The organism is Aeromonas sp. AE23HZ002T15 (assembly GCF_054165525.2).
The window spans coordinates 1,692,501-1,748,685 of the sequence record NZ_CM201342.1; the positions used below are offsets into that span (position 1 = coordinate 1,692,501).

The 56,185-nt window shown below is 62.9% G+C and carries 51 protein-coding genes (2 of these 51 only partly in view); 22 read left to right on the top strand and 29 right to left on the bottom strand.

What is annotated here, in order from left to right; all coding sequences use genetic code 11:
- On the bottom strand, nt 1–242 hold the beginning of the coding sequence (locus ACT5M9_RS07705; protein WP_457983107.1) for a ribonuclease T2 family protein. 400 nt of this gene lie to the left of the window's left edge; only the first 242 of its 642 coding nucleotides appear in the window; the start codon lies at nt 240–242; the stop codon falls past the left edge of the window.
- Nucleotides 243–467: 225 nt separating this feature from the next.
- Here ACT5M9_RS07705 and ACT5M9_RS07710 point away from each other — a divergent pair, with 225 nt between their 5' ends.
- Nucleotides 468–1,028 carry a gamma carbonic anhydrase family protein gene (locus ACT5M9_RS07710; RefSeq protein ID WP_042641619.1) on the top strand — a complete coding sequence of 187 codons (561 nt, stop codon included), beginning with the start codon at nt 468–470 and terminating at the stop codon, nt 1,026–1,028.
- A gap of 75 nt (nt 1,029–1,103) precedes the next feature.
- Here ACT5M9_RS07710 and ACT5M9_RS07715 read toward each other — a convergent pair whose 3' ends face one another.
- Nucleotides 1,104–4,139, bottom strand: coding sequence for a cytochrome c peroxidase (locus ACT5M9_RS07715; protein WP_457983109.1), 3,036 nt, complete (start codon nt 4,137–4,139; stop codon nt 1,104–1,106).
- Between the two features lie 203 nt (nt 4,140–4,342).
- Nucleotides 4,343–5,248 (bottom strand): SAM hydrolase/SAM-dependent halogenase family protein, encoded by a 906-nt coding sequence (locus ACT5M9_RS07720; RefSeq protein ID WP_457983110.1) that lies wholly within the window; start codon nt 5,246–5,248, stop codon nt 4,343–4,345.
- Nucleotides 5,249–5,418: 170 nt separating this feature from the next.
- On the opposite strand from ACT5M9_RS07720, the gene ACT5M9_RS07725 reads away from it, so the two are divergent.
- Both ACT5M9_RS07725 and ACT5M9_RS07730 read left to right on the top strand, forming a co-directional pair.
- Nucleotides 5,419–5,877: a hypothetical protein gene (locus ACT5M9_RS07725; RefSeq protein ID WP_457983112.1), complete on the top strand. Its 459-nt coding sequence runs from the start codon at nt 5,419–5,421 to the stop codon at nt 5,875–5,877.
- Between the two features lie 309 nt (nt 5,878–6,186).
- Nucleotides 6,187–7,671, top strand: coding sequence for a GGDEF domain-containing protein (locus ACT5M9_RS07730; RefSeq protein WP_457983113.1), 1,485 nt, complete (start codon nt 6,187–6,189; stop codon nt 7,669–7,671).
- A 22-nt stretch (nt 7,672–7,693) separates the two neighbouring features.
- On the opposite strand, the gene ACT5M9_RS07735 is transcribed toward ACT5M9_RS07730, so the two are convergent.
- A complete protein-coding gene (locus ACT5M9_RS07735; RefSeq protein ID WP_457983115.1) occupies nt 7,694–9,151 on the bottom strand; it encodes a T6SS phospholipase effector Tle1-like catalytic domain-containing protein in 1,458 nt (485 codons plus the stop codon).
- Nucleotides 9,152–9,398: 247 nt separating this feature from the next.
- Between ACT5M9_RS07735 and ACT5M9_RS07740 the strand changes: the two genes are divergently transcribed.
- Nucleotides 9,399–10,652 carry a DEAD/DEAH box helicase gene (locus ACT5M9_RS07740; RefSeq protein ID WP_457983117.1) on the top strand — a complete coding sequence of 418 codons (1,254 nt, stop codon included), beginning with the start codon at nt 9,399–9,401 and terminating at the stop codon, nt 10,650–10,652.
- 118 nt (nt 10,653–10,770) lie between these two features.
- On the opposite strand, the gene ACT5M9_RS07745 is transcribed toward ACT5M9_RS07740, so the two are convergent.
- Nucleotides 10,771–12,066 (bottom strand): lipopolysaccharide biosynthesis protein, encoded by a 1,296-nt coding sequence (locus tag ACT5M9_RS07745; protein ID WP_457983118.1) that lies wholly within the window; start codon nt 12,064–12,066, stop codon nt 10,771–10,773.
- A gap of 116 nt (nt 12,067–12,182) precedes the next feature.
- Nucleotides 12,183–12,425: a hypothetical protein gene (locus tag ACT5M9_RS07750; protein WP_457983119.1), complete on the bottom strand. Its 243-nt coding sequence runs from the start codon at nt 12,423–12,425 to the stop codon at nt 12,183–12,185.
- A gap of 464 nt (nt 12,426–12,889) precedes the next feature.
- Here ACT5M9_RS07750 and ACT5M9_RS07755 point away from each other — a divergent pair, with 464 nt between their 5' ends.
- Together ACT5M9_RS07755 and ACT5M9_RS07760 are read left to right on the top strand one after the other, a co-directional pair.
- Nucleotides 12,890–13,399, top strand: a complete 510-nt coding sequence (locus ACT5M9_RS07755) for a hypothetical protein (protein ID WP_457983120.1) — start codon at nt 12,890–12,892, stop codon at nt 13,397–13,399.
- Between the two features lie 582 nt (nt 13,400–13,981).
- Complete coding sequence (locus ACT5M9_RS07760; protein WP_457983121.1) at nt 13,982–14,977, top strand: patatin-like phospholipase family protein; 996 nt, start codon at nt 13,982–13,984, stop codon at nt 14,975–14,977.
- Between the two features lie 376 nt (nt 14,978–15,353).
- On the opposite strand, the gene ACT5M9_RS07765 is transcribed toward ACT5M9_RS07760, so the two are convergent.
- Complete coding sequence (locus ACT5M9_RS07765; RefSeq protein ID WP_457983122.1) at nt 15,354–17,057, bottom strand: amidase; 1,704 nt, start codon at nt 17,055–17,057, stop codon at nt 15,354–15,356.
- 280 nt (nt 17,058–17,337) lie between these two features.
- Nucleotides 17,338–18,435, bottom strand: a complete 1,098-nt coding sequence (gene aguA, locus ACT5M9_RS07770) for an agmatine deiminase (protein ID WP_457983124.1) — start codon at nt 18,433–18,435, stop codon at nt 17,338–17,340.
- 247 nt (nt 18,436–18,682) lie between these two features.
- Between aguA and ACT5M9_RS07775 the strand changes: the two genes are divergently transcribed.
- Both ACT5M9_RS07775 and ACT5M9_RS07780 read left to right on the top strand, forming a co-directional pair.
- The gene (locus tag ACT5M9_RS07775; RefSeq protein WP_457983126.1) at nt 18,683–19,600 is read left to right on the top strand and encodes a LysR family transcriptional regulator; all 918 of its coding nucleotides are present in this window, start codon (nt 18,683–18,685) and stop codon (nt 19,598–19,600) included.
- A gap of 380 nt (nt 19,601–19,980) precedes the next feature.
- Nucleotides 19,981–20,316, top strand: coding sequence for an endonuclease domain-containing protein (locus ACT5M9_RS07780; protein ID WP_457983127.1), 336 nt, complete (start codon nt 19,981–19,983; stop codon nt 20,314–20,316).
- A gap of 106 nt (nt 20,317–20,422) precedes the next feature.
- Here the strand turns inward: ACT5M9_RS07780 and ACT5M9_RS07785 are convergent, their stop codons facing one another.
- Nucleotides 20,423–21,835 carry a DUF2252 domain-containing protein gene (locus ACT5M9_RS07785; RefSeq protein WP_457983129.1) on the bottom strand — a complete coding sequence of 471 codons (1,413 nt, stop codon included), beginning with the start codon at nt 21,833–21,835 and terminating at the stop codon, nt 20,423–20,425.
- A 111-nt stretch (nt 21,836–21,946) separates the two neighbouring features.
- Entirely contained in the window at nt 21,947–22,516 is a 570-nt protein-coding gene (locus tag ACT5M9_RS07790; RefSeq protein WP_457983131.1) for a TetR/AcrR family transcriptional regulator, read from the bottom strand.
- 168 nt (nt 22,517–22,684) lie between these two features.
- Between ACT5M9_RS07790 and ACT5M9_RS07795 the strand changes: the two genes are divergently transcribed.
- Both ACT5M9_RS07795 and ACT5M9_RS07800 read left to right on the top strand, forming a co-directional pair.
- Complete coding sequence (locus ACT5M9_RS07795) at nt 22,685–23,722, top strand: alkene reductase (protein WP_457983132.1); 1,038 nt, start codon at nt 22,685–22,687, stop codon at nt 23,720–23,722.
- A gap of 298 nt (nt 23,723–24,020) precedes the next feature.
- Complete coding sequence (locus ACT5M9_RS07800) at nt 24,021–24,932, top strand: bifunctional helix-turn-helix transcriptional regulator/GNAT family N-acetyltransferase (protein ID WP_457983134.1); 912 nt, start codon at nt 24,021–24,023, stop codon at nt 24,930–24,932.
- 108 nt (nt 24,933–25,040) lie between these two features.
- Here the strand turns inward: ACT5M9_RS07800 and ACT5M9_RS07805 are convergent, their stop codons facing one another.
- The 3 genes from ACT5M9_RS07805 to ACT5M9_RS07815 all read right to left on the bottom strand — a co-directional run bounded on the left by ACT5M9_RS07805 (nt 25,041) and on the right by ACT5M9_RS07815 (nt 29,305).
- Nucleotides 25,041–25,379, bottom strand: coding sequence for a nuclear transport factor 2 family protein (locus tag ACT5M9_RS07805; protein ID WP_457983136.1), 339 nt, complete (start codon nt 25,377–25,379; stop codon nt 25,041–25,043).
- A 200-nt stretch (nt 25,380–25,579) separates the two neighbouring features.
- Complete coding sequence (gene prfC / locus ACT5M9_RS07810; protein ID WP_457983182.1) at nt 25,580–27,169, bottom strand: peptide chain release factor 3; 1,590 nt, start codon at nt 27,167–27,169, stop codon at nt 25,580–25,582.
- A 252-nt stretch (nt 27,170–27,421) separates the two neighbouring features.
- Nucleotides 27,422–29,305 (bottom strand): GGDEF domain-containing protein, encoded by a 1,884-nt coding sequence (locus ACT5M9_RS07815; RefSeq protein WP_457983138.1) that lies wholly within the window; start codon nt 29,303–29,305, stop codon nt 27,422–27,424.
- A gap of 197 nt (nt 29,306–29,502) precedes the next feature.
- Here ACT5M9_RS07815 and ACT5M9_RS07820 point away from each other — a divergent pair, with 197 nt between their 5' ends.
- A complete protein-coding gene (locus tag ACT5M9_RS07820; protein WP_457983184.1) occupies nt 29,503–30,510 on the top strand; it encodes a diguanylate cyclase domain-containing protein in 1,008 nt (335 codons plus the stop codon).
- 12 nt (nt 30,511–30,522) lie between these two features.
- On the opposite strand, the gene viaA is transcribed toward ACT5M9_RS07820, so the two are convergent.
- Entirely contained in the window at nt 30,523–31,977 is a 1,455-nt protein-coding gene (gene viaA / locus ACT5M9_RS07825; protein ID WP_457983140.1) for an ATPase RavA stimulator ViaA, read from the bottom strand.
- A 103-nt stretch (nt 31,978–32,080) separates the two neighbouring features.
- Nucleotides 32,081–33,688, bottom strand: coding sequence for an ATPase RavA domain-containing protein (locus ACT5M9_RS07830; protein WP_457983142.1), 1,608 nt, complete (start codon nt 33,686–33,688; stop codon nt 32,081–32,083).
- Between the two features lie 236 nt (nt 33,689–33,924).
- Here ACT5M9_RS07830 and ACT5M9_RS07835 point away from each other — a divergent pair, with 236 nt between their 5' ends.
- Together ACT5M9_RS07835 and rimI are read left to right on the top strand one after the other, a co-directional pair.
- Complete coding sequence (locus ACT5M9_RS07835) at nt 33,925–34,353, top strand: hypothetical protein (protein WP_457983144.1); 429 nt, start codon at nt 33,925–33,927, stop codon at nt 34,351–34,353.
- An 84-nt stretch (nt 34,354–34,437) separates the two neighbouring features.
- A complete protein-coding gene (gene rimI, locus ACT5M9_RS07840) occupies nt 34,438–34,899 on the top strand; it encodes a ribosomal protein S18-alanine N-acetyltransferase (protein WP_457983145.1) in 462 nt (153 codons plus the stop codon).
- A 59-nt stretch (nt 34,900–34,958) separates the two neighbouring features.
- Here rimI and ACT5M9_RS07845 read toward each other — a convergent pair whose 3' ends face one another.
- A complete protein-coding gene (locus ACT5M9_RS07845) occupies nt 34,959–35,501 on the bottom strand; it encodes a hypothetical protein (RefSeq protein ID WP_457983147.1) in 543 nt (180 codons plus the stop codon).
- A 183-nt stretch (nt 35,502–35,684) separates the two neighbouring features.
- On the opposite strand from ACT5M9_RS07845, the gene ACT5M9_RS07850 reads away from it, so the two are divergent.
- A complete protein-coding gene (locus ACT5M9_RS07850; RefSeq protein ID WP_457983149.1) occupies nt 35,685–37,475 on the top strand; it encodes an AMP-dependent synthetase/ligase in 1,791 nt (596 codons plus the stop codon).
- 113 nt (nt 37,476–37,588) lie between these two features.
- On the opposite strand, the gene ACT5M9_RS07855 is transcribed toward ACT5M9_RS07850, so the two are convergent.
- From ACT5M9_RS07855 to ACT5M9_RS07865, 3 genes are all read right to left on the bottom strand, one after another.
- Entirely contained in the window at nt 37,589–38,281 is a 693-nt protein-coding gene (locus tag ACT5M9_RS07855) for an aspartate/glutamate racemase family protein (protein ID WP_457983150.1), read from the bottom strand.
- 92 nt (nt 38,282–38,373) lie between these two features.
- Nucleotides 38,374–38,964, bottom strand: coding sequence for a LysE family translocator (locus ACT5M9_RS07860; RefSeq protein ID WP_438548618.1), 591 nt, complete (start codon nt 38,962–38,964; stop codon nt 38,374–38,376).
- Nucleotides 38,965–39,066: 102 nt separating this feature from the next.
- Entirely contained in the window at nt 39,067–39,663 is a 597-nt protein-coding gene (locus ACT5M9_RS07865; protein ID WP_438548617.1) for a LysE family translocator, read from the bottom strand.
- A gap of 115 nt (nt 39,664–39,778) precedes the next feature.
- Between ACT5M9_RS07865 and ACT5M9_RS07870 the strand changes: the two genes are divergently transcribed.
- Nucleotides 39,779–41,152 (top strand): aminotransferase-like domain-containing protein, encoded by a 1,374-nt coding sequence (locus ACT5M9_RS07870; protein WP_457983151.1) that lies wholly within the window; start codon nt 39,779–39,781, stop codon nt 41,150–41,152.
- A 30-nt stretch (nt 41,153–41,182) separates the two neighbouring features.
- Nucleotides 41,183–41,647, top strand: a complete 465-nt coding sequence (locus ACT5M9_RS07875; protein WP_457983152.1) for a hypothetical protein — start codon at nt 41,183–41,185, stop codon at nt 41,645–41,647.
- A 159-nt stretch (nt 41,648–41,806) separates the two neighbouring features.
- Here ACT5M9_RS07875 and ACT5M9_RS07880 read toward each other — a convergent pair whose 3' ends face one another.
- From ACT5M9_RS07880 to ACT5M9_RS07890, 3 genes are all read right to left on the bottom strand, one after another.
- On the bottom strand, nt 41,807–43,120 hold the full coding sequence (locus tag ACT5M9_RS07880; protein ID WP_457983154.1) for a sodium-dependent transporter: 1,314 nt from the start codon (nt 43,118–43,120) through the stop codon (nt 41,807–41,809).
- A 431-nt stretch (nt 43,121–43,551) separates the two neighbouring features.
- Nucleotides 43,552–44,865: a sodium-dependent transporter gene (locus tag ACT5M9_RS07885; protein WP_457983156.1), complete on the bottom strand. Its 1,314-nt coding sequence runs from the start codon at nt 44,863–44,865 to the stop codon at nt 43,552–43,554.
- Between the two features lie 212 nt (nt 44,866–45,077).
- Nucleotides 45,078–45,917 (bottom strand): isopenicillin N synthase family dioxygenase, encoded by an 840-nt coding sequence (locus ACT5M9_RS07890; RefSeq protein WP_457983157.1) that lies wholly within the window; start codon nt 45,915–45,917, stop codon nt 45,078–45,080.
- A gap of 195 nt (nt 45,918–46,112) precedes the next feature.
- Between ACT5M9_RS07890 and ACT5M9_RS07895 the strand changes: the two genes are divergently transcribed.
- The gene (locus ACT5M9_RS07895) at nt 46,113–46,676 is read left to right on the top strand and encodes a DUF2799 domain-containing protein (protein WP_457983159.1); all 564 of its coding nucleotides are present in this window, start codon (nt 46,113–46,115) and stop codon (nt 46,674–46,676) included.
- A 57-nt stretch (nt 46,677–46,733) separates the two neighbouring features.
- Here ACT5M9_RS07895 and ACT5M9_RS07900 read toward each other — a convergent pair whose 3' ends face one another.
- On the bottom strand, nt 46,734–47,552 hold the full coding sequence (locus ACT5M9_RS07900; RefSeq protein ID WP_457983161.1) for a Cof-type HAD-IIB family hydrolase: 819 nt from the start codon (nt 47,550–47,552) through the stop codon (nt 46,734–46,736).
- A 152-nt stretch (nt 47,553–47,704) separates the two neighbouring features.
- Complete coding sequence (locus ACT5M9_RS07905; protein WP_457983163.1) at nt 47,705–48,943, bottom strand: MFS transporter; 1,239 nt, start codon at nt 48,941–48,943, stop codon at nt 47,705–47,707.
- Nucleotides 48,944–49,106: 163 nt separating this feature from the next.
- Between ACT5M9_RS07905 and ACT5M9_RS07910 the strand changes: the two genes are divergently transcribed.
- The gene (locus ACT5M9_RS07910) at nt 49,107–49,721 is read left to right on the top strand and encodes a helix-turn-helix transcriptional regulator (RefSeq protein WP_457983165.1); all 615 of its coding nucleotides are present in this window, start codon (nt 49,107–49,109) and stop codon (nt 49,719–49,721) included.
- A 307-nt stretch (nt 49,722–50,028) separates the two neighbouring features.
- Nucleotides 50,029–50,505: an Lrp/AsnC family transcriptional regulator gene (locus ACT5M9_RS07915; protein ID WP_349919504.1), complete on the top strand. Its 477-nt coding sequence runs from the start codon at nt 50,029–50,031 to the stop codon at nt 50,503–50,505.
- 84 nt (nt 50,506–50,589) lie between these two features.
- Here ACT5M9_RS07915 and ACT5M9_RS07920 read toward each other — a convergent pair whose 3' ends face one another.
- The 3 genes from ACT5M9_RS07920 to ACT5M9_RS07930 all read right to left on the bottom strand — a co-directional run bounded on the left by ACT5M9_RS07920 (nt 50,590) and on the right by ACT5M9_RS07930 (nt 51,738).
- Complete coding sequence (locus tag ACT5M9_RS07920; protein ID WP_438548607.1) at nt 50,590–50,907, bottom strand: hypothetical protein; 318 nt, start codon at nt 50,905–50,907, stop codon at nt 50,590–50,592.
- A 145-nt stretch (nt 50,908–51,052) separates the two neighbouring features.
- Nucleotides 51,053–51,283, bottom strand: coding sequence for a hypothetical protein (locus ACT5M9_RS07925; protein ID WP_457983167.1), 231 nt, complete (start codon nt 51,281–51,283; stop codon nt 51,053–51,055).
- 29 nt (nt 51,284–51,312) lie between these two features.
- The gene (locus tag ACT5M9_RS07930) at nt 51,313–51,738 is read right to left on the bottom strand and encodes a MarR family winged helix-turn-helix transcriptional regulator (protein WP_438548605.1); all 426 of its coding nucleotides are present in this window, start codon (nt 51,736–51,738) and stop codon (nt 51,313–51,315) included.
- Nucleotides 51,739–51,961: 223 nt separating this feature from the next.
- Here ACT5M9_RS07930 and ACT5M9_RS07935 point away from each other — a divergent pair, with 223 nt between their 5' ends.
- The 3 genes from ACT5M9_RS07935 to chrA all read left to right on the top strand — a co-directional run bounded on the left by ACT5M9_RS07935 (nt 51,962) and on the right by chrA (nt 55,099).
- A complete protein-coding gene (locus ACT5M9_RS07935) occupies nt 51,962–52,966 on the top strand; it encodes an NADP-dependent oxidoreductase (protein WP_457983169.1) in 1,005 nt (334 codons plus the stop codon).
- 286 nt (nt 52,967–53,252) lie between these two features.
- Nucleotides 53,253–53,693 carry a nucleotide triphosphate diphosphatase NUDT15 gene (locus ACT5M9_RS07940; RefSeq protein ID WP_457983171.1) on the top strand — a complete coding sequence of 147 codons (441 nt, stop codon included), beginning with the start codon at nt 53,253–53,255 and terminating at the stop codon, nt 53,691–53,693.
- A 230-nt stretch (nt 53,694–53,923) separates the two neighbouring features.
- Nucleotides 53,924–55,099: a chromate efflux transporter gene (chrA, locus tag ACT5M9_RS07945; protein ID WP_457983173.1), complete on the top strand. Its 1,176-nt coding sequence runs from the start codon at nt 53,924–53,926 to the stop codon at nt 55,097–55,099.
- 66 nt (nt 55,100–55,165) lie between these two features.
- Here the strand turns inward: chrA and msrB are convergent, their stop codons facing one another.
- Both msrB and glgX read right to left on the bottom strand, forming a co-directional pair.
- Nucleotides 55,166–55,552, bottom strand: coding sequence for a peptide-methionine (R)-S-oxide reductase MsrB (gene msrB, locus ACT5M9_RS07950; RefSeq protein ID WP_457983175.1), 387 nt, complete (start codon nt 55,550–55,552; stop codon nt 55,166–55,168).
- Between the two features lie 56 nt (nt 55,553–55,608).
- Nucleotides 55,609–56,185, bottom strand: partial view of a glycogen debranching protein GlgX gene (gene glgX, locus ACT5M9_RS07955; RefSeq protein WP_457983176.1) — the 3' portion only. 1,565 nt of this gene lie beyond the right edge of the window; 577 of the gene's 2,142 nt are visible here — the last part of the coding sequence; the start codon falls outside the window, past its right edge; it ends in the stop codon at nt 55,609–55,611.

Genomic DNA, 56,185 nt, shown 5'->3' on the forward strand with positions numbered 1-56,185 from the left:
GGATCCAGTTGCTCGCGACTGCAATCGCTCGGGTAGCCGCGCTGATACTGGGGCCAGAGGCCGTGCAGCACGAAGCCCAGCGGTCGGCTGCACTGCTCCCGATCCCCAGGTTTGACGGCGCAGTGTTGGGGCGACCAGGAGAGGGCCAGCGCATAGTAGTCAAACTCACCCACTTCCCCCTTGGCCTGCACACCCGGGGCACACAGCAGGGTGGCGGCCAGCAGCGCCATCATTTTCTTCATCTTGTACTCTCTCTTCATGGTGAAAACCCTCGGCAGGGACCCCTCTGCCGAGCCTCATGCTCCCATATCAGGGAGTCAAAGAACAACCATTCAAAATGCCATTACAAAGAGTGGGTCAGACCAGTAAAGGGTTTCCCCTGCCGGATCAGAGGCGTAAGCTGACTCTCCGGCGAGCCACCGCGTCCCGCCACCTTATCCCCGAATTCAGCTGCAACAGGACGTAACATGATCCGCAAGAATCCCTCAGGTCACCTGCCCGTCATCCACGAATCCGCTTATATCGACAAGACCGCCATCATCTGCGGCAAGGTGATCATCAAGGAGAACGTGTTTGTCGGCCCCTACGCCGTGATCCGTGCCGACGAGGTGGACGAGACCGGTGACATGGAGCCCATCGTCATCGGCGCCAACTCCAACATCCAGGATGGCGTGGTGATCCACTCCAAGTCCGGCGCCGCCGTGACCATAGGCGAGTTCAGCTCCATCGCCCACCGCAGCATAGTGCACGGCCCCTGCGAGGTCGGTAACCGGGTCTTCATCGGCTTCAACAGCGTGCTGTTCAACTGCCATATCGGCGAAGGCTGCGTGGTGCGCCACAACTCCGTGGTCGACGGCTGCGATCTGCCCGCCGGCTTCTATGTGCCCTCCACCACCCGCATCAACCAGCAGAGCGATCTGGCCGAGATCCCGCGGGTTACGGTCGATGCCACCGAGTTCTCCGAGGACGTGGCCCACACCAACATCGATCTGGTCAAAGGTTACAAGGCGCTCTCCAACGAGTTCTGAGTTCCTCCTTATATAAGAACGAAAAAACGGGCGCCTGGGCGCCCGTTTTTATCGCGATTAAGAAGTGCTTGCGCGCTAGAGGGCCCGCACGCAGGCGGCGGCATGGGCCTCTGCCGGCAGATCGGTGAGGGGCTCACCGGTCCCCAGATCCAGCAAGGGCACCTCGCCGTCGCCATGACTGGCGTCGCTGCTCCAGAAGCGGCTGTAGAGCGGCCAGCCTTTTTCGGTCAAGAGCTTCATCTCCTCACCGCTCTGGTGATAGGCGGCAAACAGGCTCGCCAGCTCCTGGGCCGTCGGCAGGCGCCAGTCGTCGTGACCACGGGTCACCAACTGCTGGCAATATTCCCGCGCCCGCTCCTGACCCATCGCCACGTAGTTGGCGGTGAAGGGGTTGTAATCCCCGTCTTCGTCATTCGCGACATCGTCATAGGCGATCCCCAGTCGATCCGCCTCGCTCTGGGTGAGCGGGCAGACGAAGGAGAGCCTGCCCGCCGCCAGCTCGGGCTGATGACAACCCTGGCTGAAGTCAGGCTGTGCATCAACAACCTGGACCCGCACCGCCAGGGTGCGACCACCGACGGTAAGCCGCACACTGGCCGGACCCACGGCGAGGCCTGTCACCACCCCTTGCCCATCGACCTTCGCCAGATCGGTCTGCTCGCTGAGCCAGGTCGCTGGCTCACTCAATGCCGTTTGCGTGCCATCGCTCAGGCGCATGGCCGCCTGCAGCGCCAGGGTGCGACCCACCTCCAGATGAGGCAGGGCCGGCGTCACCACCAGATCCACCGGGATGGCGCCGACCGGACGCGCATCATCCACCTCGCTCAGGCCCAGCTCGGCAACGGAGGCCGGGGTGCGTCTGGGCTCGGCCGAGGCACCGCGCAGGAACTCGCCGATGGCGTCCAGCTCGTCGTTGGTCAGGCCCAGGGCGTGGAGATGATCGGACGCCTTGGGGAAGAAGGGATCGTGGATATCCACCCCCGTTGGGAAGCCCACCCCGGTACTCCACTTGGTGACGCCGAAGTTGTACATGGCCACCACCCCCTGCACAGAGCCGCCGAGGCGCTGGGCCAGGATAGGGAAGACGCCGTTGTGCATATAGGGGCCGGTGAAGGCCACGTCCCGCAGGCTCGGGGTCTTGAACAGGCCCATGTCCGCCTGCTGGCGGGTCTGCAGGAAGCGGCCCCTGTCTTCCAGGTTGCGGCCGTAATAGGTGAGCCCCACGCTCTCGAACTGGTGCTGACTCAGCAGGGGACCCGAGTGGCAGTTCATGCAGCGACCATCGGTTCTAAACAGGTGCATGCCCCACAACGCCTTGTCGCTGAGGGCCTGGGCATCTCCCTTGACGAAGCGCTCCAACGGGCTCGGGCTGCTGATGATGGTGCGCTCGAAGGTGGCGATCGCCTTGGCGACCCGATCCAGCGAAATATGATCGTCCCCGAAGGCGGTGGCGAAGGCCTCCCCATAGTCCGGGCTGGCTCGCAGCCGTGCCAGCAGTTCGTCGTGATCCAGCGCCATCTCCACCGGGTTGCTGATGGGATGCAGGGACTGCTCCTCCAGGGAACCGACTCGGCCATCCCAGAACTGGGTGCTGCTGTAGGCGGCATTGAGGATGGTCGGGGCGTTGCGGGTGCCCTTCTGACCGAGGTGACCGACTGAGACGCTCAGACCGTCGCTCCAGCCTTTCTGGGGATCGTGACAGCTGGCGCAGCTGATGTCGTTGGCCTTCGAGAGCCGCTTGTCGAAGAACAGCTGCTGACCCAGCACCACCTTGGCGCGGCTATAAGGGTTGTCGGTCGGGAAAGGCACCGCAGGCATGGCTCCCAGCTCCTGCCACTGCACGCCTTCATCCACATTGGCGGTGGGCCACTGGCTGCTGTCGCCGGCGTATTGCGCCCGCAGCGCCGTCAGATCCGGCATGGCGCCGTCACGCACCACTGAGGGGCGCACCGGGTAAAGGGAGACCGTATACCAGAGCAGGCTGCCCACCCCCTCGTCGCGCCAGCTGTGGGTGAGCGGCTGATAGAGGCGCTCCTTCGCGCCATCCTGCAGCCAGATCCACTCAGGCAGGGCGAGGGCGAAGGTATGAGGGTAACGCCAGCCCTGCTTGTCGGCGGTGAGCAGGCGCTCGAACTCCACCAGGGTCGGCAGGCGCCAGCCGGTTTGGCCACAACTGGTCGGGCGCTGTGACAAGGCGTCTCGAGTCATCGTCGCCGAGCTCATAAAGCCCTCCCCCGGCAGCCAGTATTGGCTGCCCTTGACGCTGGAGACGGTGCGCACATCGTGCAGACACTGCCAGTTGCCCTGGATCAACAACTTGCCCTTCGCATCCAATCTCAACAGCTCGGCGGTCTCGGGCTCGTCCGCGATGACGGGCTTGGCCGGATAAAGGGCACTCTGGGCGGCCTGAATGGCGGTGCCATTGGTGCGGCGATACCAGTTGCGCGCCGCGCTGTCGTCCCGCAGTGCCAGCAGCATCTGCCAGCTGTCGGGGTAGTTGAGCTCGGCCCCCAGTCGCTGGGCCCGCAGCAGGGTGGCGTAGTCCTGAATGGCAGCCTCTTGCTGCAGGCGGATCTCGCCGCCCTGGGCCCATTCACTGGCATCGAGTGCCCCGTCACCGTTGAGATCGCTGAGCAGGAAGAGGGCCGTCTCCTCCTCATCCAGGCGCAGCGTCGGCGCGGCGGCGCGGCGAGCCCGATTGTCACCGGCGGCCAGATCGGCCACCAGGGCACTACTGGCACGCAAGATGTAACCATCCTGCTCACCGCTGAGCTCGAGAGGCGCACTCAACAATAGGCCGGCGGGCAGAGTCAGGGTCGGATTGCCCTGGCTGCTCAGGATCAGGGAAGTGCCTATGCCGGTGGCGCGCTGGCGCAGGGCCAGGGTGGCCCCCGGCGCCAACCGGTCACCCAGAAAGATGGCGAGGGTCAGCTCGGTTCGGGTATGAGTCTGCGGCGGCTCGACGGGAGGCGTGACGATCGGCGGATTGATGACAGGTGGGGTGACAACGGGCGGCTCGACGACAGGAGGCACCGGATTGGTGCCCTCGCTGCTGTTGTCGTTGCAGGCGGTCAGGGCCAGCAGGCTGGCCAGCAGTAATAGGGATCTCATGGGTGGGCCGGAATGTGGTCGGACAAGCCGGCGATTATCCACTCAAATACCAATCATTATCAATTGCGTTCAGCTAATATTCATATTGATAACAACTGCCAGCCTAGGAAGACCCGATCCGGCCCCTCGGGAATCGGCACCTTGCAGGTGCCAACCCCCTTCCCTGCTGGCTTCAGCCAAGGGGTCCCTCAGACAGGCTCCCTTCAGCACTTCTTCAGGCTGATATGCCAGTTCGCACCGGATGCCACCTGATGTTTGGCGGCGAAGCTGTCCATGTTGAGCGCCACCGACACCTGCAACAGGCTGTTGAGGTAGATGAGCGGCTGCCCTTCCGGCACATCGCCGAAGCTGCTGACGTAGGGAGCCTTGCCCTCGAACCTGACCACCTCCCCTTCGCTTATCTTGAGGCAGGCATTGTCCCCCTTGTTGATCCCCGCCTTGGTCAGCAGGGTCTCGTCGATGTTGCTCCAGACGTTGCCGTACTGCACATCCAGGATGGGAATGGTGCCCTTGACGGTGCCGTCGCTCTCGACCAGCGCGGCCTGATAGGGAATGGTTACCACCTCGGCGGGCAACAGGGGCCCCACCTGATCAAAGCTGATGGTGCCGGAGGCGAGACGGGCGCCCGTGTAGGCGTACACGTCGCGACCGTGGAAGGTGTAGGACTTCTCGGAGCCCTTGAGGCGATTGCGCTTCTCGTCGATCTGGCGCACCGCCTCTATGCCGAAGTGCTCGGCCACTAGGGTCAGGGTGCCGTTGTCCGGTGAGACGATGTAGTGACCGCTCCTGGTCTTGAGCACCACTGAGTGGCGCGCCGTGCCCACCCCAGGATCCACCACGCTCACAAACACCGTGCCCTTGGGCCAGTAGTCGAGGGTCTGATAGAGGCGGTAGGAGGCCTCCCAGATGTCGTAGGCCGGGATCTCGTGGGTCAGATCCTGCAGTGGCAGGGTTCTGTCCACCCCGAAGGCGACCCCCTTCATGGCCGACACGGCCCCATCCTTGAGACCAAAATCGGTCTGGAACACCAGCGCCTCGTTGGCGAGGGCGCTGCCAGCCAGCAGCGAGAGGGTGAGCGCGAGCACGCGGGGTGCGGTGCGAATATCCATATCGGGACTCCTTGGCAATAGATGAAAAACAAATAGCAATCTAGACATCCAGAATGCCATTAACTCCGTTCTTTGCAAGTCCCGGGACCCGAATGGGGGAAAGCGCTCGCCTGCGCGCCCGAACGGGTGTATCCATGGGGCTGTGTCGAGCGGTGAAATAAGGAATAGTGATGACAGAGCGACAAGCCCCCAGGCTCTCCCTGATCCTGGGCGAGCAGACCAGCCGATTGGAGATAGTCCAGCAGGACGGGACGAGTGAAACATTCCCGCTGGCCTTTGGCCTCGATGCCATGACGCCGGGCCCGTTTCGCCGGGATCCGCCCAGTGCACTGGAGCTCGAACAGGCCATCATGGTGGTGGAGGATGTGCTGATGCCGCTCGCGGCCAGTATCCCTCCCCACGAGGCGCTCTGGCTGTATGGCCCCTATCCCCTGGCCGACGCCCTCGGTGGGAAGATCCTGAGCCGGGAGAGCATCGAGCAGCTGTTCGGCCAATTCGCCGCCATGGTGGAAGGGGATCCCCTGGCCGCGGCCAACCTGCCCAAGGCTCGCCGCTTCGCCGCCACCCTCCTGATCCTGCGGGAGTGGATGCACCATCTGGATGCCAGGCAGGTCGTGCTGGCATCCTGATGCTCAGGGGCCAGGTTGGAGAGCCCAAATCGTGATGCTACGAGACCCGGCCATGGCCTCTTTCTTTATCTCCCTCCTGCCCATGCCATGGGCATTCAGCTTGCGTCAATGTTGGCCGACCATAATGTGGTATCCAATAAGCCCCCTCTCCCCGGCTGTCGGGAGCCCGTTGGGAATACGTAAATTAGTATCTATCCCCTTGATATTAATGGCTCATTCCCACAACAATTGACGTTCGTCAGATCCTGCTCGTTTATAATTAGCGAAGCCGGATCGGTTGCAACCCTCTATCGCCACTCGGGAAGGTCCATGCCTGCATCGAAATTGCCCCCCCAGTCCCGCACGTGGCGACGCCGGCTCGGCTTCTTCGGCCTGGCCCTGGTGGGGCTGATAGTGGTGTGTTACTACACCTACCTCAACATCCGCCACGACATGCGGCTCATCACCGCCAAGCAGCAGAACGTGTTCGAGGTGTTCTACCAACGGGCGCGCATCCTCTCCCCGGCAGAGCTTGCGCAGTTCATCGATGAGAGTGCCATCAAGACCGCCATCTTTAGCGAGAATCGCGACGCCCTGGCCTATGTCTATGGCTATGACTTCAAGACCCTGGACCCCCTGGCCCAGATCCCCCTGATGCCGTCGATCCGCGAGACCCTGGCCACCTATCAGTACGTACTCTCCTACCCCGAGGTCATCAACCTCTACGCCATCTTCGACGATCACCGCCTGCTCGGCATGATGGCAGACAACCGGGATCTGCCGGCCCGCTTGCAGCCCGCCAACCGGGTGCTGAACAAGATGGATCACTGGTACCACTACTTCGGCTGCGCAGCCTTCGCCATGACTCACGAGCCCTGCAGTAGCGACGAGGCCCAGGTATCCGACATCTACACGGACACCTTCACCGGGCGCCAGACCATCACCATGTATTTCCCCTTCGACTATTACGATCAGGCCAGCCGGGCCTATCGTTATGGCCTGACCGGGATAGACATCGCCGTCGACGCCGCCTTCAAGGATGTGTTGCAACCCTACGAGGGGCTCAACCCGAGCCGTACCGTTATCACCTTCGATGCGGTCGAGCCCTGCCGCCCCCATCACATCTGCCTGAGCACGCCGCTGATGCGCACCAAGGCGGGGGCCGATCTCTACCTGAAGTGGTCCTACACCTACGATGACTTCATGCAGCGGGTGCTGCGCTACAGCCCAGCCTTCAAGCTCTACCTGATCGCCCTGCTGTTGTTCATGCTGACCTGGCGCCGAATCTACGCCCGTCTGCGCGCCTTGGCCCACACGGATCACCTGACCCGGTTGCCACGACGGGACATCCTGGATCAGGCAATGCTGCAGGATCACGACTACCTGATGATCCTGGACATCGACAACTTCAAGTCCATCAACGACACCTATGGCCACGGCGTGGGGGACAGGGCCCTGGTCGCCTTCGCCCGCCACCTGCACGAGCGCATTCGTCGCGGTGACACCGCCATCCGCTGGGGGGGTGAAGAGTTTATCGCCCTCTACAAGGGGCTCGGGAACGAGGCCGAGATGCACCAGTGCGTCGCCCGCCTGCTGGCGCAGCCACTGCAGATTGATGAACTGCCCATGCCCATCACCTTCTCGGCCGGCATCATCCGCATCCGCGACTACCTGACGGTGCCGGACGCCGTCGCCCTGGCGGACGAGCTGCTCTATCACGTCAAACAGCATGGCAAGCACAATATCGCCTACTACCGGGGGTTGGTGATCAGGCTGGTCAGGGAATCTTGCGAGACGCCAACCGACAGGGCCTAGCCCTGCCGGTAATACGGTATTACTACAGCTGTGTCACCGTCAGTGTCACAAACCCCCTGTTGTTATCGTAAAAACCCCAGGCATCGTTCGCAAAACAGTAGAGGTAACCACTTTTTGGCACAGTGAATTCGGTACCTTTGCCGATGATGAAGCTGCTAGCAGGTTCAGGCGTGCCATCCGGTTTCGGATTGCCTCCATTGGCCAGGACACCGATCAGGGCGAACCAGTCCGCATCCTCCAGCCGCTTGGTCATCACGAAGTTGGCCTGAGGATTGCCGCTCACCTGGCCATACCAGGCTTCTACCTTGCCAAGCGCACTGGCCATCACGTGAACGAATGCCTTGTCGTGCACTCCTTCCGGTCCGGCCGGGATGGTGGAGTCCATCCACTCACCTTGTGCCTCAAAGCGATAACTCTGCCCTGCTTCCAGATAGACCCCGGTCCAGAACCAGGGGTGGCGGGCATAGATGTCGAGCGTGATGTGCCCATCGGCAGACCACTTGCGGGCCGGTAGATAAGCCATCTGATCGATGGGGGGCGCCTCACGCCTTTTCTGTACCGAGCCGTGAATGGCTGACGAGCTCAGTACGGGCAGACTGCGCGGTGCCGTCAACAGCAGCTTCATCAGACCTACATGGGATTCATGAAGTTGATCCAATGGGTTGGGATGAATCTGCTTCTGAGCAGATGCCTTGAACTGAAGACCGCACGGCATCGCCTCATCCATCATCCATTTCAGCGTCACATCCGCGAGCCCGCTCTCCTTGTAACCCCCTCCCACATCACTGTGTACCCCGGCAAACCAGAGCTGTAGCAGATCCCTCTCTGGCGCCGCCTCCCAAAGGGTCGGGGTAAAGCTGCCACGCTTCTCGTCAATGGCAATGGCATGACGCGCGGTCTGTACGTGCGTACCGAGTTTCACATCGTGGAAGCGGTAATTGTCGGGGTTGTCGAGCAGATTGAGCAGGGCCTTGTCATCAGGGATGCCAAGCGCTCCCACGGTATCCCAGACGCCGATGAAGCGGATCGCCTTCGACTCGGGATGAAAGCTCAAATCATCGAGTGCCTGACCATGGCGATAGCCCTTGCGGTAGATTCGCTGCACTACGGTACTCATGCTATCCCCTGGTGCAAACCTGACTATGCCAAAGCGTCCGATCATCCCCCCCAGGCTACGGGCGGTGAAGGCCCCCCGACTGAAGCCAAACAGGAAAATCTCATCCCCCTGCTGATAGTTGGTCGCCAACCACTGATAACAATCCCGGATATCCTCGCTCAATCCGAGCCCTATGCTGCCCCCCAAGATCTTGTCCACCAGACCGCCGCTGCCCACGCCCGTCTGGTAGCGGGTGAGCTGGGTTTCATCACAGCAGAGGGCATTGAACAGCCGAAAGACGTTGGTGGGGGCCAGTACCCCCTTATCCTTGTTGTCCTCGCTGTTCCAAGTGCCATCGCAACACACAATCAATCTTCTCGTCATCGCGGACTCCTTGTCGATTCATCATGGAAAACATGACCGAAGGCTATCTACAGCAGCTTCATACTAGTCCAAAGCCTGCATCAGATATCCATGATATTACGGCCAGTACGCTCAGCGGTCCTCCTTCCAGCCTTCTGCCCAACGAGGGGCTTCTGTTACCATGGCGCCATTCTCTTGAGCCCCTTGCGGCCAGGGCCCAGGCACTCATCTGCCGTGGCCTTCGCCCAAGCCCAGTGCTGGACCCGTTATGACCCTTGCCTCCTTTGCCGAACTGGCCCTCTCCTCTCCCTTGCAACAGACCCTGGATGATCTGGGCTATACGACGCCTACCCCCATTCAGGCCGCCGCCATTCCCCTGGTGCTGGCAGGGCGGGATCTGCTGGCGGGGGCCCAGACCGGCACCGGCAAGACGGCCGCCTTCGTGCTGCCCATCTTGCAGCTGTTGATGGCTCAGCAAGCCGAGCCGGCCGCCACTCGCCCCATCCGCGCGCTGGTGCTGGTGCCGACCCGGGAGCTGGCGGTACAGGTGCACGAAAGCGTGCTGCGCTATGGCAAGGAGACGAATCTCACCAGCGCTCTGGTCTACGGCGGGGTCAGCATAGCCGCCCAGGTGGAGGTGCTCAGAAACGGGGTGGATATCCTGATCTCCACCCCGGGCCGGCTGCTCGACCACCTGCGCCAGGGGGCCCTCAGCCTCGCGCAGCTCACCCATCTGGTGTTCGATGAGGCGGACCGTATGCTCGACATGGGCTTTATGGACGAGATCAAGGCGCTGCTCAGACAAATACCCGCCGAGCGCCAGACCCTGCTGTTTTCCGCCACCTGCGACGACAACCTGTTCGCCTTGAGCAAGGTCTTGCTACGCGATCCTGTACTGATTGAAGTCGCCCCGCGCAACACCACGGCGGCCGAGATAGAGCAGCGGGTCTATACGGTGGATGGCGATCGCAAGCAGGCCTTGATCGAACACCTGATCAAGGTGAAGGGCTGGGCGCCGGCCCTGATCTTCAGCCGCACCCGCCAGGGGGCCGACCAGCTGGCCCAGCGGCTCGGCAAGGCGGGCATCAATGCGCTGGCCTTTCACGGGGATCTCTCCCAGAGCGCGCGCGAAAAAGTGCTGCTGGAGTTTCGCGCCGGCACCTTGCAGGCGCTGGTTGCCACCGACGTGGCCGCCCGCGGCCTGGACATTCAGGAACTCAACTACGTGATCAACCTGGAGTTCCCGCATCAGCCGGAGGATTACGTGCACCGCATCGGTCGCACCGGCCGCGCCGGCAACAAGGGGCTCGCCATCACGTTGTTCAGCCAGGACGACGCGCCGCAGCTTGAAAAAGTCGAAGCCGTGCTCGATACCCGATTGCCCCAGCAGTGGTTCCCGGGCTTCGAGCCGGATCTCACCCGCTTCGAGCCAGAACCCCGCCGCAATAGCAGGGCCGCCCAGAAGCAGAAGGCCAGAAAGCAGGCGCTCTCTGGCAACAAGGGCGGCAAAGGCAAGCGCTAGACCCAGAGCCCTCTTGTCATCAACAGGGGGAGCAGAACCGGGAAAGAGCAAAGCCTCTGCATCCATCCCCAATAAAAAAACGCCCGATCGGGCGTTTTTTTATTGCTCTCATCAGTCATCACGAGGGCTGAGGAAGCGGCTCGGGCGGCAGGGATTTGAGGATCCGCCGCTCCGCCAGGGTGGAGAGGATAAACATCGCCAGATAGCCCAGACCCAGCGCCACTATGATGGCCACCACGTTGGCGGTGAACTGAGCCACCAGGTAGTAGGCCGCCACCAGGGCCACTATGCCCACCAGGCGGATGATCAGGCTCTCGGTGAAGTGGCCGTGGGCCTTGATATAGGCAAGCTGATAGCCGTTGAGCATCATAAAGATAAAGAAGATGGAGAAGTGAAACAGCACGGGCACCGCCCCCACATAGTCGGCGGGGAACAGCAGCAACACCAGCGATTTACCCCATAGCAGCATAACGGTGAAGAATATGATGCTAATCACGGCACTAAGACGAAATATCCAGCTACGGATCAGCCGGATCTGGCGGTGATCTCCATTGCGCAGATTGACCGCCAATTCCGGCAGCACGAAACGGTAGATGGGGAAGACAAACAGCAGGGTCATATAGGTGAAGATGGGGCGTACCACCACCTGAAAATCCCCCAGCTCGTCGAGACTGAAGTGGCGTATGGTGAGCAGCACAGTGATGTAGATCATCAGGATGCTGGCCCCCGCCTCGAGCGACGCGGTGAAGCTCTTCTTCACATAGCTGCGCATCTCGGGGCCGAGCGCGACCTTGGCGAGCGGCCGGGTGGCGATGGCCCGGCGCCGATGCAGATACATGTAGCCGGCGATGCCCAGCGAGGAGAAGGTCAGCCCGTAGAACAGCGAGCCAAGCGCATCCAACCCGAGGCCGAAATAGCAGATCCCGAACATCAGGGCGTTGGCGAGCGGCTCCAGCCAGGTGACCCGATTCGAGATCTCGTACATCCGGTACATGGCCACCAGATTGGTGAAGTAGACCTTGAGCCCCAGCCCGAAGATGATCCCCACCAGTTGCAGATACTCGGCCCGGATATGGAGCCCGTGCTTGATATAGGGGATAACGACCCCCCAGGTGAGCAGCACCATGCCGATGAGGAAGTAGCGGAAGATATTGATGATGTCCCTATCGTTCTTGGTCTGGGAGTAGCTCACCACCATGGAGGATCGAAAACCGGTCATCAGGATGAGGGAAAGCGAGATCAAATCCACCACGCTGTTGAACAGCGCCAGATCCCCCTTGGCCACCCACTGCGCCAGCCACACCTTGAAGGCGAAGCCGATGAGGATGCTGGCCAGCGACGCCCACATGCCGGTGACGAAGACCTGCTTGAGGCGAGTGAGGGAGTCGGGTTGTGCGTCTTGCATAACTTCCATGGGTCGAAAGGCCGGGTCGCTGCGGGGCAAGGGAGAAGTCCATCTTATAAAAGGGAGACCCGGATTGAACAGCCTTGATGCACCAGGCTATTAGTCAGGGGCCGGCAGCCGACCCATCACGGCCTCAAGGCGCCACCAGACTCAGGGGCGGAGCCTTGGCTCTCCCACCAGATCCCAAGCGACGAATTGGCGCTCTTACCATTACGCTGATCATCACTCTGGCCATCATAGTGATCCACCCCATGGCTGGAGCTCTGTGGCTGCAGGCACTCATTCCCCGCCGCCCGCACGCTGCCACCCCAGAGGCCCGCCACCAGTACCAGCCCTCCCGCCAACCCCACCTTGATCCAACTCTTCATGTTGTTGCTCCTTCTATCTATCCGGCCCCTGGCCTTTCGCGGCATACCGGGCCCTTTAAGCAGTGAGCAGAAGATACGGGGGATTTATGAGGGAGAAATGAGGCAGTGTGAAGTTTGGGTGAAGTCAGGGGAAATCACTATAAGAACAGTGAGTGAAACCGGCAACTGGTTGGCGACAAGACCTCATGCAGGCTTTCATCACCCAACTCTCCGTAAGGTCCGATATACAAGGCAAGCTCCAAACCATACAGGGGCGATTAACATCCGCATACCGAGCTGCGCCTGATAGCAGAATAAACACCTCAATATCACTACATCTCCGAAACGCTTTATCACTAGTCGCCCCAGAGGCCCTATATCTACACCCTGAGCACCCTTCCGCCTCCGTATAACCACCCCTATCAGATCATCCCCCCTAGGGTTGGCTATCTTGAATAAGGCCTATTTCTGCGAAAGAGCTACTCATGGATCGCTATTACAGACACTTGGCAATCAGCGGACTTATCTCCTTCGGAGGGCTCGTCCTGATACTGCTGCTGCAAACTTCCCCGCGCATTTCCAACATCATGACCGCCATCTTCTTTGCCGGTTCAGTGGGGGCTGTCATCAACAACTATTACCGCCTCGCCAAGCTGCACGACAGCGATGCCATCACAAGGATCAGCCAGCCCCGCGTGATCGTGACACAATTTTATGTCTCCCTGCTGTTTTCCGGCATTCTCGGCTTTATCGCCTACGGGCTCTTTGCCAGCAGCCTGCTGCAGGGCGACCTTTTTCCCAAGTTTCAACACATGGGACACCCCTATGTCTCCTTGGAGGCACTGCTGACTATGGTCTCCCCAGCCACCAATCTGGATGCGGCCAAGGCCATCATCTGGGCCTTTATCGCCGGCTTCTCCGAGCGATTTGTGCCCAATGCCATCGATGCCCTCACCAAGGCTGCGCCCCCCTCCGGGCAAGATGGTAACCAATAAAAAGATACGTCAGTAGAACCCGCAAGGCACACGATAACCCCTAGACAAAAACGCCCGACTGGGAGTTTTTGTCATTCAGTGAGTTGCCATCTCCGCCAGCAGCAGGTGAGTGACCAAGATCAGCAAGGCGTGTTAAAGCCGCACGTTCCTCCGGCAATGGGCAGAGTCCTCGACGAACGAGATGACATATAAACCAGAGCGACAGAGATGGAGAATCAGTGTAAGCCCAATTGTTATCTGCAGTGGCATCCACTAGGTGATCGATATTTTATGACCCTCGTACTGTCACCCCTGAGATTAGCTAGCAGTATCAAACATCTGTACCGATGCCACGTATACTTCGGTTCAAAGCGCAACAAAAAACTCATGGAGATAGAGAAAAACTCTCTATTAGCATAAGTTGATCATGGTCACAAATAGCAATTATCTTGCTAGGTAGAGACCTAGTGAGCCTACCATGAAAGTAACAATGCAGAAGAGACTACATTTCCACCAAGTGGACTGAAACTGAAACTTCCCCTTATTTTTAGCACGTTATTTACAGCATCTAAATGATACATTTTAGGAGAGCATGAAATGGTAATGAGAATACTATCTATTGATGGGGGTGGTATCAGAGGGATACTTCCAGGACAAATATTGGTGTCGCTTGAAAATAAATTAAAAATCAAATCAGGCAACAAGAACGCTAAGATAGGGGATTATTTCGACCTAGTTGCAGGAACAAGTACTGGGGCAATTCTAAGCGCGGCGTATGTTTGTCCTAATAGTGAAGGGAAGCCAAAGTTTTCTGCTCAAGAAGTAGTCAATTTTTATCTTGAAGACGGTGATGAAATATTCGACGTTAAATTCTGGCGTTCTATCGGAACACTCGGAGGTAACAGTGATGAAAAATATTCATCAACAGAGCTTGAGAGAGTATTAAAGGACGCCTTTGGGGACACAAAACTTAGTGAATTATTAAAACCTACTTGTTTTATTTCCTATGATGTAGACAGACGATTACCAACAATTTTTAAACAACATACTGCTTTACAAAAGCAACGGGATTTTTTAGTACGAGATCTCTTACGAGGTAGTACTGCTGCGCCAACTTACTTTGAAGCAGCACGAATTTATTCTATGCCACCGTTAAAGCAAAAATTTGTTTTGGTTGATGGTGGTGTAGTAGCAAATGACCCGGCTCTATGTGCTTATTCAGAAGCCATAAAATTTGACGGTATCAATGGCATTAAAGACATGATCATTGTGTCTCTTGGTACAGGTAAAAAATTAAAAGGCTACACATATTCAGATGTGAAAGATTGGGGACCACTTGGATGGGCAAAACCAGCTATTGACATTGCCCTTGAGGGTGGGCCGCAAATGACAGAGTACTATTTGCAGCAAATCGCATCAACAGTGAAAAACTCAAAGTATTATAGAATTCAATCAGAATTATATGGCGCTGATCCGGCGTTAGATAATGCAACTCGAGAGAACCTTGAAAATTTAAGGGATGCTGGTATAAGAAATGCTGTCGCGTTTGATGACAAACTGGAGGAAATCGCTTCACTTTTAGTGAAGACAGAAAAATAACACCAGAATACAGAAAATATATCTTTAACTACTGGAATGACCAAGTTTAAGCACGTTTCGAGCTTTATGTTTCTCTATGGTCATCCCATAGTTCAGTGTAAACCGTCATCCTTCATTACCATAAAAATGCATTCAGTTTCTATCTCGCTCACATATACTATCACTTACCCAGCTTGACCATGGTTTTTTGCAATCCAACTTTCTCCATCATAAACATACAGAATATAAACCACACTGTTTCTACCAATGAATGATAGTGGTATTGTTTTTATTTAGCAATTAACTCCAACACAGGAAATAAAAACCCACCTGCATAGTCGGTGGGTTTTTTTCATTATCTCCGGACGAACCCGAGATATTTAACTCATAACAGCAATCAAACCAGCGGCGGCGTGCGCGGCGGCACCCTGCGCTTGCTGCCGGTAGACTCGAAGGCCGAGGCAAAGCGCAGCAGCTTGTTGTCGTCATAGGCGCGGCCGGCGAAGGTCAGGCCCACCGGCATACCGATATCGGCCATGATGCCCATGGGGACGGTGACGGTCGGCACGCCGAGGTGGCGAATGGCGAGGTTGCCGTTGGCGACCCAGATGCCATTGCTCCAGGCGATATCGGCGGAGGCCGGGTTCACATCCGCATCAGCCGGGGCGACGTCGGCAACGGTGGGGAACAGCACGGCGTCGAGCTTGAGCCCGTCCATCCAGTCCTCCAAGTCCAGCTTGCGGGTCTTCTCCAGGCCGCGCAGGCCGTCCGGCACCGAAGCAATCTCGTCAAAGCGCTTGATGCCGCGCTTGGCCATATTGACGTACTCGTCCATGCCCGCCGCCAGATCGCCCTCGCGGTTCGGCAAGGTGCCCGGATCGTGGGGGAAGATCTTCGGCCCATCGACATCGGCAAGCTTGTTGAGCTTGGGATCGCCGTTGGCGCGCAGGAAGTCGTCGAACGCCCAGCCGGAGAGCTCCCACAGCTCGTCGTTGAGAAACTCCGGGCTCACGATGCCGCGATTGAACACGGTCGGCGCGCCGGGTCGGTCCCCTTCGCAGTTGGAGACCAGCGGGAAGTCCACTTCGATGACTTCGGCGCCCGCGGCTTCCAGCGCCTGACGGGCCTGCTCCCACAGTGTAATCACGGCCTCGCGGGTATGGATGCGCTGACCGGTCGGGCCGCCGATACCGGGGTTTTCGCTGGTGCCGGCCAGTTCATCCTTGTTGATAAACATGCGCGGCACGCCGAGGCGCTTGCCCTTGAGGGCGGAGGCACCGGCGGCGAGATCGAGATAGGAAGCCGGACGCACCTCGGACGCCTTGGGGATCTTGACCCAGGGCTGCATACGCCACAGATCGCCACGGGTATCGGCATCGTCGGCGACGACCACATCCAGCACTTCCAGCAGATCGGCCATGGTACGGGCGTAGGGCACCACCACGTCCATGGTCGGGGTCAGCGGCCAGTTGCCGCGCACCGAAATCACGCCACGGGACGGGGTGTAGGCACACAGACCGTTGTTGGATGCAGGGCCACGGCCGCTCGACCAGGTCTCTTCGGCGAGACCAAAGGCGGAGAAGCTGGCGGCGGTGGCAGTACCGGCCCCGTTGGAGGAACCGGAGGCAAACGGCGCGGTCAGGTAGTCGGCGTTGTAGGGGCTCTCGGCACGGCCATAGACGCCGCGCTGCATGCCGCCATTGGCCATCGGCGGCATATTGGTCTTGCCAAGGCAGATGGCACCGGCGGCGCGCAGGCGCTCAACGGTAAAGGCATCGCGCTGGGCCACCAGATCCTTGAAGGCCGGGCTGCCGGAGGCGGCAGTCAGCCCCTTGACCAGATAGCTGTCTTTGGCGGTGTAGGGGATGCCGTCCAGCGGCCCCAGAGTTTCGCCACGGGCGCGGCGAGCATCAGACGCTTGCGCCTCTTTCAGCGCATCGGGATTGGGCACCACGAGGGCGTTGAGCTTGGTGGCAGTCTCGGGGCCGTTGTAGGCCTCGATCCGGGCCAGATAGGCCTTGACCAGTTCGACCGCAGTGGTGCGGCCTGCTTCGAGCGCACCGCGCAGCTCGGCAATGGAAACCTCGGTCACTTCGATCATGGGGATCTCCTGTAAAAGGGTGACTGTTTGTAATGATGATCGCCGCATCAGCGCCTGCGACCATCATGTCATCAAGAGATAAAACCCCACAGCGTGGGGTTTTGAGCACCAGCCTCAGCAGGCTTGGAACCGGAGCACGACCCGTAGCGAGAGGTCGTCAGCAAGGTGAAGAGCTGCGCAGGAACCGGAGCGTATAAACATACGTGAGCCCTCGGTTTCACATAAGCGAGCAGCACATGAGCCTTGATCACGGCCTCGCAGCAGGATCGTCACCCGGTTCTTACTTGCCGGACGGGATCTGCTGGGTAATGCAGTGGATATTGCCGCCGCCCAGCAGGATCTCGCGGGCCGGCACGCCGATGACCTTATGCTCCGGGAAGATCTCTTCCAGGATGCGCTGGGCCTCGTCGTCGGTGGCGGCGTCCAGCAGGGGGTAGACGATGCGATCGTTGGTGATGAGGAAGTTCACGTAGGAACCGGCCAGACGACCTTCGGCCTCGCGCGGCACGCCGCTGCCCTGCTCCACCCCGTCGGACTCCTCGGCGGTGCTGAACAGCGGGCCCGGCTGGGGCAGCTTCCACACTTTCAGCTTGCGGCCCTTGGCGTCCACCACGGCTTCCAGCACCTTCAAGGCCGCCAGGGAGCGGGCGTACTGGGGATCTGTCTCGTCGTCGGTCCAGTGCAGGGCCACTTCACCCGGGCGCACGAAGCAGCACATGTTGTCGATGTGGCCGTCGGTCTCGTCCAGATAGACGCCTTCGTCCAGCCAGATAAAGCTGGTGACGCCGAGATAGTCGCGCAGGTGCGCCTCGATCTGCGCCTTGGTCAGGTGCGGGTTGCGGTTTTCGTTCAGCAGGCACTCGGCCGTGGTCATGCAGGTGCCCTCGCCATCCACGTGGATGGAGCCCCCTTCCAGGATCAGCGGCGCGTCGTAGCGATCCATGCCATGCTGGCTCAGCATCTTGGCCGCTACCTCTTCGTCCTGGTTCCAGGGGTGGTAGAGGCCGCCCTTGAAGCCGCCCCAGGCGTTGAAGCCCCAATCCACCCCGCGGCACTCGCCGGCGGCGTTGGTGACCACGGTCGGGCCTGAGTCGCGGGCCCAGCAGTCATCGCTCGCCATCTCCACCAGGGTGACGTGGGCAGGCATGATGGTGCGCGCCTTGTCCATAAACTCCGCCGGCACGCCCATAAAGACGGGGGTGGCACCACCGATGGCGTCCGCCACCTTGGCGAAGGTGCTCTGGGCGAAGCGACCGGCCTCACGCCAGTTGTCCGGGCGGAACGGCCAGATCATCCAGACGGCCTGCTGGTGCGCCCACTCGGCGGGCATGGTGAAGCCGTCGGCGGCCGGGGTGGTGTTGAGAGTCTTGATGCTCATCGCAATATCCTTGCAGGCCCTGATGGCGACATGCGCATCACGGGGAATGGAGAAACGGGCGGATTTGAAATCGGTTCACGCTCTGGCTCGAGGCATGCACCGTTTTTTGGCCCGCCGGCTTGTCATCGGCTACGCAACCGCCTGGCGCACCCGAGAAGATTTGAGTGGTCGCAGTGTAAGAAGTTGCATCCACATCAATCAAATGAATAGGATTAATCATCCCATAAATGGCACGAATAACCACCCCATGAAATTGCACCAGCTCGACCTCAATCTGCTGCTCGCCTTTGACGCCCTGATGACACAGGGCAGCGTCACCCGTGCCTCGGAGGCGCTGTTTATCAGTCAACCCGCCATGAGCCACGCCCTCGGCCGGTTGCGCACCTTCTTCGGCGACCCGCTCCTGGTGCGCACACCCCAGGGGATGCTGCCGACCCCCCGCGCCCAGCGACTGCACCTGGGGGTGCAGCAGGTGCTGCGGCTGCTGGAGCAGCAGCTCAGCGACGAGGAGGAGTTCGAGCCGCGCCACTCCAAGCGCCGCTTCGTGCTCTGCACCACGGATTACGTGGAGTGCGTGCTGATCCCGCCGCTCATCTCGCGCCTCAAAATGCTCGCGCCCGGGGTCACCATAGAGATCCGCATCCTGCGCGACAGCCTGCCGGAGGCGGAACTCGCGAGCGGAGAGATAGACCTGGTGCTGGGGTTTGACGAGTACATGCAGGTGCCCGGGTATCTGGGCAAGGAGACCTGGCTGACCGAGCCCCTGGCCGGGCTGGTGCGCGCCACCCGCGAGCTGCCGGAGGAGCGCATCACGCTCACGCAGTTAGTCGAGATGCCCCATGTGTTCCACTCGCCCCTCGGCACCTCGGAGGCGAGCCTCGACAAGTTTCTCCAGAGCCAGGGGCTGTCCCGCACCATCTCGGTCAACAGCCAGAGCTATATGTCCGCCGCCGCCATCGTGAGCCAGAGCGATCACCTGCTGGTGCTGCCCCGCAAGGTGGCGGAGCTGCTGGCCGATCACTGGCCGCTCAAGAGCCTGCCGCTGCCGGCGGACGTGCCGGATTATCACCTCAACTGCGTCTGGCACCCGGTCCATGCCCAGCAACCTGCCTTGATTTGGCTAAAGGAACTGATGCGGGAATTGGTCAGCCAGGAGCCGAGTTAGCGGAGCAATCTACACTTGGCTCGTGTTGCACAAGCCTTGGTGTCGCCCCCTCATCCCCAACCCTTCTCCCGCAAGGGGAGAAGGGAGCAGATCGGCGTGCAATAGAAAGAATCGGGGCGACTGACACGCCAAAGGGACACAGAGACACAGAGACACAGAGACACAGAGACACAGAGACACAGAGACACAATGCTAGCTCTTCAAGATGTTGGCACTAGAGGCACGTTGTGATCCTCACTCTCAACGCTCCCCCTATCGGTTCCCTCTCCCTCTGGGAGAGGGCTAGGGTGAGGGCAAAGAGCCCCGTCCAATAAGCAGGGCCCAGTTCGCCATCGGGTAATAGCTATACCTAATGGGTCAAGCAGCTCTGGATAAATCCCATGCAGACCCATTCCTTTGCCAAGCGCCTGAGAGCCGAAGCGACCCTGGCCGAACAGAGGCTCTGGTTCCAGTTGCGTGATCGCCGGTTTGAGGGGCTCAAGTTCCGCCGCCAATTCCCTGTGGGGCCCTACACGGTGGATTTTATCTGTCTGGATCGACGACTGGTGATCGAAGTCGATGGCTCGCAACATAACCAGCCGGAGGGACGACGCCATGACGAAACCAGAACGGACTATCTCAATCGCGCAGGCTTTCGGGTGATCAGGGTATGGAATAACGATGTGCTGAGGCGGATGGATGCCGTGCTGGCGTTTATCAGGCAGTCACTATCTTAGCCAGGACCCCTCATCCCCAACCCTTCTCCCGCAAGGGGAGAAGGGAGCAAACAATCTCCGATGCGGCTCAGTTCGTGAATCATCATGCAACCTACCCAGTTGACCTTCAACGGGCCTCGCTGGCCACCGGCAGGTCGCCGCTGGCGATGGCGGCCAGCAGCAGGTGATGGTCTTCCCGGGTGCGCTCCCCATAGGCTTCGGCGAAGTCGGCGATGGCCTCGTCCATCACGGTCGATTTGCCGAGGTAGCCGGCGATCTGCGCCGCATCCCCCGACTTGGCGTGGGCCAGCGCCAGGGCCCAGCCGCAGAGCTGGCAGTATTCGACGAAGTGGCGGGGCTTGACCTCTCCCGGAGTGATATTGATACCCCCCTTCATGTCCCGCAGCTGGCGCACGTAGAAGTGGCGCCCCCTGAGCTCGCACCAGCCGAGGAAGATGTCCGGGGAACCCTGGATCAGACGCTGGCCCCGCACCACCCGCCGCCCCTGGCTGCCGCTGTCCTCCTCCGAGTCGAAATAGGGGGCCAGCACCGAAGGCTGCGCCTCCTTGACCTGCAGGAACAGGGGGTCATCGTCGTCCGCCCCGCTCAGCAGGATCACCCAGCAGCGGGTGCCCACGCTACCCACCCCAACCACCTTGCGCACCACGTCCAGGATCCGGTAGCGCTGCAGCAGGATCCGCCTGTCCGCGGGCAGGGAGGCGAGATAGGCCTCCAGCAACTCCCCGAGCACCTCGTAGACAGGCTCCCCATCCTCGGTGTGGGTCTCGCGGATGACGAAGGGGTGGATCTCCCGGATCCTGTGCTGGTCGTCCACCAGATCCGTCATCTTGCCGAGCACCTGCAGATGGTCGCGACCACGCGCCTTGGCGAAGCTCGCCTCCACCCGCTTGTGGGCATCGGCGGAGAAGGCATCCAGCACCGAGGCCTGATCCAGCCTGTCGTACCAGACCCCCATAAAGCCCATCTTGCCGTACTCTCGCAGCTTGGTGCGATAACCGGCCACCACCATGCGGGCGGCATCCCGCTGGCGCGCCGGGTCGGCGCCGAGGTAATCCGCCGCCACCAGGGCGCTGGCGGCGAGGCGCTTGAGATCCCACTCCCAGGGGCCGAGGTGGGTCTCGTCGAAGTCGTTGATGGCCATCACCAGGTTACGCTCGGCGCTGGCATAGAGGCCGATATTGGCCACGTGCATGTCACCGCAGGCCTGCACCATCAGCCCAGTGTTGGGGGTCGCCACCAGATCCCCCGCCATGATGGCCGCCGCCCCGCGCAGGAAGGCGAAGGGAGACTCCTGCATGCGGGCATGGCGCACCGGCACCAGCCGCTGCAACCGGGTGAGGGCCTGGGCCTTGAGCACGGCGATGGGATCCCGTCCGGGGGCGGGCTCCGGCAGCAGGGCGTGGGCTTCGCGGGGGATCTGTTCCCGCAGCGCCTTGCCGGCGGCGAAGCGCTCCGCGATGGAGAGACGGGGGGCGGTGAAGTGCAACAGCATCGCCCGGGATTTGGATGACTTGGCCATGTTAGCGTGCTCCCTGACACTGTCCCATGAAGATGGAAGAGGGCGGTAGTGAGAGCAAGGGATGGAGAAAAAATCCGTCGAAGAGGCCGGCGACGACGGGCCTGGCGAGACTTAACGGGGGCCCAGGGCCGCCATCAGTTGGTTGACGACCCCATCCAGCAGCGCGCGATCGGGGCGACACTGGGCGAAGGTGATGAGCCCCTGGATATTGACCTGCAGGAAGGCGGTCAGGGTGGGGATATCGCTGCCGGCGGCCAGCTCCCCCTGTTCGCTGGCCCGTTGCAGCTGCGCCGCGAGATCCCGCTCCAGCTCCCCATAGATGAGCTTGCAGCGCAGGTAGAGATCCTCATCCTGCTCCGCCAGCTCCATCAGGGTGCGGGTCACCAGGCAGGTGCCCTGCAGGGCGTCGTCCACCAGCTGAGTGAAAAAGGCGTGCAGACCGGCAAGGGGGCTGGATCTCTCCAGGCTGCGGCGACGCTGGGCGCCTTTCTCCTGCACATAGTGATCGACCGCCGCCAGCAGCAGCCCGCGCTTGTTGCCAAAGGCGGCGTAGAGGCTGCCCGGGTGCAGGCCGGTGGCCACCACCAGCTCCTGCATGGTGGTCTTGGCATAACCCTTGGCGCGAAACGCCTCCATGGCACTTCGCAGGACATGGTCCCGGTCGAACTCGGCAATGCGCATGGGATCTCCGTTTGACTGGCCCCAGGCCGGGGCAAAAAAGGGCGGCAAGTTTACCCCGAGGGGGCGGGCAAGACCAATCGGGATGAATGCTCGCTCAAAAAATACTTGCGTGCAAATCAAAAAGCGTCTTGAATGCACATTCAAGAATCATCCTCCAGGACGCAGCACATGGATACCCTGTTTCAACCCTATCGCCTCAACGGCACCCTGACCCTGGCCAATCGCTTCATGATGGCCCCCCTGACCCGTTGCATGGCGGGACCTGGCCTGGTACCCACAGAGCAGATGGCCGCCTACTATGGGCGCCGCGCCGACATAGGCCTCATCATCTCGGAGGCGACCATCATCCGCCCGGATGGCCAGGGCTATCCGAACACCCCTGGCCTCTACAGCCAGGAGCAGGTAGAAGGCTGGAAGAGAGTCACCAGCGCCGTGCACGCCAGGGGCGGCAAGATCTTCGCCCAGCTCTGGCACGTGGGTCGCCTCTCCCACCCCTTCTTCCACCAGGCCGAGGTGCTGGCTCCGTCCGCCGTCGCCCATGAGGGCACGGTGCCGCGCATGCGCGAACTGGTCTATCAGGTTCCCCGCGCCCTGACGGTGGCCGAGATCCTGCAGCTCATCGAGGATTATGCCCAGGCCGCCGCCAACGCCATCGAGGCGGGCTTCGACGGGGTGGAGATCCACGGCGCCAACGGTTACCTCATCGATCAGTTCCTGCACCATGCCAGCAACCTGCGGGACGACGCCTATGGCGCCACCCCGGAGAACATGAGCCGCTTCGCCCTGGAAGTGGTGGATGCCATCAGTACCCGCATCGGCGGCGAGCGGGTGGGGCTGCGCCTCTCCCCCGGCGCCTATGTGCACCTGGCGGGGGATGCGCGGGATCGCGCCGTGTTCGACCATCTGCTGGCCGAGCTCAATGGCCGCACCCTGGCCTATGTGCACCTCGGCATCTTCGATGACAGCCTCACCTTCGACTACCTGGATGGCCGCGCCTCCGACTACCTGCGCGCCCACTACGACGGCCACCTGGTCGGGGTCGGCAACTACACGGCGGAGAGTGCGGCCGACGCCATCAAGGCAGATCGCTTCGATCTCGTCGCCATCGGTCGCCCCCTTATCGCGAACCCGGACTATCTCGAGAAGGTGAAGAAGGCTAAGCCCCTGGTGCCCTATGCCGACACCATGCTGGCCGAGCTGGTATAAGCCTCTGCTGGCATCCAGTGGGCTGATATCGGCCCACTGGATTGCCTCATGACTCAACAGGCCTGCTCACCGCTGACGAGCAACCCGGCGGGGAGCGGGCCATCTCATTGACCAAGGATGGGATCTGCGCATTGGCGCGGGTTTCCAATGTTTGGGCCCCAACTCCCGGGCCCTTTTTTATGTCCGCTCTCCCCTGCTCCTCCCCCAAACCCCATGACGCGCCCTGGAAAAGAAGTTGCCATCGACAACCATCTGACTATATTGGTTGCTGATGACAACCAAAAAAGGACAATCACAGATGGACCCCCGACCCCTGCGCGCCCTCTCGCGCGATCTCGTGCGCGAACTCGGCATGCTCTCCCAGCAGTGCGGCGCCCTGGCTTTGACACCCCTCGAGGCGCACCTGCTGATCGAGCTGGAGAACGGCCCCGCCACCAACCAGCAACTGGCGGAGCGGTTGCGCATCGACAAGTCCAATGCCAGCCGCCCCCTGGCCCGATTGGCCGATCGCGACCTCATCGGCTGGCACCCCCACCCCTCGGACGGGCGCAGCAAGGAGGCCCGCCTCACCATCGCCGGTCAATCCCAACTGCTGGCTCTGCACCAGGAGATGGACGGCGCCACGGCAGAGGCCCTGGCCCAGCTCAGCCCGGCGGAGCGCGAGCAGCTCTGGGAAGGGCTTCGCCTCTATCGCAGCGCCCTCTCCCGGGCCCGCCGCCAGCAGGGCTACCACATTCGCCCCATCACCCCGGCCGATAACCCCAACATCGCCGCCGTGGTGCGCGCCGTCTCCGCCGAATACGGCCTCACCGTCGACAAGGGATACGGGGTGGCGGATCCCAATCTCGATTTTCTCCATGAGACCTATCAGGGTGAGCGCAGCCGCTACTGGGTCATCGAAGGGCCGGACGGCGCCATTCTCGGTGGCGGTGGCATAGCACCGCTGGCGGGGGAGGAGGAGATCTGTGAGCTGCAGAAGATGTACTTTCTGCCCGCCCTGCGCGGGCTGGGGCTGGGGCGGCGGCTGGTGCTGCAGGCCATGAACGAGGCCAGAACTCTCGGCTACCAGCGCTGCTATCTGGAGACCACGGCCGTGCTGCGAGAGGCCACCGCGCTCTACGAGTCCCTCGGCTTCGAGCACCTGCCCGGCCCCCTCGGCAGCACGGGCCACGACGCCTGCGAGATCTGCATGGTGCTGACGCTGGATTAACAGAATGAGCTGCCCTCTTCCTTCTCCCCTCTGCTCACTCAAGGGAAGTAAGGGAGAGTACAACGAAGCTGCGGGCAATGCTCTCTCCAGGAGAGTGTTAGCAGTTTCTCAGGAAGGGAAATAGAACCAGGCGGTCTGGATAAGCCCTTCTTGCACCTCGAACACCGCCATGCTCTCGATGGGCTCGGGGGAGAGGCCATGGATCTTCTCGTGATCGAACACCTTGTTGCCCATGACGGTGCGCGACAGCAGCTCGGCTCTCAGGGCCGGGTTGTTGAACCTGTGTTCCGCATAGAAGGCTCTCAGCGCCTCCTTGCCGACTGTGCTCGGGTTTTCTGTGGGCATACGGTAGCCCCTGAACGACTCGGCGAAGCAGGCGAGGAAGGCCTCGAGATCCCGGGCATTGTAGGCGGCAAGTTGCGCCGCGACGGGCAGTTCCGTTGACATAGTTAACTCCCTGATGATGAAACGACCCCCTGTTATAGAGGCCTTTGCCGCCCCTGTCGACGGGGTTCCTGCCCTCGTTGTCATGAGGTCCCTCCCTGGGGCAGGGAAAACGGACTCCAGCCTGTCAGAAGCAAGGCCCATAAAAAAAGACCCCGCACGGCGGGGTCTTCTTATTTGTCAGCCGGACGAGCCCCCGGGTATCAGTGCTCGCGGGTCTGACGGAACTGGACGTCGGGGTGACGCTCCTGGGCCAGGCGCAGGTTGACCATGGTCGGTGCGATGTAGGTGAGGTTGTCACCGCCATCCAGGGCCAGGTTGACCTCGTTCTTGCGCTTGAACTCCTCGAACTTCTTGACGTCTGTCCCTTCCACCCAGCGGGCGGTGGAGACGTTGACCGCCTCGTACAGCGCCTCGACGTTGTATTCGCTCTTCAGGCGCGAGACCACCACGTCGAACTGCAGGACCCCGACCGCGCCGACGATGAGGTCGTTGCTGATGAGCGGACGGAACACCTGTACCGCGCCCTCTTCGGAGAGCTGCACCAGCCCCTTGAGCAGTTGCTTCTGCTTGAGGGGGTCGCGCAGGCGGATGCGGCGGAACAGCTCGGGCGCGAAGTTCGGGATGCCGGTGAACTTGAGATCCTCACCCTGGGTGAAGGTGTCGCCGATCTGGATGGTGCCGTGGTTGTGCAGGCCTATGATGTCGCCCGCGACGGCTTCGATGGCCTGCTCTCGATCACCGGCCATGAAGGTGACGGCGTCGGAGATGTTCACGTCCTTGCCGATGCGCACGTGGCGCATCTTCATGCCCTTGCTGTAAGTGCCGGACACGACGCGCATGAAGGCGATACGGTCGCGGTGCTTGGGATCCATGTTCGCCTGGATCTTGAACACGAAGCCGGAGAATTTCTCCTCGGTGGCCTCGACTTCACGGCTCTCGGCCTTGCGCGGCATGGGGGCAGGTGCCCAGTCGGTGAGGCCATCCAGCATGTGGTCGACGCCGAAGTTGCCGAGCGCCGTCCCGAAGAAGACCGGGGTCATCTCGCCGGCGATGAAGGCCTCGTGATCGAACTCAGGGGAGGCGCCCTGCACCAGCTCGAGCTCGCCGCGCAGCTGCGCCGCCAGGTCTTCGCCGATGGCCGCGTCCAGCTCGGGGTTGTTCAGCCCCTTCACCACCCGCTTCTCCTGGATGGTGTGGCCCTGACCGCTCTGATACAGATAGGTCTCGTCCTTGTAGAGGTGATAGACCCCCTTGAAGGACTTGCCGCAGCTGATGGGCCAGGTGATGGGGGCGCACATGATCTTCAGCTCCCGCTCCACCTCGTCCATGACCTCCATGGGATCGCGCACTTCGCGGTCCATCTTGTTCATGAAGGTGAGGATGGGGGTGTCCCGCAGACGGGTGACTTCCATCAGCTTGCGGGTCCGATCCTCGACGCCCTTGGCCGCATCGATGACCATCAGGCAGCAGTCCACCGCCGTCAGAGTACGGTAGGTATCTTCGGAGAAGTCCTCGTGACCCGGGGTATCCAGCAGGTTGACCAGGCAGTCGGCATAGGGGAACTGCATCACGGAAGTGGTGATGGAGATGCCGCGCTGCTTCTCCATCTCCATCCAGTCGGACTTGGCGTGCTGGCCCGAGCCACGGCCCTTGACGGTACCGGCGCGCTGAATGGCCTGTCCGAACAGCAGGACTTTCTCGGTGATGGTGGTTTTACCCGCATCCGGGTGCGAGATGATCGCAAAAGTGCGTCTCTTGGAGACTTCACTCAGAAATTCAGCAGACATAATTCAACGTTCTTCTATTGAGCGGCGGCCTCAAGCCACCGTGGGAATAAATCCGGGATACGCCTTCGACTCAAGGCCCGGATGTACACAACGGCGCCACGCGAGCTGGCAGTTGACCAACCAGTGGGGAAAGAGAGGCGTTGCGTTACATGGGTCTTCTCACCTGAGTCAAAGCAAAATTGCGCGGCATTATACCCGCGCGAGTGAAAAATACCCAGCCCGGCTTCACCGGGAACGCAATGATGCTGGCCGGGCTCAGGCAGCCTTCACCACCCGGTTGCGCCCAGCCAGCTTGGCCTGATACATGGCCTCGTCGGCACGGCGCACCAGCTCCCCGAGGTTGTCGTCCTCCGGCCGGTACTCAGCACAGCCGATGCTGATGCGGATAGGGTGATCCTCGGGCACCCCCTCGATGCGCAGCAGGGAGACCTGCTGGCGGATCCGCTCCGCCACCTCGGCCGCCTCATCGAGCCGGGTATCCGGCAGCAAGACCAGGAACTCCTCGCCGCCGTTGCGCCCGACCCTGTCGAGGCTCCTCAACTGGTCCTCGATGCACTGGGCCACGGCGGTGAGCACCTGATCCCCCACGTGATGGCCGAGCCGGTCGTTGACCTTCTTGAAGTGATCGATGTCCAGCAGCAGCACGCACAGGGGCTTGCCCCCCTCCCGGGCCTCGTTGAACCACTTGCGCCCCTTGGCCTGGATCTGGCGCCGGTTGTGGATGCCGGTCAGCTCGTCCGTCATGGCGAGGCGATGCATCTTGCGGGTACGGCCACGCTGATGAATGACCAGGATGCCCATCACCAGCACCAGCAGCGTCACCACCAGATACTGCCAGTAACGGCGCTCCTGCAGCTGCTTGAGCTTCTCTGCCTGCAACTGCTGATTGGATCTCAGGGTCTGGTTCTCCAGCTCCTTGCGGGCCAGATCGAACTCGAAGCGCATCTGCAGGGAGCGCTGCTCTTGCAGCATCTTCTCGAGCGCCTGCTTGGTCTTCACATACAGCTTGAGGTTGGCCAGGGCCTCCCTGATCCGCCCCTGCCGCTCCAGCACCCGGGCCCGCACCTCGTGCACCCAGGCCAGGAAGCGCAGGTTCTGCTCCTTGGCGAAGATGGGCTCGGCCTGATCCAGGTAGCGCAGCGCCTCCGCCGGCTTGCCCGTGGCGTCCAGCGCCGTGGCCATGACGATGTACCAGTGACCCCGGGTCACGCTGTCCGCCCCCTTCCCCTGCTGGTGCAGCAGGGATGCCGCCTGCTCCAGCTTGGCCATGGCCTGCTCCGTCTTGCCCTGATTGAGCAGGACTGTGGCCATCTCGATCCGGGTCCAGGCCAGCATCCCGTCCTGTTGCTGGCCGAGATAGTAGAGCTCGGCCTCCGCCATCAGCGGCAGGGCCCGCGCATAGTCCCCGGTCTCCACATAGAGCAGCCCCTGCTGGGTATGGATATCCACCAGATGCTCCTCGTCCCCCTGCACCCTGTAGTCGTGCTCCAGCTCCTGGAAGTAACTCTGGGCCCGCTCGTAGAGCCCCATCCGGCGGTAGGCGTTGGCGATCCTGGCCAGCACCTCGCGCCCCTTGGTCTCCAGCCCGAGCGCCTCGTAACGACGATGTGAGTCCATCAGCTCCATCAGCCCTTCCGCCAGCTCCCCCTGATAGGAGTACATCTCGCCGCGCAGGCTGAGAATGTCGGCCCGCTGCCGCTCATCCCCGAGCCGGCGCGCCAGGGTCAGCGCGGCGTCGTAATCCTCGCGGGCCTCGTCCATGTTGCCGAGCAGCTGCTGGTGATAGCCACGGCAGGCGAGCAGGCCGCTCTCGCTGACCCTATCCTTGCGGCCACGGGCCCAGTCCAGCTCCCCATCGGCAAACTGTACCGCCTGCTGGAACTCCTCGTCCCGCTCGGCGGGCCTGGCCCAGCACTGCAGCCGGGCGATGCGCCCCTGAGCCTCGGCGGGGTATTGATCCCGCTGTGCGGCGAGGGCCGCCACCCGGCTGCGAAACTCCCGCTGGGGGGGCGTCTCGTCTTCCAGCTGTTGCAGCTCCCGGGACAATTCGGGTCCGCCAAGGGGCGGTTCTGCCGCCCGGAGCAGGGCCGGGGCCACCCCCAGCCATAACAGCAGACTCCAGCTCATCAGGCTCTTCATGCCGACTCTGTCTCCCCATTGGATGGCACGGATACCGCGCCTATTGCCTCAATCATATCCCTCCTTGCCGTGCAGGCACAGCCGGCGGCCCTCGGGATAATCCATCACGCCTCGGGGCTCACTCCTGCTATCTCATTCTTTACAGAAGGAAAATCAGCATCGACTATAAGCAGGTTAAGACGAGGGATGATGGGATGATGAGTCACGAGGAGCTGCAGGCCGCCTATGACAGGCTGCTGCTGGAGAACGAGCGCCTGAAGCGGATCGCCGAGGATGCCCGGGAGAAACTGGATGCCGCCATGGACGGCACCGGCCTGTGCATCTGGCAGAACCATGTGCCGAGCGGCAAGCTCATCATCTTCAACCGGCGCTGGGGCTCCATGCTGGGGTACCAGCCCAAGGAGCTGTCGGCCCACTTCGATGTCTGGCGCGATCACCTGCACCCGGAGGACAGGGAGCGGGTGCTGCAGGCCTTCTTCGATCACCTGGCGGGCAAGAGCCCCTTCTATCAGGTCATGCACCGCATGCTGGCCAAGGACGGCAAGGTCACCTGGGTGCTGGACAGGGGCCGGGTGGTGGAGCGGGATGAGCAGGGCAACCCCGTCCGGGTGATGGGCACCCACATCGACATCACCCACGAGAAGGAGTACGAGCAGCAGCTGGCCCGCCTCGCCCACCGGGATCCCCTCACCGGCCTGCTCAACCGCACCGCCCTGCAGCGCCAGTTCCCCCAGGCATTTGAGGCCATCTGCTTTATCGATCTCGACGACTTCAAGCAGGTGAACGACAACCTGGGTCACCGTGCCGGTGACGAGCTGCTGGTCTCCCTCAGCCTGCGCCTGAAGCAGTGCTGCGACGAAACGGTGACCCTGGGCCGCCTCGGCGGGGACGAGTTCGTTCTGCTGCTGCCCTGGCCGAGCGAGGATCCCCGCACCAGCCACCTGGCCCGTCAGTGCATCAACGCCATCGCCACCCCGTTCGAGTTACCCAACGGGGAGGCGAGCGTGGGGCTCAGCATGGGGATAGCGGCCATCCGGCCCCAGGACGATTTCAGCACGGCCCTGGCCCGGGCGGATCAGGCCATGTACCAGGTCAAGCGAGGCGGCAAGCGGGGCTTTCACATCGCCGCTCCGAGCGGCCAGCCCCTGCTGGATCAGGAGCAGGTCAACGAGCGGGGGCTCCACCACCAGATCCTCCCCCACTGAGTCGGCTCCCGCTCAGGTGCGCTGCCAGCGCCTGAGCAGGCGGCCGCGCAGACCGCAATCGAGCAACCAGCTGTTGTCGAACACCCGCAGGATCGCCTGCTTGGCGTGGCGGGACATGGCCACCGCGTGGAAGCGGGTCTCCTGCCTGCGTCTCGCGTTCATCTTGTCCAGCAGGGAATGCGGCAGGCTCTGGGCGATGAAGTCGGAGACCACCAGCACATCCGCCTTGGCAAAATCCGGCTGTTCCAGCTGGGCCAGGGCCTGCTCCAGGCAGGGCACCAGATCGGTGCCGCCGTGGAAACTCATGGAGAGGAAGCGCTCCGCCTTGTCGAGGCCTGTGTCGGCGGTGATCTCCAGCGTCGCCACCTCGGTGGAAAACAGCATGAGGTAGCAGCCCCGCTTCTCGTCCATGGCCAGCTTGAGCAGGGCCAGGAACAGCGCCTTGGCGCACTCCTCCGGATAGCCCCCCATGGAGCCCGAGGTATCCACGCAGACGATGAAGGGGCCACGGGGTTGCAGCTCCTGCCCCCCCTGCTCCGGGGTGCGCAGCATCAGGCGCTGGCGAGGCAGAGTGCCCCGCGACTGATAACTCAGCAGACGCCGCTCCAGGTAGCGGCGATAGAACTCCAGCTCCAGCTCCGGCAGGGCCAGCATCACCGCCTCGCTCGGCAGCAAGCGCATCAGGTCGCTGGCTGGGTGCACCCCCACCAGATCGTCCGGCACATCGTCGGTCTGCACCTCCTCAAGCTCGTGCATCGGTACCGGCGGCTGGGTCGGGGCATTGGCGCGCCTGTCCCGCTCGCTGCGCCCGAGCAGGGCGGCGATCTCCGTCAGCAGGGGCTCGCGCTGCAACATGCGTGCATACTGCTTCACCAGCACCAGGCTGCGCTTGTGCCAGCTGCCCTGGGCCAGATCCCAGAGTCCCCCCGCCGAGATCTGGTGCGGATCCAGCGCATCGGCCAGGGTACGGTTCGCCAGCAGTTGATCCTCTATCTCCTGGCGCTGCTTCTCCCGCTCCGCCTCGGCGATCTGCTGCTGCAACTGCAGCAGGCTGCCCACCAGGCTGGAGCGCCACTTCTCGATAAACAGCTGGCGCAGACCCTCGGTGGGCTGCGCCATGATCTGGCGAACCAGGCTGCGGGCATCGCCGGCGAAGGGGCTGTGCTGATCCAGCGCCTCCAGCAGGGTGGACAGCCTGCCCACCAGCTCCGGCAGGGGGAGCTGGCGATGGGCCTGATAGAGGCGGTACTCCTGTTCGAGGGCCACCGGCACCTGCTTGTGGCGCATCTCCTCGCCGAGCTGCTCGCTCCAGTGCTGGATGCGCTTCTTGAGCAGCCTGCCCTGCAGGGGGGAGCGCTTGAGGAATTCGGAGATCTTGGGGGTGGAGGCCAGCAGCAGCGCCATCTCCCCCGCCAGCTCCCCTTCGCCGATGAGGAGCCCGAGATCCATCATGCCGATCTCTAGCATAAGGCCCCCGAGACCCGGGATGGCTGGCAGACATCACGCTGCCGGCAGCCAACCGGCATCATCTCTTGTCTGCCAACAGGTGAGTTTTCAGTACTGAGCCCCATCAGGCATCCAGCCTGGGCAGGCGCTCGCGCCACTGCAGCAGCTCGCCGCGCAACAAGTCCAGATCCCGGTTCAACACGAAGAAGCTGTCCTCCACCTGCTGCAACCAGTGGGCCCCGATGAACAGGTGCTGCTGGTGGCGCTCGAACAGGGCGCGCTGCCCCCTGAGGCTCTGCTGCACCCGGCCCACCTGATTGGCCAGTTCATCCAGCTCCCCCTGCCAGGGTTCGATCACCAGCGCCGGTATGGGGGTACGTTCCACCAGCACCAGGGGCACGGGCTGACGCTGAATGTCCAGCACGTGCAGGCGGAGCTGATCGTCCAGCACCAGCTCGTAGTGACCCTCCTTGGGGTTGCCGAGCTGCCAGCCCACCAGGGCCTCGCCGGTGGGATGCCAGTGGGAGAGCAGGGTGCGATCGAAGGTGAGGGTCTCGGTCAGCCGCTCCGGATCCCCGCCATCAAGCGGGGCCGGGGTGAGCAGGTGGAAGTGCACCTGCTTGCCGAAGGGCTTGGCGTTGAGCAGGGGCAGCTGGGTGCCGCGGGCGCGGCGCCCGAACCACTGCTTGCGCTTGACGGCCTTGCAGCCGAGGCGCTGGGCCACGGCCCCCCGCAGCTGCTTGAACTGTTCGCGCAGGGAGAGCAACTGACGGGTCATGGCCAGCTGCTGATAGCCGTAGAGGCGGGAGAACTCGCCGATCATCTCCAGCAAGGCGGTGCGGGAGGCCTCGTCATGCCAGAGGCAATCCTTGAACAGCAGCAGATCCAGCGGCGCCACCTCGTCGCGACCGTTGAAGAAGGCGCTCGCCTTGATGAGCCTCACGGCCTTCTTCCAGCGCCGATCCGACACATAGCAGCCGTGGCCTAGCTGGCTGTCGAGCTGCTGGCGCAGCTGATAGATGAGCTCGAAGCAGGCGTCGGGCAGGCGCACCTGCTCGATCTGCTCCTGCCAGGCCGCATACTCCTCGCCGTGGATCTGTACAGAGGGGGGGAGGTTCTGCCCCGAGTGGCCGTCGCTCGCCAGCATGGCCTGGAAGTTGGATTTCTCCTGTACCCTGTCCATCCAGATCCGCACCAGCATGCGGTCGTAGAGCGCCTCCAGGCCGCTGTCCGGCGCGGGCAGCTCGTTCGATGCGGTCACCAGCAGCCGCATGGGGATGGGATGCTGGCTGTCGCCGTTGCGGAACTGCCGCTCGTTGATGGCGGTGAGCAGGGTGTTGAGGATGGCCGGGCCCGCCTTCCAGATCTCGTCGAGGAACACCACCTCGGCCTCCGGCAGGTAGCCGCGGGTCAGGCGCAGGTACTTGCCATCCTCCTTCAGGGCCTGGATGGAGAGGGGGCCGAACACCTCCTCCGGGGTGCTGAAGCGGGTCATCAGGTATTCGAAGTGACGGGCATCGAAGAAGGCGAGCTTGAGGCGCCGCGCGATCAGGCTCTTGGCGATGCCGGGAGGACCCAGCAGGAAGACGCTCTCACCGGACAGCGCCGCCAGCAGCCCGAGCCGCAAGGCATCCTGCCGCTCGTACAACCCTTCCCCGAGGGCGGCCAGCAACCTCGGCAGGCGCTCATGAATGGGGGCGGTACGAACTGTATTCTGGGCTAAAGGCGGCATAGGCAGGGTTTCCGAAGCTGGCTCATCATCCGTGGTGACGACGGCCGGCCTCTGGCCCCGCCCCACGCTGTTGGTCTGTCTGGTTGTGTATCTCCGCCGCACCCGGCCGGGACACCTGATTAACATAGCGATCCTGACGGCACACATCTAGTTGCAAATGGGTGCAGCAGGGGCCGCGAGAGTGTACTCTGCGCATCAGAATTTACCCCAATGCAGATCAAGAGTGAGCCTTCCCCATGCAAGATCCCCTGCTGGACCCGTTGCGTCAGCGTATCCTGACCCGGATGGGCATACAGAGCTGGCAACTCAGAGCCCCGGCCCTGCTGGGTGAGACCAAGGGCGCGGAGGATGCTGCCTCCTTGGCAGCGCACCAGCCGGACGCAGCCCTCGACACGCCGGCCGTGCCCGTCCCGAGCGGCAAGCTCTGGCTGCTGGCCGAGACCCTGCCCGCCCCGGCCCTGCTGGGGGATCTCTGCCGGTTGCTCGGCCTCGAGACGAAAGACGTCTCCCTGATCGCCGCCCTGCCCGAGGGGGTGACTCCGCCCTTGCTCTGGCTGACGGCGCCGGATCCCCGCTGGCCCGATGCCCTGGTCTGCCCGATCAAGCCGGATGCGGCCCACAAACGTGCCCTCTGGCAACAGTGCCGCCAGCGCCTGCCCGGCTAAACGGCGACGCATCACGGCTGGCGCCGCCCCCTTTCCCACGCTTGTCGCCCCCTCGCGCAAGTTGCCGATCTGCCCGGAGTCCCCATGTCTGACCTCACCCCCACCTTCCGCCCCCTGATCGAACGCGACTTCGCGCTCATCTACCCCATAGAGCAGGCCGCCCACAAGGAGCCGTGGAGCCAGGCCAACCTGCTCTCCTGCTTCGGGCCCCGCTACCTCAATGGCCTGATGCTGGTAGGAGAACGTCCGGCTGGCTTCTATATCTCGGATCTGGTGGCGGGGGACAGCTCGCTGATGAACATCTGCGTGCACCCGGACTTTCAGGGCAAGGGGCTGGGGCGGGCGCTGCTCAGGGAGTATCTCGCCCGCAGCAAGTCCCAGCAGGCGGAAGCCTGGTTCCTGGAGGTGAGGGCCGGCAATACCGCCGCCATCGGCCTCTACGAGAGCGAGGGCTTTGCCGAATATTGCCGGCGCGCCGACTACTATGGCACCGGTCAGGACAGGGAAGATGCGGTGCTGATGTCCCGCCTGTTCGACTTCGGTTAAGGCTCCTACCCATCAAGAGACCCAGGTCCCATCGGCTCGCCATCCCGATTTGGCGCCCCTCAGGGCAGGGGCGCATTGTCGATGGAGGGATCCTCTAAGCTGAGGGTGACCCGCACCACGGCGTCGAACCCCTCGGCCGAGAGCGGCATGAAGAAGCCGCGGCCATAGGTCACCCCCGGCATCCAGATCTGCCGCTCCTTCACCTCTATGTTGATGGGCCGCAAGGGCTCGCCGGGGCGCTGGAGATAGACGCCGGGCAGGGTCCCGACCTTGGGGAAACGGCGCAGTATGTGGGCGCTGCCATCCCCAGCATCCGGGTTGAGTCGCACCTTCACCAGTTCGGCCAGCGAGGATTGCATCCCGGGGTCGCGCCACAGTCGGGCATCCAGCTGAGCGCAGCGTCGACACTTGGCGCTCTCTATCACATAGAGCAGGGGATAGCCGGTCTGCAGCGCCCTGGCCTGACCCTGCTCATACCCCTCGGCGCCGCTCAGCCAGGAGTTATCCTCCCCCGCCGGCCCGCCCAGGGCGTACCAGAGTGCGCCCGCCCCCGCCAGTACCAGCAAGGCCCCCGTGATGAGGCTCTTGAATCCGATACTCATAACTCCCCTCCCTGAACGAATCCGAACACTCGTCCCCATCATGCCTGACTCCCGTCAACTTGACGACTTTGTGATCCAGGACAAACAGCGAACACTTGTAAGCCGTAATGCTAGAGTTTAAACTCCAGCCCGGTTTTGAAAGCCCCCTGCGGGCGTACAACTGTTATGTGAGGATGATTGACGATGTCGCAGTTTCATCTGGTTCGACTGATGCGTGAACGCATTGCCCGCCTTGGCAACAAGGCCGCCCTGCGTGTCCAGCAGGATGGCCAATGGCGTGCCATCGGCTGGCGTACTCTGGGTCAGGCCATGGACTATTGTGCCCAGGCCCTGATCCGCGCCGGCCACCAGCCCACCGAGATGGTCGGCATCTATGCCCGCAACATGCCGGAGTGGACCCAGGCCGATCTCGGCATCCTGGCCGCCCGCGGCGTCAGCGTGCCCATCTACCCCACCAGCACCCTGGAGCAGCTGCGCTACATCGTCAAAGACGCCGGCATCAAGCTGCTGTTCGTCGGCGAGCAGCCCCAGTTCGATCAGGCCCTCCACTTGCTGGAGGCCGGCGAGATCAGCCAGATCGTCACCCTGGACGGCACCGTCGACCTGCGTGGCTGCGAGCAGGCCAGCCACTTCCAAAACTTCCTCTCCTCCGGCAACCACCATCCCAGCGAACAGGTGCTGCGCGAGCGTGAGCAGCAGTACCGCATGGATGACCTGCTGACCCTGATCTACACCTCGGGCACCACGGGTGAACCCAAGGGGGTCATGCTCGATTTTGCGAACATCGCCGCCTGCTTCGAGATGCACGACAGCCGGCTGGATCTCGGCGAGCAGGACGTGTCGCTCTGCATGCTGCCGCTCAGCCACGTGTTCGAGCGCGCCTGGACCTACTACGTGCTCTACTGCGGTGCCGAGAACGTCTACATCCGCGATCCGCAGAAGGTGATGGACGTCATCGGCGAGGTGCAACCCACCGTCATGTGCGCCGTGCCGCGCCTCTACGAGAAGGCCTACGCCATGATCCAGGCCAGGGTCGCCCAGGCCCCGCGCCTGCGCCGCGCCCTGTTCGGCTGGGCCACCCGGGTCGGCAAGCAGATGGTGCAGACCCGTCAGGCGGGTAAATCCGCCTCCCCCCAGCTCTATCTCCAGCTCGCCCTGGCCGAGCGCCTGGTGTTTCGCAAGCTGCGGGCCCGCTTCGGCGGCCGTACCCGCTTCCTGCCGGTGGCGGGTGCCCGCCTCGCGGACGACGTGAACCTCTTCTTCCAGGCCATGGGGCTCAACCTGAAATATGGCTACGGCATGACAGAGACCACGGCCACAGTCTGCTGCTACGAGGAGAGCCAGTTCCAGCTCGGCTCTATCGGCACCGCCCTGCGCGGCATCGAGGTGAAGCTCGGTGAGAACAACGAGCTGCTGGTGCGCTCCCCGACCGTGATGCGCGGCTACTACAACAAGCCGGAGGCCACGGCCGAGGTGATGACCCAGGATGGCTTCCTGCGCACCGGCGATGCCGGCGAGCTGGATGCCAGCGGCAACATCTACTTCACCGAGCGCCTGAAAGAGCTGATGAAGACCTCCAACGGCAAATACGTGGCCCCTCAGCTGGTGGAAGGGACCCTCGGCAAGGATCGCTTCATCGAGCAGATCGCCATCGTCGCCGACGCCCGCCACTTCGTGTCGGCGCTGATCGTGCCCTGCTTCGAGTCGCTGGAGGAGTACGCCCGCTCCATCAACCTGCAGTACCAGTGCAAGACCGAACTGCTGCGCCACTCCCGAGTGGTGGAGTTCTTCGAGTCGCGCATTCACGAGCTGCAGCAGGAGCTGGCCAAGTTCGAGCAGGTGAAGAAGTTCACCCTGCTGCCGAGCGCATTCTCCATGGAGCTGGGGGAGATCACCCCCACCATGAAGCTGCGCCGCAAGATCATCGAGGCCAAGTACCAGAGCGAGATCGAGGCCATGTATAGCCACGTTTAAGCAGAGCCAGGTTTAAGAGAACCTGCCCAGCGAGGCTATTCCCCAACAGCAAAAAGAGGCGCATCGGCGCCTCTTTTTTATGCTCTGTTCGTGTCCTGTTCCGGCAAAGACTCTCAGGCCAGCGCCCACTCCACCGCCGCTTCCGCATGGATGGCCGTGGTGTCGTAAAGCGGCACTTCGGCCTTGGCATCCCCCACCAGCAATGCGATTTCGGTGCAACCCAGAATAACCGCCTGGGCACCCGCCTCGGCCAGTCCGGCGATGATGGCCAGATACTCGGCACGGGAGGCGCCGCGCACCTCTCCCAGGCAGAGCTCGTCATAGATGATGCGGTGCACCCGCTCCCGCTCCGCCTCCGGCGGCACCAGCACTTCCAACCCGAACTGCTCCTCCAGCCGCCCCTTGTAGAACGCCTGCTCCATGGTGAAGCGAGTGCCGAGCAGGCCGACTCGCTTCACCCCGTCCGCCACCAGACGCCTGGCGGTGGCATCGGCGATATGCAGCAGCGGGATGTCGATGGCGGCTTCTATCTCCGGGGCCACCTTGTGCATGGTGTTGGTGCCGATCAACAGGAAGTCCGCGCCGCCGGCCTGCAGGTCCCGGGCGGCCACGCTCAGCAGGCGGGCGGTGGCGGGCCAGTCACCGGCGTGCTGCAGCCGCTCTATCTCGGCAAAGTCGACGCTGTTGAGCAGCACCCTGGCGGAGTGCAGGCCCCCGAGCCGCTCCCGCACGCCCCGATTGAGGGCCTGGTAGTAACTGACGGTGGACTCCCAGCTCATACCACCCAGCAGACCGATACATTTCATCCTTGCTCCTTCGAGGGAATGGTGACAATGCACCAGCCGTCGATAAAAAAGGCCCCGAAGGGCCAACAAGACAGAAGGGCAGGTCCGAAGACCTAGATCCAGATCATCAGCACGCAGGCCGCCGTGGCGATCCCCATGCCAAGGTTGAAACGACGCCAACCCCTGGCGGTGCGGATGAGACGGCGCACCTGAGCGCCGAACAACACCCAGAAGGCCCCCGTGTAGAGGCCGGTAATGAAGAAGGTACCGAGCACCCAGCTGGCAGACGGCCAGTAGGCCTCCCCCGCCAGGGTGAAACCGCTGATGGCGGAGAGCGCCATCATCCAGGCCTTGGGGTTGAGCAGTTGCAACATTGCCCCCTGATGGGCCGGGATCAGGGGCCGGTTACCCTCGGCCGGGCCGCTGGCGGTGGCCACCTTCCAGGCCAGCCAGAGCAGATAGGCCGAGCCGATGAGCTTGAGTCCATCGTGCAGCAGCGGCAGCTTCTCGAATACCACGCCGAGCCCCAGCGCCGTGGCCAGGATCATCAGGTTGATGCCCCCCACCACCCCCACCAGCAGGGGCAGGGAGCGGCGAAATCCCTGGGCGGCCCCTGCACTGGTGAGCAGCATGTTGTTGGGCCCCGGGGTGCCACAGGTGATCAGGGCAAAGCCCGCCAGGGGAAGCAACCAGTTCAGATCCATCTCAACCTCGATGTGTTACGGCAAGCCTCTTAATATGCAGAGCCCGCCCCCCGACCACAAGCTCACCGATGCATTTTCTTCGCATAAATAACCAAGCAATCATTAATACCAGAGCATCACCACACAGAGCGCCGTCAGCGCCCCCAGGCTGCCGTTGAGGCGACGCCAACCCTTGTCCGAGTTAATCCAGCGGCTGAGTTGATGACCGAACAGCACCCAGGCGAAGCAGACCGGCAGCCCCGCCATGGGGAAGACGGACATGATGCCCCAGAGGCTCGGCCAGTAATCGCTGCCCGGCAGGCTGAACAGGCTGATGGCGGAGATCCCCATCATCCAGGCCTTGGGGTTGAGAAACTGGAAGCCCAGCCCCTCCAGCAGGGTCAGCGGTCGGGAGCGTCTGGCGGGATCGCCGGGTGCCCCGGCCACTGCGATGCGCCACGCCAGCCACAGCAGATAGAGGCTGCCCAGCACCTGCAGGCTCAGCTTGAGCAGGGGCCAGCGTTCGAACAGCGGATAAAAGCCGAGCGCCAGCACCAGTTGCAGCACCGGCTGGCCCACCGTCACCCCGAGCAGGTGTGGCAGGGTGCGGCGCACCCCGAAGTTGGCGCCGGACGCCGTCAGCATGAGGTTGTTGGGGCCCGGGGTGCCGCAGGTGAGCAGGGCGAAGCCAAACAGGGTGGCATACCATTCTATGGTCATTGTCTTCTCTCCTTGAACCACATTGTATCGATACAATGTGACCATTTATGTTGTTTGGTGGCTGACAATCACGCTATATTGAGACAATTCGCCGATCAATGGATTTATTGTCACCATGACAATCTGGACTCCCCACCTCGACAGCTTCGAGGGCCCCCTCTATCTGAAACTGGTCAAGGCCATAGAGCGAGCCATTCACGATGGCACCCTGGCCCCGGAGACCCGGCTGCCGACCCACAGGGCGCTGGCGGACCAGCTCGGGGTCACGGTCGGTACCGTCACCCGCGCCTACTCGGAGGCGGAGCGGCGCGGCCTGCTGGCGGCCCGGGTCGGCCATGGCACCTGGGTCAGGGGCCTGGTGGACCCGGTCAACGAGTGGGTGATCCGCAACGAAGACAACCAGCGCATCGAGCTGTGGCAGAACCTGCCGATCCCGCTGGATCGGGCCGCCATCATCAAACCCATGCTGCTGGAGCTGGCGCAGGGGGATCTCAACGCCCTGCTCGGCTATGACAAGGAGGCGGGGCGGCCTGCCCAGCGTCAGCTGTTCGTCGACTGGCTTACGAGCCTGGGGGTCCAGTGCCGGGAGGATCACCTGCTGTTCAGCCACGGAGCCCAGCACGGCATCATGCTGGCCCTGCTCGCCACCGGCTGCGTGGGGGAGACCATATTGTGCGAGGGACTCAGCTACCCGGGCATGCTGGGCAACGCCCGCCAGTTGAAAAACCAGGTGGTGGGCCTGCCGCTGGACGAGGAGGGGCTGATCCCGGCGGCTCTCGATGCGGCCTGCCGCCAGCGTCGGGCCAAGCTGCTCTACCTCACCCCCACCCTGCAAAATCCCACCACTACGGTGATGAGCCTGGCGCGGCGGGAAGCCATAGTCGCCATCGCCCGCCGCCACGATCTGCTGATCGTCGAGGACGACGTGAACGGCCTGCTGCCGGAGACCTCGCTGTCCCCCATGGTCAATCTGGCGCCGGAGCGGGTCATCTACCTCGGCAGCCTGGCCAAGATCGCCTGTGGCGGCCTGCGAGTGGGCTTCGTCTTGACCCCGCCGCCCCTTCGCAACGCCTTCGCCCAGGCCATGCGGCTGTCGAGCTGGATGGTTAGTCCGCTGCTCATCGAGCTCGCCTGCAAGCTGGTGAGCCAGCACCAGATCATGCCCCTTATCGAGCAGCAGAGACGGATCCTGGCGCGCCGGGGTGAGCTGCTGCACCACCTGTTGCCGGGCGCCCGCTGGCACCCGGGCTCCATGCACGCCTGGCTGCCCCTGCCCGAGCCCTGGCGCAGCCAGGAGTTCGTGGAGGCGGCCAACGCCCTGGATGTCGGGGTTGCCAGCGGGGAGCACTTCGCCGCCGGCCAGTTTGCCGCGCCGCAAGGGGTACGCCTGAGCCTGAGCCAACCGGCCACCGACGCCCGGGTCGCCGAGGGGCTTGAGCGGCTGGCCAGCCTGCTGCGGGGCACGCCACCGACCAATCCCCTGCTATAGTCAGTGGCCGTTTCAGCCCAAGGAGCCCCCATGTCCCCCTCCCGCACCACCCTGTTGCTCACCGCCCTGCTGTTGGGAGGTTGCGCCTCCCCTGCCCATCAACAACTCAGTCAGGCCGTCACTGGCCTGGAAGGGGAGCTGGAGCGACTGGAAGAGGAGCTGGCGGCCATGAACGGGCTCCACTATCAGAAGGCCATCGACGCCCCCGCGTCTCTGCGCCGCTTCCTCAAGGTCCCCAGCCCCACGGCAGAGGGGCTGGTGCCCGACGAGATCAAACTGCAGGACGGCCCCCTGCTGCGTTACCACTACCAACTGCCGGACACTATGAAGAAGCTACCCACCGACAATCCCTGCCTGCGCTACGAGTTCGAGCTGCGCCACCTAGGCCGACTCGGCCGACTCGATCTCGCCTGGCAGGGCAACGGTCATCAGGGCCGGCGCCTCATCCAGCAGGCCGACTGCCCCTTCTCCGCCAAGGGCCCGGGGCTGCAATAAGCGGCGCCCGATGCAAAGAGGGGTTGGCCACTGGCCAACCCCTCTCGTTTTATAAGATTCCGCTTGTTAAATACGTCCCGGCACCAGGATGCCGATGAGCAGCAATGGCATCGTTTACCACCGTATCCTTCTGTCAGCCACCACAGACGCCAAGCAGGATCAGAGGATGCCTCGCACCAGGATGCCGGTGATCAGCAGCGGCGCCACCAGCCGCCAGCACCAGAGTAGGCAGGTGCGCAGCACGGGGGAGAGGTCCGCGGGCAGGATCACATCCCCGAGGCGCCAACCCAGCAGCAGGGTCAGCACCAGGCCGAACAGCGGCATCATCAGGTTGGAGGTGAGGTAGTCCAGCAGATCGAAGATAGTCTTGCCAAACAGGGTCAGCTCGCTCCAGGGGCCGAACGACAGGCTGACCGGGATGCCGGAGGCCATGATCAGCAGGGTCAGCACCCGGCAGGCGCCGCGCCGTGACCAGCCCCACTCCTCAGTGGTGAAGCGCACCAGGTGCTCCAGCATGGAGATGGAGGAGGAGAGCGCCGCCACCAGCAGCAACAGGAAGAAGACCACCGCCAGCCCCTGACCGAACGGCAGGTGATTGAACACGGCGGGCATGGTCATGAAGGTGAGGCCGGGCCCGGCGGTGGGGTCTATGCCGGTGGAGGCCAGCGCCGGGAAGATCATCAGCCCTGCCAGCACGGAGATGAGGCTCGCCAGGGTCACCACCCAGACGCCGGATTTCAGCACACCATCGCTACTCGGCAGATAGGCGCCATAGGTGGTGTGGACCCCCAGGCCGATGGAGAGGGAGAAGAAGGCGAGCCCCAGGGCGTCCAGCACGCTCTGGCCGGTCAGCATGGAGAAGTCCGGCAGCAGCAGCTGGCGCACCCCGGCCATGGAGCCCGGCATGGAGAGCCCCACCCCCACCAGCAGCAACATCATGATGAACAGGGCCGGCATCATCCAGCGCAGGGCCCGCTCCACCCCCTTCTGGATCCCCCCCTGCACGAACCACCAGGTGAGGCCCGCGAACACCAGATGAGTCAGCACGGGCCACCAGGGGTGGCTCACATAGCCGTTGAACAAGGCCGTCAGCGCCGAGCCCTCGCTCAGGTTCAGCTTGCCCATCACCGCCAGCGCCGCATACCCCACGGTCCAGCCCCCCACCACGCTGTAGAAGCTGTAGATGAAGAAGCCGCACAGTATCCCCATGTAACCCATCCAGCGCCAGTTCGGCCCCACCAGTTTTTTAAAGGCGCCGAGCACCCCGCGCTGACTACGGCTGCCGAGCAGTGTCTCCCCCACCAGCACAGCCACCCCCAGGGTGAAGCTGAACAGCAGGAACACCAGCAGGAAGGCGCCACCGCCGTTGGTGGCGGTCACATAGGGAAACTTCCAGATGGCGCCGAGACCGATGGCGGTGCCGGCCGCCGCCAACACATGCCCAAGACGGGAAGACCACTGAACCTGGCTCATACAACCTCCGGGTAAGACAACATCGAATCGAGACTCCTGACCATGACGGGAAATAAAAAAGGCCGCCTCTGGCGACCTTTGCAATGAACATTCAGACAAACTGCGCGTGCAAGGTCACCTCTCTTGCGAGCTAAAAAATCGACCAAAGGAGGCGATGAGAGGTGACATGAAGCGAGCAACCTGCACGGTAAAAAGGAGTCACAGCCTAAACCATGGCAAGAGAAGTTGACAGTTAATAGACCACTTCGCCCCATAAAACAGCAACATGGCGATGCGTAACGTCAACACGCAACATTAAATGCTAAATACCTAGCGCGCGTAAGAATTTTATATATCGTCAATGCTATCAGAGAGCATGGCTCGGCCATGGCTTGGCAACCGCGATGCCGAGCCATGGCAAGGCGGGCGAGCCGTGGGCTCGCCCGCCGGGCTCACAGCAGGCCCCGCACCAGGATGCCGCCGATGAGCAGGGGCGCGACCCAGCGCCAGCAGCCCATCACCAGCCGGCGCCAGTGGGGCGCCAGCCCCTCGGGCAGTGCACGGCGACCGAGCTTCCAGCCGAGCAGCAGGGTGAGGGCCAGGCCGAACATGGGCATCATCAGGTTGGAGGTGATGAAATCCAGCAGCTCGAAGATGTTCTTGCCAAACAAGGTGACGCTCGCCCAGGGGCCAAACGACAGGCTGACCGGTATGCCCCCCGCCATCACGACCGCGGTGATGAGGCTGCAAGAGGCACGGCGCGACCAGCCGAAACTCTCCACCAGGAAGCACTGCAGATGCTCCAGCAGGGAGATGGAGGAGGAGAGCGCCGCCACCACCAGCAGGGCGAAGAACACCACGGCCAGCCCCTGGCCAAAAGGCAACTGCTGGAACACCGCCGGCATGGTCATGAAGGTGAGACCTGGGCCCGAAGCGGGGTCTATGCCGGTCGCCGCCAGCACGGGGAAGATCATCAGCCCCGCCAGCACGGCGATGAGGCTCGCCAGCAGCACCACCCAGAGGCTAGAGCGGCCGACCCCCTCGCTGCTCGGCAGATAGGCGCCATAGGTGGTGTGGATGCCGAGGCCGATGGAGAGGGAGAAGAAGGCCAGCCCCAGGGCGTCCAGCACCCCGGACATGCCGAGCTTGCTGAAGTCCGGCATCAGGAAGTGGCGTACCCCGGCCATGGCGTTGGGCAGGGTCAGGCCGAACGCCACCAGCAGCAGGATCATGATGAAGAGCGCCGGCATCATCCAGCGCAGGGTGCGCTCCACCCCTTTCTGCACCCCGCCCTGCACAAACCACCAGGTGAGGCCCGCGAACAGCAGATGGGTCAGCACGGGCCAGAGAGGATCGCCGACATAGTCGTTGAAGCGGGCGGTGAGGGCCGCCCCATCGCCGTGGCGCAGCTCACCCGCCAGCGCCATGCCGGTGTAGCCCAGGGTCCAGCCCCCCACCACGCTGTAGAAGCAGTAGATCAGCAGGCTGCACAAGAGCCCCATGGCGCCGACCCAGCGCCAGCGCTTGCCCATCAGCTCACCGAAGGCCCCCACGGCGCCGCGCCGGGTCAGGCTGCCGAGCAATGTCTCCCCCATCAACACCGCCACCCCCAGGGTGAAGCTGAACAAGAGGAACACCAGCAGGAAGGCGCCGCCACCGTTGGCGGCGGTGACATAGGGGAACTTCCAGATGGCGCCGAGACCGACCGCGGAACCCGCGGCGGCCAGGATGTAACCGAGCCGGGATGACCATTGGGACTGCTTCATAAGAACTCCAATCGGGGGGCCCACCCAGAGGGGCCCAGAATGGTGCTCAGACTACCCCTGACCCTCTGCAATCACTCGTCGTATCTCTGGCTTAAAACCGACTTATTAGCAGCAATGACTAACAATATTCGGTTTATCGCCCATTCGTACCACAAAACAAAAACCGGAGCATTTTTGCTCCGGTTTTGAATACTCTGGAAAACGGTCTGGGACTAGATAACCCCCAGCTCCCGCAGCCGCTCCATCAGGTAGCTGTGGGCGGTGTGACGCTCGGAGAGCACCACGTCCGGACGCGGGTGCAGGAACAGCGGCAGGGAGATGCGGGACTTAGCGGCGCTGCCACCGGTCGGATTGATGACGCGATGGGTGGTGGAGGGGTAGTAGCCGTGGGAGGCCTCCTGCAGCATGTCACCTATGTTGATGATCAGGGTGCCAAAGTCGCAGGGCACGTCCATCCACTCCCCGTCGGAGCCCTTCACCTGCAGGCCCGGCTCGTTGGCGGCGGGCAAGATGGTGAGCAGGTTGATGTCTTCGTGGGCGGCGGCGCGGATGGCGCCTGGCGCCTCGGTGCCGTCGAACGGTGGATAGTGCAGCACCCGCAGCAGGGTCTTCTGGCTCTCTTCAATCATGGAGGAGAGGGGGCAGCTGTAGTGGGCGGCGATATCCTTCGGGGTGTATTGCTCCACCCAGCCGAGCAGCTCGGCGGCCAGGTTGTTCGCGAGGGCGTAGTACTCCATCGCCTGGGCCTTCAGATCTTCTGGCATCTGACCCCAGGGGTAAAGGTGGAAGTACTCCTTGATGTCCTTCTGGGTGTTGCCCTTGGCCACCTCGGAAACCGACGGCGGGAAGTAGCCATCCTGGGTCTCGCGGTTGAACAGGAAGTCGTGCTTCTGCTCGCTCATGAAGAAGCGATACCAGTTGTCATAGATGGACTGCACCAATTCCTTCGGAATGGGGTGGTTGGTCAGTACCCCGAAACCTGTGGTACGCAGGGATTCGGTGAAGCGCTCCGCCGCGTCGGGGGAGTGGTAATCAACGGTCAGGACTTTCATTATTTTTGTTACGCGCCAGTTAAAAGTAGGCGCAGTTTACCCTGCCTCCCCCGGCAAGGAAAGGTTGCCCGAAAGCCGTTCATAACAGGTTGAAAATAATGATAAAAATATCACAACACCGGACTCTGCCGCGGCCCTTGTCCCTTTCCTGCTTCCTCACTAGAATGCCTGCACTTTCACATTAGGAGCCCTCCCATGTCCCCAAGGATGCTGTTGCTGACCCTGCCCCTGCTGCTCGCCGGTTGCAGTTCCCTGTCCGAGGAGGAGTGCCGCGCCATGAGCTGGTACAACCAGGGCTATCAGGATGGGACAGAGGGCAAGACCCGCACGGCCAGCAGCGGCTACAGCAAGACCTGCGGGGAGTATGGCCTCAAGGTGGACGAGACCGAGTGGCAGCGTGGCTACGCCAAGGGGTTGGAGCTCTACTGCATCCCCGAGCTCGCCTACAGCAAGGGGCGGGAGGGGAACGAGTACCTAGGGGTCTGCCCCAATGACACGACTTTCCTCACCCAGTTCGAGCGCGGTCGCAAGGAGTTCCTGGTGGCTCAGCGCTTAAGCGAGCTGCAGCAGGAGCTGGAGCGCACCGAGCGGGACATCTATCAGCTGGATCAGCAGATCCGCAATGAGAACGACAGCAAACAGCGGGACTACTACCGCGCCCAGCGTGAACGGGCCATCCGCCACTACGAGGGGGCGCGCCGGGAGTACAACCGCATGCGCTTCCCGGATCGGGTGATCCAGTTCTCCTTCGGCAGCTGACTTCCTCAGAGCCCCGCCACCCGGCGGGGCTCCTCCCTATTCAGGGCAAAACCCAGCTCAGGGCAGTACCCAGCGCTGCAACGCCAGCGCTATGCCATCCTCGTTGTGATCCGCGGTCACCTGATGGGCGTGGGCCTGGATCTGGGGGGCCGCATTGCCCATGGCCACCGCCAACCCCACCTGCTCGAACATGCTGATGTCGTTGTTGTTGTCGCCAAAGGCCACCACGTTCTCCATCCCTATGCCTTCACTCGCGGCCCACTGGGCCAGCCGGTTGCCCTTGCTGCAGCCGGGTTGCACCAGCTCCACCGCGTAGGGGGCCGCCCAGTCCTGGGTAAAGGGCATGCCCTGCACCACCTCCCCCACGAAGCGGTGCAAGCGACCCGGATCCTGGTTGAACAACTCCAGCTTCCAGACAGGTTTTTGCAGCCAGACCTCGAGATCGTCCGCCGGCAGCAGGGAGATCTTGAGGTGATCGGGCAGGTTATCGGATCTGTGCTGGATCCTGGCCACATAATCCTCGCAGCCGATGTAGCCGATGCCGTCGCTCAGGTGGAACTGGGCCTCCATCTGCTGGGCCTCGATCTCGGCCAGCAGCGCCCGCAGCGGCCCGACCGCCAGGGGATCCCCCGTCAGGATGCGGTCTTGCCCCGGATCGTAGAGGTAGGCGCCGTTGCTGCAGATGATGGGGGTGTCGAGGGCCAGCTCGTGGTGGAAGGGGCGCGCCGTCATGAAATGACGCCCGGTCACCAGCAGCACCTTGATGTCGTGGGCGCGAGCCTGGGCCAGGGCCGCCCGGGTTGCGGACGAGATCTTGTGATCCCGGGTCAACAAAGTACCGTCCATGTCCAACGCAATGGCCTGAAAACGACTCATATCACCTCCAAAGGCAGGGTATCGCGGGGCCCAGGATGAGAGCGGGGTGGCCGGGCGACAGGGGGAAAGGATCAAAGAGCCATACCGTCCCAGAGTCGGCGCCGCGATGCAAGCTCCCGCTGCCCCGCCGGCGCCAATCTGTGATCCACGGATCAGCCAGGCTCGACCTGGGCGCCCGCCTGCTCGCGCCTGTCCGCCCCACGGCGCAGACCATAGAAGCCGAGCGCGCAGAGTACCCCGCACAGGGTCGCCAGGTAGAAGGGCCACTCGGTGCCGGCCAGCAGCGCCACACTGCCCACCACCACAGCCAGGATCTCGCTACCCACCGCCAGCCCGCGATAGAGCCCCATCGCCTGCCCCTGCTGGCTGGCGTGGCTGCGGTTGGAGACGGCGACCGAGGTGGCCAGCTCCCCTATGCTCATGCCAATGCCCGCCGGGATGAAGGTGAGCGCCAGCCCCCACCACTGGCTCGGCAGCACGAACATCATCATGCCCGCCGCCATCACCAGATGGCCGACGATGCCGAGGGTGCTGCCGCGCCAGTGGCGGGCCAGCAGCTCCCCGAGCCAGGAGCCCAGCATCATGGGGACGCTCACCAGCACGGCCGCCTGAGCCAGCTGCACCGGATCCCAGGCCAGCCGCTCTACCAACCAGACGTTGAAGTAGGTGAAGTAGAGCTGCACCGCGCCGTAGCTCAGCAGGGTCAGCACGAAGTAGGGCAGCAACCTGGGTTGCAGCAACAGCTGGCGGGTCGACATGGGCGCAGCCTCTTCCTCGGCAGCCACCGCCGGCCGATTCGGAATGAGCCAGAGGATCAGCAGCAGGTTGACCGCCGTCATGGCCACCGCCAACCAGGCCGCCAGGCTGTAATCCCCGGAGATCACCGCGGCGTAGCCCCCTATCATGGGCCCCAGCACCCAACCCAGGTTCATGCCGATGTTGATCCTGGCGAAGTTGCGCGCCTTGGTCTTGGGGGTGCTCATGTCTGCCGCCATGGCCTGGACGATGGCGATATCGCCGTTGAAGAAGCCCTCCAGTACCCGGCTCAGCAAGAGCAGCGGCAGGGAGCGCCAGGCGATGCCGAGCGCCATCAGGGCGTAGCCCGCCAGCACGCCGATGAGGCAGAGGGTCAACACCGGCTTGCGGCCATAGCGATCAGACAGCTTGCCGAGCCAGGGGGCCCCCAGCAGCTGGAACAACGGGTAGAGTCCCATGATGACCCCGAGCCACACCTTGCGACTCCAGTCCGATGCCTCCGGGCTCAGCATGCCCTGGGCCGGATCCAGCATCAGGGGCGCCAGCACCGGGGATGGCAGGCTGAATCCCGCCACTGCCAGGGTCACCGTCATCACCAGCACCCAGAGGGTGGCCTGCGTCTTGATTCCTTCCATGTCAGCCTCATTAAATAAAGTAATTTGTTTATTTATACTGAGATGAGACGGCCCATTAAGTAAAGTGAATTATTGATTTAAATGGATCCCCTCCCCATAATGACCCCATCAAAACCTGCTCGAAATGCCCCAGAGCCCGCCTGTCGATAACGAGGACTCCCCCATGAACGCCAGTACCGACAAGATCCTCTACCTGCTGAAGAGCCAGGGGCCCCAGAGCGCCGCCGCCCTCGGCGAGCAGTTACAGATGACCTCCATGGGGGCCCGCCAGCATCTGCTCACCCTGGAGGCCGAGGGCCTGGTGGATTTCAACGACCAGGCCCGCGGCCGGGGTCGGCCGGTGCGGCTCTGGCAGCTAACCGAGCTGGCCTGGCAGCGCTTTCCCGACACCCACAGCGAGCTGACCCTGCAGCTCATCGACGACGTGCGGCAGCTGTTTGGGGAGGAGGGGATGGATCAACTCATCGCCCGGCGGGAACAGCAGATGCTCGGCCGCTATCAGGCACAGCTGACCCAGACCGAACTGGAGGGCAAGCTGGCGAGCCTCAAGGCCCTGCGCAGCCTGGAGGGCTATATGGCTGACATGCGCCAGGAGGAGGACGGCAGCTGGCTGTGGTGGGAGAATCACTGCCCCATCTGCGCCGCGGCGCGGGCCTGCCGGGGATTCTGCCGAAGCGAGCTGGCGATGTTTCGCCAACTGCTGGCCCCGGCCGAGGTGGAGCGGGAACAATACCTGCTGGAAGGGGATCAGCGCTGCCTCTATCGCATCCGGCCTTGATGCCGAAGCCCAAAAACAACAAAGCAGGCGCCGGGATGCCTGCTTTGTTGCCTTCGGGGAGGAGATGCTCTCGTTCCAGCCCGTCGCTTCCCGATAAGGTCGGACGGCTGATGGGGCTCTTGACCCGATGAGGTCATTCGCCGCAGAGACCTGGTTGGATATCTGCTTTGCCACCGGAAGATGGAATTATCATATCCCCGCCGGTGCGGTGAGTGGTTGTGAAGTAGCGGGTATTTTCGGTTGTTTTTGCAATAGTTCACCCTTAATCTAGGAAAAGTGAATTAGTAATTGCAACGAGGAACGGAGAATGCTGAAACTTGATCGTATAGACAGGCATATTCTGGAGCTGATGCAGGAGAATGGCCGCATCAGCAACCTGGAGCTGGCCGAACTGGTCGGCCTCTCTCCCTCCCCCTGCTCCCGCCGGGTCAAGGCCCTGGAGGATGCCGGTCTCATCGATACCCATGTCACCCTGCTCAACGCCCGCCAGCTGGGGCTGACCCTCACCGCCTACATCCACATCTCCATGGACAGGCACACCCCGGAGCGATTCGAGAGTTTCGACAAGGCCATCCAGGATCTGCCCGAGGTGCTGGAGTGCGATCTCATCACCGGCAACGATGCCGACTATCAGCTCAAGGTGGTGGTGCGGGACATGGAACACTACCAGCACTTCCTGCTGGACAAGCTGACCCACATTCCCGGGGTGACCGGGGTGCGCTCCAGCTTCGTGCTGCGCCGGATCAAACACAAGACGGCGCTGCCCCTCAATCATCTGGGGTAAGCCGCCCCAAAGAGATAGAAAGACAAGAGAGGAGGCCCTGGCCTCCTCTCTGGTTATTCAAGGCTGTGATCCCTGGGCCTGCATTCAGACGCTCACCGGGCTCACATCCTGCACCTGCAGCAGCCAGCCGGCCTGCTCGTGCTGGGGCTCGCCACTGAGCCTCAGTCGCTCCCCCTCCGGCACCCACTGCCCCTCGGGCAGGGACACAAGCAGGCTCTCGCTGCCGTTGTCGAACAGCCAGCGATCCGCACCCAATGACTCGATCAAATACCCTTCCATCTCCACTCTGGACTCGGCCTGCCAGGACGGCGCAACGGAATCACGGCTCTCGATGAAATCCCCCTGAACACCAAAACTGGCCAGCCCCCACAGAATGGAGAGCCCGACGATGGATGACTGCATCTCTTCTCTCCTCCTTTGGCACTGTGGGGCCAGTATGGGAAGAGAAAAATGAGTGCACCATGAACAAGTCGGCAAAGTGTTGGCGGGATCGCGAAAAAAACCGGCCAAGGGGCCGGTTTTGTCATTTCATGACGCCTGCATCACACTATTTGGCGGCTTCCTCTGCCATCCGCACAGACCTTGGTTTATTCAACCACATGGCCACGCCGCGATGGGCGTCGCAGATCTTCTCATCGCTGATGGCCCGCACCCGGACACCGTCCTTGCAGATGGCCTGCCAGGCGTCCGCATCGTCTATCTGCAACTCCGAGACGGGGTGAGTGCCGCCGGCGCAGGCGCCGAGCAGCAGGGCAAACAGGGGTAACAAGGTTTTCATCGGAGGGCTCCCCAGGGCTGTGGTCGAGTTCAGCGCCCCAGCTGCGCCGCGAGGCGATCGCAGAGCTGCTTCAACTGGGACAGTTCAGCATCGTCTAGATCCAGCTGGCTGCGCAAGTTGTCCACCAGGCAGCACTCCTTCACCCCCTGCTGCAAGTCGCGCCCCGCCTCGGTCAGCCGGATGCACTTCTGCCGTTCATCCTCGCTCGAGACGGTGCGGGTCAGCCAGCCCTTGCTCTCCAGCCGCTTGACGATGGGGGTCAGGGTGCCCGCATCCAGCCCGGTCTCCTGCCCTATCTCCTTGAGGCTGACCTCGTCCCGCGCCCAGAGCGAGAGCATCACCAGGTACTGGGTGTAGGTGAGATCCAGCTTGTCCAGCAGTGGCCGGTAGGCGCGCATCACCGCATTGGAGGCGCTGTAGAGGGCGAAACAGACCTGTTTTTTCAGTTCACTCATGGGACACCTCGCTGACATGGGGGGCCAGTATACCCCAGGAGACGATAGGGCTGAATAATTTGCACACAAACCAGTTGCCAGCCCCTCCATTCAGGTTTAGGCTGGATTTAATTTGCGCGCAAGATAAATCCAGCCTATCAGGCGTCACCACTGGACGCCGGGCAGAGGCTGGGGCGGCTGAACAGGCCATGCCCCTACCATCCACCTTCTTTGGAGAAACACCATGAGCCAGCTCAGCCATCAGATCCAGCTGCTGCGCCGCCCAAGCGGCCTGCCCACCCAGGACGACTTCAGCCTGCAGGCCGTGCCCCTGCCCCCCTTGCAGGAGGGGGAGGTGCTGGTCGCGAACCAGTGGCTGTCGGTAGACCCCTACATGCGCGGGCGCATGAGCGAGGCCAAGAGCTATGTGCCCCCCTTCGCCCTCAACGCCCCCCTGGAGGGCGGCGCCATCGGCACCGTGCAGGCCTCCCGTCACCCGGACTTCGCGGTGGGGGACAGGGTGAGCAGCATGCTGGGCTGGCGAGACGCCTTCGTCGCCAAGGGAGAGCTGCTGACCCCTTTGCCCGCCACCTCCCTGCCGCCCCAGCTGTTTCTCGGCGCCCTCGGCATGCCGGGCATGACCGCCTGGGCCGGGCTGCACCAGGTCGCCCGCCTGCAGGCAGGCGAGACTGTGCTGGTCTCGGCGGCTTCCGGGGCGGTCGGTACCATGGTGGTCCAGCTCGCCAAGCGGGCCGGGGCCAAGGTCATCGGCTCCACCGGCGCCGCCGACAAGGTGGCCTACCTCAAGACGCTCGGGGCCGATGCGGTGATCAACTACAAGGAGACGCCGGATCTCGATGCCGAGCTGGCCCGCCTCGCCCCGGAGGGGATCCAGGTCTATTTCGAGAACGTCGGCGGTGCCCTGCTGGAGGCGGCCCTCAATCACATGGCGCTGCACGGTCGTATCGTGCTGTGCGGCCTCATCGAGCAGTACAACAGCCAGGGCGGCGCCAGCGGCCCGCGCAACCTGGCCCAGATCATCCGCAAGCGCATCCTGCTGCAGGGGCTGCTGGTCTCCGATCACTGGCAGCACCATGGCGATTTCCTGGCGGAGGCCATCCCCGCCTTCGAAGCCGGCGACCTGCAGAGCGAGGAGACCGTCTATGAGGGGCTGGCCAGCATGCCCCAGGCCTTTATCGGGCTGTTCGAGGGACGCAACACCGGCAAGATGCTGGTCAAGCTGGCGTGACATGCATCATTTGAACAGGCGTTATCTATCCGGATCTATCCGATGCTGAGATGGCAAAACCGGCCTATCCCGGCCGGATAGCTTGCGAAACGGGCCCAACCGTCCTAAGGTGGGCCCGTTTTTTATGGTGCAATCTGGTCTCGGTACGGTGCCTCTCTTCCCTCTGCGTTTAGGGTGGATGGCAGGCGCTTTTCGGCTAACTCGCCGCGCCCCTCGTCACCATGACCAGGCGCCGCCACCATAGGCCAGCGCCGCTATCGTGCAACCACCACAAGGAGGTCTCCCCATGTCCACTCCCTATCCCCGCGTCGGTGTCGGCGTCATCCTGACTAATGCCGAAGGCCAGGTGCTGCTCGGCAAGCGCAAGGGCAGCCACGCCCCCTACTGGTCCATCGCCGGCGGTCATCTGGAGTTGGGGGAGAGCTTCGAGTCCGCCGCCATCCGGGAGGTGGCCGAGGAAACGGGGTTTGTCATCGACGCGCCCCGGGTCATCGCCGTCACCAACAACCTGGAGACCTGGCGCGAGAGCGGGCTGCACTATGTCTCCGTCACCCTGCTAGCCGAGGTGGAGGGAGAACCCCGGTTGCTGGAGCCGGAGAAGTGCGAGGGTTGGGTCTGGTGCGATCCCCGCGCCCTGCCGGAGCCACACTTCGATGCCAGCCGCCAGTCCATCGCCTGCTGGCTGGCCGGTGACTGCTATATCCCTCAACCAGGTCAGCCGGCGTAAGCCAAGGCCTGGCAACAAACCCCTTGCTGACTGGCTGGCGATTGCCATCTACCGCAGCCAGGTCAGCCGACAAGCTAACCATCCCCCACTGGCTGACCGGTGATGTGTGCCTGCCACAGCCAGGCCAACCCGCCTGACCCCTCAGGGTGGCGCGGCCCTTGGTCGCCAGCCCTGATCAGGCCGTCATCAAATCATCATAAAACTGTCATATGCTCCACGGACACATTCGAATGGAGGTGACGGTGGCAAGGGTGACGGCGGTTTTCCTGCAATTTCTGTGGCTTGGCTGCATCAGCTTCGGCGGCCCCGCCGCCCATATTGGCTATTTCCAGCGTACCTTCGTCCAGCGGCTGGGCTGGCTCAGCCAGGCCGAGTTTGCCCGCCAGCTGGCCCTGTGTCAGCTGCTGCCCGGGCCCGCCTCCAGCCAGCTCGGCTTCGCCATCGGGCGCCAGCACGCCGGGTTCGGGGGCGCCCTGGCGGCCTTTATCGGCTTCACCCTCCCCTCCTTCCTGTTGCTGTTTACCGCCGCCATCGGGCTGGCCCGGCTCACCGACAGCCTCTGGCTGGAGGCTGTCCTGCATGGCCTCAAGCTGCTGGCTCTGGTGGTGGTGGCCGATGCGGTGCTCACCATGAGCCGTCAGTTCTGCCAGAGCCGGCTGCAGCAGGGGATCATGGTGGTGAGCGCCGCCGCCCTCTGGTGGCAACCCGGGCTCCTGACCCAGGTTCTCTTGCTGACGGGGGCCGCCCTGCTCTGCGCCCGCCTGGGCAGGGGGCAGGATGCGACGGATCCTCCCCCCCTATCCGCCGCCCCCACCACTCGCCAACCCCATTGGCCGACCCTGCTGCTGTTCGGCCTCTTGTTTGTCGGCCTGCCCCTGCTGGCCGATGGCCCCGCGGGCCGGCTGCTTGCGGATTTCTACCGGGCGGGCAGCCTGGTGTTTGGTGGCGGCCACGTGGTGCTGCCCTTGTTGAGCGAGGGGCTGGGCCAGACCCTGAGCCAGCCGCAGATCCTCACCGGCTACGGCCTGGCCCAGCTGGTGCCCGGCCCCCTGTTCACCCTGGCGAGCTACCTCGGCGCCCTGCTGCTGCCGGCCAGCCCGCTGGCGGGGGCCCTGCTGGCGACCCTGGCGCTCTTCCTGCCGGGCTTCCTGCTGCTGTGGGCCATCGGCCCCTGCTGGCAGCGCTGGCTGGTCCGTCCCGCCCTCGCGGGGGCCGTGATCGGCATCAACGCCGCCGTGGTGGGGTTGCTGCTGGCCGCCCTCTATCAACCTGTGTGGCAGAGCGCCGTGCTGGCCCCCACCGATCTGGCGCTGGCCACCCTCGGCTTCTACCTGCTGCGGGCCTTGAAACTGCCCATCCTGCCGCTGGCCGCCCTGCTGGTGACCACCAGCCTGCTGCTGCGCTGAGACCCATAAAAAAAGCGGCGCCCCTGCTAAGGGACGCCGCTTGCCATCTCGTTGCCCGCGAAGCCTTCACTCCTTGGGATCGAAATCCAGGCTCAGGCTGTTGACGCAGTAGCGCTGACCGGTCTCGGTCGGCCCGTCCGGGAAGACGTGTCCCAGGTGGGAGCCGCACTGGCTGCAGGTGATCTCCACCCGGGTCATGCCGTGGCTGCGATCTTCCGTGTAGTTCACCCGCCCCTCGATGGCCCGATCGAACGAGGGCCAGCCGCAGCCCGAGTCAAACTTGGCATCCGAGTGAAACAGCACGCTCTTGCAGCAGACGCACTGGTAGTCGCCGCTCTTGCGATTGTGGAGCAGGGCGCCGCTGTAGGGCCGCTCCGTGCCCTTCTCCCAGCAGACGTGAAACTGCTCAGGGCTCAACCTGGTGCGCCATTGCTCGGGATTGTTGCCGCTCATACTGACTCCTTGCCTCTCAAACCGGTGCCCAGCATACCCACTCGGGAGCCCTGACTCTAGCCCGCCAGCGGGAACTGTGATCCCGTTGGCAACATGGTGGCAACATCCGGCGCCGCCGCGACCCCCTCCCTGGCCAGGGCCACCGCCGACAGGGCGACCCGCTCCAGCAGCTTGAGGGAGTGGGCGTGACCCACAGCCACCTGACGCTTGACGTCATCGGGCAGGAAGGGCATGCCGTCGTTGGTGGCGGTGTCGATGAGCTGGACCCACTCCATTCCCTCCCCCGCCGGCGGCAGCCTGAACTGGATGTCGTAGTCGCTGGCGTTGAACAGCACGTACCAGCGCTCCCCGCCGCAGTCGATCATGCCGATGTCCATGGCGAACGCCTGCCCCATGGGGGCGTGCCAGTCCTGATCGGTCAGCTGATGACCGTCAGGGTGATACCAGTTGACCCTGTGGCAGCTGGTCGCCTTGCCATTCCAGCTGTCGTCACTCAGCTGCAGGTTGGAGAAGACGGTGGATTCGGCTCTCAGGGCCATCATCTGGCGGGTGAAGGCGAGCAGCCGCTCGTCCTCCGGCCGCCACTGCCAGTTGACCCAGCTGATCCTGTTGTCCTGGCAGTAGGCGTTGTTG

Bases quoted from the DNA above. Each gene is read 5' to 3' on its own strand.
- ACT5M9_RS07710 (WP_042641619.1), top strand. From the start codon at position 468: ATGATCCGCAAGAATCCCTCAGGTCACCTGCCCGTCATCCACGAATCC.
- ACT5M9_RS07715 (WP_457983109.1), bottom strand. From the start codon at position 4,139: ATGAGATCCCTATTACTGCTGGCCAGCCTGCTGGCCCTGACCGCCTGC.
- ACT5M9_RS07720 (WP_457983110.1), bottom strand. From the start codon at position 5,248: ATGGATATTCGCACCGCACCCCGCGTGCTCGCGCTCACCCTCTCGCTG.
- ACT5M9_RS07725 (WP_457983112.1), top strand. From the start codon at position 5,419: ATGACAGAGCGACAAGCCCCCAGGCTCTCCCTGATCCTGGGCGAGCAG.
- ACT5M9_RS07730 (WP_457983113.1), top strand. From the start codon at position 6,187: ATGCCTGCATCGAAATTGCCCCCCCAGTCCCGCACGTGGCGACGCCGG.
- ACT5M9_RS07735 (WP_457983115.1), bottom strand. From the start codon at position 9,151: ATGACGAGAAGATTGATTGTGTGTTGCGATGGCACTTGGAACAGCGAG.
- ACT5M9_RS07740 (WP_457983117.1), top strand. From the start codon at position 9,399: ATGACCCTTGCCTCCTTTGCCGAACTGGCCCTCTCCTCTCCCTTGCAA.
- ACT5M9_RS07745 (WP_457983118.1), bottom strand. From the start codon at position 12,066: ATGGAAGTTATGCAAGACGCACAACCCGACTCCCTCACTCGCCTCAAG.
- ACT5M9_RS07750 (WP_457983119.1), bottom strand. From the start codon at position 12,425: ATGAAGAGTTGGATCAAGGTGGGGTTGGCGGGAGGGCTGGTACTGGTG.
- ACT5M9_RS07755 (WP_457983120.1), top strand. From the start codon at position 12,890: ATGGATCGCTATTACAGACACTTGGCAATCAGCGGACTTATCTCCTTC.
- ACT5M9_RS07760 (WP_457983121.1), top strand. From the start codon at position 13,982: ATGAGAATACTATCTATTGATGGGGGTGGTATCAGAGGGATACTTCCA.
- ACT5M9_RS07765 (WP_457983122.1), bottom strand. From the start codon at position 17,057: ATGATCGAAGTGACCGAGGTTTCCATTGCCGAGCTGCGCGGTGCGCTC.
- aguA (WP_457983124.1), bottom strand. From the start codon at position 18,435: ATGAGCATCAAGACTCTCAACACCACCCCGGCCGCCGACGGCTTCACC.
- ACT5M9_RS07775 (WP_457983126.1), top strand. From the start codon at position 18,683: ATGAAATTGCACCAGCTCGACCTCAATCTGCTGCTCGCCTTTGACGCC.
- ACT5M9_RS07780 (WP_457983127.1), top strand. From the start codon at position 19,981: ATGCAGACCCATTCCTTTGCCAAGCGCCTGAGAGCCGAAGCGACCCTG.
- ACT5M9_RS07785 (WP_457983129.1), bottom strand. From the start codon at position 21,835: ATGGCCAAGTCATCCAAATCCCGGGCGATGCTGTTGCACTTCACCGCC.
- ACT5M9_RS07790 (WP_457983131.1), bottom strand. From the start codon at position 22,516: ATGCGCATTGCCGAGTTCGACCGGGACCATGTCCTGCGAAGTGCCATG.
- ACT5M9_RS07795 (WP_457983132.1), top strand. From the start codon at position 22,685: ATGGATACCCTGTTTCAACCCTATCGCCTCAACGGCACCCTGACCCTG.
- ACT5M9_RS07800 (WP_457983134.1), top strand. From the start codon at position 24,021: ATGGACCCCCGACCCCTGCGCGCCCTCTCGCGCGATCTCGTGCGCGAA.
- ACT5M9_RS07805 (WP_457983136.1), bottom strand. From the start codon at position 25,379: ATGTCAACGGAACTGCCCGTCGCGGCGCAACTTGCCGCCTACAATGCC.
- ACT5M9_RS07815 (WP_457983138.1), bottom strand. From the start codon at position 29,305: ATGAAGAGCCTGATGAGCTGGAGTCTGCTGTTATGGCTGGGGGTGGCC.
- ACT5M9_RS07820 (WP_457983184.1), top strand. From the start codon at position 29,503: ATGAGTCACGAGGAGCTGCAGGCCGCCTATGACAGGCTGCTGCTGGAG.
- viaA (WP_457983140.1), bottom strand. From the start codon at position 31,977: ATGCTAGAGATCGGCATGATGGATCTCGGGCTCCTCATCGGCGAAGGG.
- ACT5M9_RS07830 (WP_457983142.1), bottom strand. From the start codon at position 33,688: ATGCCGCCTTTAGCCCAGAATACAGTTCGTACCGCCCCCATTCATGAG.
- ACT5M9_RS07835 (WP_457983144.1), top strand. From the start codon at position 33,925: ATGCAAGATCCCCTGCTGGACCCGTTGCGTCAGCGTATCCTGACCCGG.
- rimI (WP_457983145.1), top strand. From the start codon at position 34,438: ATGTCTGACCTCACCCCCACCTTCCGCCCCCTGATCGAACGCGACTTC.
- ACT5M9_RS07845 (WP_457983147.1), bottom strand. From the start codon at position 35,501: ATGAGTATCGGATTCAAGAGCCTCATCACGGGGGCCTTGCTGGTACTG.
- ACT5M9_RS07850 (WP_457983149.1), top strand. From the start codon at position 35,685: ATGTCGCAGTTTCATCTGGTTCGACTGATGCGTGAACGCATTGCCCGC.
- ACT5M9_RS07855 (WP_457983150.1), bottom strand. From the start codon at position 38,281: ATGAAATGTATCGGTCTGCTGGGTGGTATGAGCTGGGAGTCCACCGTC.
- ACT5M9_RS07860 (WP_438548618.1), bottom strand. From the start codon at position 38,964: ATGGATCTGAACTGGTTGCTTCCCCTGGCGGGCTTTGCCCTGATCACC.
- ACT5M9_RS07865 (WP_438548617.1), bottom strand. From the start codon at position 39,663: ATGACCATAGAATGGTATGCCACCCTGTTTGGCTTCGCCCTGCTCACC.
- ACT5M9_RS07870 (WP_457983151.1), top strand. From the start codon at position 39,779: ATGACAATCTGGACTCCCCACCTCGACAGCTTCGAGGGCCCCCTCTAT.
- ACT5M9_RS07875 (WP_457983152.1), top strand. From the start codon at position 41,183: ATGTCCCCCTCCCGCACCACCCTGTTGCTCACCGCCCTGCTGTTGGGA.
- ACT5M9_RS07880 (WP_457983154.1), bottom strand. From the start codon at position 43,120: ATGAGCCAGGTTCAGTGGTCTTCCCGTCTTGGGCATGTGTTGGCGGCG.
- ACT5M9_RS07885 (WP_457983156.1), bottom strand. From the start codon at position 44,865: ATGAAGCAGTCCCAATGGTCATCCCGGCTCGGTTACATCCTGGCCGCC.
- ACT5M9_RS07890 (WP_457983157.1), bottom strand. From the start codon at position 45,917: ATGAAAGTCCTGACCGTTGATTACCACTCCCCCGACGCGGCGGAGCGC.
- ACT5M9_RS07895 (WP_457983159.1), top strand. From the start codon at position 46,113: ATGTCCCCAAGGATGCTGTTGCTGACCCTGCCCCTGCTGCTCGCCGGT.
- ACT5M9_RS07900 (WP_457983161.1), bottom strand. From the start codon at position 47,552: ATGAGTCGTTTTCAGGCCATTGCGTTGGACATGGACGGTACTTTGTTG.
- ACT5M9_RS07905 (WP_457983163.1), bottom strand. From the start codon at position 48,943: ATGGAAGGAATCAAGACGCAGGCCACCCTCTGGGTGCTGGTGATGACG.
- ACT5M9_RS07910 (WP_457983165.1), top strand. From the start codon at position 49,107: ATGAACGCCAGTACCGACAAGATCCTCTACCTGCTGAAGAGCCAGGGG.
- ACT5M9_RS07915 (WP_349919504.1), top strand. From the start codon at position 50,029: ATGCTGAAACTTGATCGTATAGACAGGCATATTCTGGAGCTGATGCAG.
- ACT5M9_RS07920 (WP_438548607.1), bottom strand. From the start codon at position 50,907: ATGCAGTCATCCATCGTCGGGCTCTCCATTCTGTGGGGGCTGGCCAGT.
- ACT5M9_RS07925 (WP_457983167.1), bottom strand. From the start codon at position 51,283: ATGAAAACCTTGTTACCCCTGTTTGCCCTGCTGCTCGGCGCCTGCGCC.
- ACT5M9_RS07930 (WP_438548605.1), bottom strand. From the start codon at position 51,738: ATGAGTGAACTGAAAAAACAGGTCTGTTTCGCCCTCTACAGCGCCTCC.
- ACT5M9_RS07935 (WP_457983169.1), top strand. From the start codon at position 51,962: ATGAGCCAGCTCAGCCATCAGATCCAGCTGCTGCGCCGCCCAAGCGGC.
- ACT5M9_RS07940 (WP_457983171.1), top strand. From the start codon at position 53,253: ATGTCCACTCCCTATCCCCGCGTCGGTGTCGGCGTCATCCTGACTAAT.
- chrA (WP_457983173.1), top strand. From the start codon at position 53,924: ATGGAGGTGACGGTGGCAAGGGTGACGGCGGTTTTCCTGCAATTTCTG.
- msrB (WP_457983175.1), bottom strand. From the start codon at position 55,552: ATGAGCGGCAACAATCCCGAGCAATGGCGCACCAGGTTGAGCCCTGAG.